The following is a 55,671-nucleotide window of genomic DNA, read 5'->3' as shown; positions in this document are numbered from 1 at the left end:
GCACGGCGCCGGCCGAGAGGAACATCGCGCCGGCGACCAGGAAGATCGTGACCTCGTCCTGCCACTCGACGCCACGACCATAGAGATGGCCGGCGATGACGCCGAAGGTCAGAACCAGCGCAGCTGCGAGCAGCGCAATGGCCGAGAGCTTGAACAGCATCTCGTTGACCGCGCCGATGACGGCGGCGATGCCGCCTGTCACCGGTGTCGAGGTCCTGATATCGCTGGCGAGGATGGCGTCGTGCTGCAGGCCGCCCGCCATTTCAGGAAACCGCGCGAGCGAGCTTCAGGAGTTCGGCGGCTTCGGTCGATTTTGCCGCATAGTCCTTCCAGGCGCTCTCCTCGGAGATCTTGCGCCAGGCCGCGAGGTTGGCGTCGGTCTGGTCGACGACCTGCACGCCCTTGGCGGCATAGACCTTCGCGACCTCCTCATCGTCCTTCTTGGCCTCGGCCGTACCCCAGGTCTCCATCTCGGCGCCGACATCGAGCAGCGCCTTCTGCTGCTCGGGCTTCAGGCTGTCGAAGATCGCCTTGGACATCAGCACCGGTTCGAGCATGAACCAGAACGAGCCCCTGCGGGCCGCCGTCAGCGATTTCGACAGTTCTTCCAGGCGGAACGAGATCAGGCTGGTCGAGGAGGTCACGGCGGCGTCGAGCGCGCCGGTCTGCATGCCGATATAGACCTCGTTCGACGGCATCGTCGACACCTGGGCGCCTGCGGCGGTGAACATCAGATCCATCTCGCGGCTGCCGCCGCGGATCTTGATGCCCTTGACGTCGTCGGGGCCGCCGATCGCGCCCTTGCGCGAGGCGACGCCGCCGGCCTGCCAGATCCAGGAGATGATCTTGATGCCCTTGTCCTCGACGATCTTGGTCAGCGCCTTGCCGACCTCCGAGGTCTTCCATTTCGCGCCCTGCTCATAGCTCGTGACCAGGCAGGGCATCAGCCCGAGATTGCAGGCATGCAGCTCGCCGCCGGCATAGGCGATCGGGTAAAGCGACATGTCCAGCGCGCCCTTGCGCATCGCCGAAAACTGCGCATTCGTCTTCATCAGGGACGAGTTGGCGTAGACCTCGAATTTGAGCGAGCCTGCCGTACGCTTCTCGACCTCGCGCGCCATGATCCGGCACAGCCGATCGCGGAAATCGCCCTGGTCGATGCTGCCGCCGGGAAACTGATGCGAGATCTTCAGCGTCGTCGCGCTTTGGGCGGAGCCCGGCCGACTGAAGGTCAGGACGGCGGGAGCCGCGATCAGGCCGGACAGGACGTGGCGTCGGTCGAATTGCATGTCTTCCTCCCATGGAAGAGCCAAGGCGGTGAATCCCGCCTGCTGTTTTCGCTCGTTTTATACGGGCGCGCGTTCCCACACATAGAGCATGCTTCAGAGACCGATGCCAACATGGGCAGCTGAGGGCTTGTCTGTTTCCAGACCCGTGACTGCGATCGCCGCACTGGCCTGCTCCCACTGCATAACGCGGAGATTGCGCCGGCCACCGAACTTCCCCGACACTCACCGCCAGCAATCGCTCGGCGGATGAGGAGAGGCCGGAATGCCGGATTGGACGCGCGCCAGGGCCGAGGCTGCAAGCATCACGGAGAGCTGGCGACAGGAAGGCGGCCCCGGCGGGGCGGTCGTGATCTTCGACAGCAACGGCGTCCGCGAAGCGCTGAGCGGCGGCTTCGCGGTGATCGAGCACGGGCTCGCCTTCACCCCGGATACGACGAACCGCTTCGCCTCGATCAGCAAGCATATGCTGGCGACCCTTCTGTTGCAGGCGGATGTGCCTTTCGACGCCCCGCTCGGGACATGGCTTGCGGATCTGCCCGAGGCCTTCGCCCGCCTGCCGCTCGGCCGCGCACTCGACATGACCGGCACCCTGCCGGACATGATGGAAGTGTTCTGGCAGCGCGGCGTGCCCTACACCGCCAGCCTGAGCGCCAGCGAAATCCTCGCCGTCGCGCAACGCCTGCCGTCCCTGAATGGCGAGCCCGGGCTGGAGATGGCCTATTCCAACACCGGCTGGCGCCTCGGCCAGCTCGTGCTGCAGAAGCGGCTCGGGATCGATTATGCCGAGGCCGTGGACCGGCTGATGGCGGAGTTCGACCTGCCGATCCGCTTTCCGCAGGATGAGACCGAGATCGTGCCCGGCCTCGCGACGGGGTACTGGCGTGACGGCGAGAGCTGGCGACGCGGCCGCTACGGCTTTCATTTCTCCGCCTCGGGCGGGATCACCGGCAGCGCGACGGGGCTGGCGCGCTGGGCCTCGGCCCTGCTCGCCGGGCGCGGCTCGCTGGCCGGCATGCTGGAGCGCCTGACCGCGCCGCGCGCCTTCATCGATGGCAGCAGCAGCGTCTACCGGCTCGGGCTGGTCTGCAGCGCATTGGAGGATGTCGCGCTTGTCGGCCATGGCGGCTCGCTGCCCGGCTACCGCAACCACTTCCTGATGGCGCCCTCCCAAGGCGTCGGCGTGGTCGTGCTGACCAATCGCGAGGAGGACGCGCTCTGGCCGAGCCTGCGCGTGCTTGCCGCGCTGCTGGGCCGGGACTTGCCCAGCCCAGCAAGTGATGCGCCCACAGGCCTGTTCGCCGCCGAGAGCGGCCCGTTCTGGGCGGAGCTATCGCCGGATTCGATCAGCTTCATGGGCGGCTATGAGCGCCTCGTCAGCGATGGCGACAACGGCCTGCGCAGCCTGCCCGCCTATCTCGATATCAGGCTTGGGCAAACCGGCACTGACACGCTCGAAGGCAAGATCGGCGGCGTCCGGCGCCGCCTCGTGCGCGTTCCTGCGGGGACGGCTCTCGACCAGCGGCTGACCGGACGCTGGCGCGAGCGCATCTTCGGCGCCGAGATCCTGATCCGCCCGGACGGCACCGCCGTGATGCCCTGGGCGGGGGACGCCGGAACCGAAACCGTGCTCACCGCCCTGCCGGGCGGCCGGGCGCTCGCCGATCTGAGTCATGGCCCATGGCGGCATCGGCCTTGTCTTTGCTTGCAGCCGGACGGGTCGCTTCGTCTCGCCAGCCACCGCGCCCGCGTCCTGCAGTTCGACCGCATCGCCGAACAAGGAGCCAGATGATGATCCTCTCGCGTCTTGCCGCCCTTTCCTTCGTCGCTGCGCTTGCGCTGCCGATCCCGGCGCAGGCCCAGCCGGTGCCTGCCCGGACCTTGCGCGTCGCGCCGCATGCCGATCTCAAGACGCTCGACCCGGTCGCGGCCTCGATCGTCATCACCCGCATGCACGGTCTGATGATCTACGAGACGCTGTTCGCCTGGGACGCCAAGCTCAATCCGAAACCGCAGATGGTCGAAAGCTTCTCGACCTCGGCGGACGGCCTCGCCTGGACCTTCACATTACGGCCCGGCCTGAAATTCCATGATGGGCAACCTGTCACCACGCGCGACGTCATCGCCTCGCTGAAGCGCTGGATGGTCCGCGATACGATCGGCGGCAAGCTCGGCGAATACACCGATGCGACGGAGGTCGTCGACGACAAGACCTTCACATTGAAACTGAAGCGGCCGATGGCACTGGTGCCCTTCGCGCTGGGCTCGGCCGTTGGCCAGATCCCGGTGATCATGCGTGAGAGCGACGCCGTCACCGACCCGATGAAGCCGGTGACCGAGGCGATCGGCAGCGGGCCTTTCCGGTTCAACCGTGCCGAATGGCGCAGCGGCGCCAAGGTCGTCTACGACCGCAACCCCGATTATGTGCCGCGCGCCGAACCAGCTGACGGGCTGGCGGGCGGGCGCGTCGTCAAGCTCGACAGGGTCGAGTGGCTGATCATGCCCGATCCCGCGACGGCCGCCGCCGCCTTGCAGACCGGCGAGATCGATATCTGGGAGCAGCCGAGCCAGGACCTGATCCCGGTGATCGCCAGAAGCGGCGACATCAAGGTCGATCGCTATTCGAGCCTGGCCAACCAGGTGATGCTGCGGCCGAACCATCTGTATCCGCCCTTCAATAATCCCAAGGCCCGCCTGGCACTGGCCTATGCCACCGACCAGGCAGACTTCCTCGCTGGCGGTTTCGGGGACGAGCAGTGGTGGCGGCGCTGCAATTCCTATTTCATCTGCGGCAGCCCCAACGGCACGGAAGCCGGCGCGGAAGCCTTCAGCAAGCCGGATCTCGAGACGGCGCGCCGCCTGTTGGCCGAGAGCGGCTACAAGGGCGAGAAGCTGGTGCTGAGCTCGAGCTACGACATCGCCCCGATCGGTCGGATGGCCGAGGTCGCAGCCGATTCGCTGAAGAAGGTAGGCTTCAATGTCGATGTGCAGTTCTCCGACTGGGGCACCGTGACGACGCGACAGCAGAACCGCGGCGCGCCCGAGCAAGGCGGCTGGAACCTGTTCGTGACCTATGCCTCGGGAGCCACCATGCAGTCGCCGATGACTAATATCGGCACCAACATGGCCTGCGAGAAGGCCTGGGCGGGCTGGCCTTGCGATGCGGAAGCCGAGCGCTTGCGCGGCGCAGTCGTCGATGCACCCGACGACGCCAGCCGCAAGCTCGCGATCGAAATCCTGCATCGCCGGCTGGCCGAGGTGCAGCCCTATCGGGTGCTCGGCCAATTCGACCAGCCCTATGCCCGGCGCAGCAATGTCACGGGCGTGCTGAACGCACCCGTGATGCTGTTCTGGAACATCGAGAAGAACTGAACCGGCTGCCGGGTCCCGCCCCGCAAGATGCCGACGCGCTTTCCGGCTTTTGCAGGGTGCGCCTCATAGTTTCATATGCATGCGGGTAGTTGGCATACCATGTAATTTTCATGGCAACGACCCGCCCGCCTCCGAACTCACCCTCTAAGCTGGGCCAGCCTGTCAGCTTCACCGTCGATGCCCTGCGCCACCAGGCGCCGACGGGGCACATCCAGGATTTCTCACCTGCGACCGGCTCCGAGTTCCGCGTACTGAAGGCCGACAACGCGACCGGCAACTTCACCAAGATCGTCCTGCGGTTGGAGGCCTTTTTGCCGTGCTCGCGACCGGCCCGGCATAATTGCGATTATCGTTAACGGGTTTTTTGACGTTCCCAGACGATTCTGATGGCCCGATTCGCTCAAGCCGTCAGTTGCTCATGGGTCAAGTCCTGCAGTTCCGCCTCCCGCTTGCCGATGCCAGCGAGGCCCTTCCCGACATCGACTTGATCACGGCGGTCGATGTCGCCTTGCGCGACCTCGCCGATATCGCGCCCCATGTCGCGCTCGCTTCGGCGCGCGCCCAACTCGCGGCCTGCCGCGAGATGCTCCAGGCCTGCTTCGACGCCGCCGTCGAGCCCCACTGAGAATACCGAGGCCCGACCTCACGGGGAACCGCACTGCCCGCCTGACGTTTCCGCGCTAGGCGAAGAGCGAGGTGGGCATGCCATGCCACGCGGCGACAAATCCGCCTATACCGACAGGCAGAAGCGCAAAGCCGAGCATATCGCGGAGAGTTACGAGGAGCGCGGCGTCCCGCATGACGAGGCCCAGGCGCGCGCCTGGGCGACCGTCAACACGGAGAGCGGCGGCGGCAACAAGTCCGGCTCAGGTCGGGGCGTGCCCGACACCAAGGTCTCGGCCAAAAGAGGCGGGACGATCGGCAGACAAGCTTCCGCCTCACGGCCTGCAGCGGAACGCTCCGCTGCCGCGAAGAAGGCCGCCGAGACGCGCAGGAAGAACGCATCCTGAGACTTAAAGGCTGTCATTGCGAGAAGCGCTAGCGACGAAGCAATCCAGGGGCCGTAGCGCGCTACGACACTGGATTGCTTTGCTCCGCTCGCAATGACGTCGCGGTACCGGCTCAGCCGCCGATATTGAAGGCGGCGAGCGCCGCCATGTTGACGATGTCGCTGTCCTTGGCGCCCAGCGGCACGATCTGCACCGGCTTGTCGAGGCCGACGATCAGCGGGCCGATCACGGTCGAACCGCCGAGTTCCTGCAGCATCTTGGTCGAGATCGAGGCCGAGTGGAACGCCGGCATGATCAGCACATTGGCCGGACCGCTCAAGCGGCAGAACGGATACTGGCTCATCAGCTCGCGATTCAGCGCGACATCGGCGGCCATCTCGCCGTCATACTCGAAATCGACGCGCTGACCGTCGAGCAGCTTCACCGCTTCGCGCACCTTCTCCGAGCGCTCGCCGGCCGGATGGCCGAAGGTTGAGAAGGCGAGCATGGCGACCTTGGGCTCGTAGCCAAGGCGACGGGCGACGCCGGCGGCCTCGATGGCGATCTCGGCAAGCTCCTGCGCCGTCGGCATCTCGGTGATCGCGGTGTCGGCGACGAGCACGGTGCGCTCGCGCGAGAGCACGATCGAGACGCCGATCAGCCTGTGGCCGGGCCGGTCGTCGATGACGCGGCGAACCTCCTCGAGCGCGATCGAGTAGTTGCGGGTCACGCCCGTGACCAGCGCATCGGCATCCCCAAGCGCCACCATCGCGGCGGCGAAGTGGTTGCGGTCCTGATTGATCAGGCGCTGGCAGTCGCGGAAGAGATAGCCCTGCCGCTGCAGCCGCTCGTAGAGATATTGCGCATAGGCGCTGTTGCGGCGCGAGAGGCGGGCGTTCTGGACCGAGATGCCCTTGGCCTCGAGGTCGACGCCGAGGAAGGTCGCGGTCTCGTAGACGCGCTCCTCGCGCCCGACCAGGATGGCGTGGCCGAGCCCCTGGTTGACGAAGGACACCGCCGCGCGGATGACCTGCTCCTCCTCGCCCTCGGCGAAGACGACGCGCTTGGGATAACGCCGGACGCGCTCGAAAATGCGGTTCAGCGTGCCGGCGACGGGATCGCGCCGCGCCGAGAGCTGGGCCTTATAGGCGGGAATATCGACGATCGGCTTGCCGGCGACGCCGGTCTCCATCGCAGCCTTGGCGACGGCGACGGGCACGACATGGATCAAGCGCGGGTCGAACGGCACCGGAATGATGTATTCCTTGCCGTAGCGTGGCCGCGAACCCTGATAGGCGGCAGCGACCTCGTCGGGCACATCCTCGCGGGCGAGCGAGGCCAGCGCCTCGGCCGCAGCGATCTTCATCTCCATGTTGATCGTGGTGGCGCGGACATCGAGCGCCCCGCGGAAGATGAAGGGGAAGCCGAGGACGTTGTTGACCTGGTTGGGATAGTCCGAGCGGCCCGTCGCCATGATCGCGTCGTCGCGGACGGCGTGGACCTCCTCGGGCGTGATCTCCGGATCAGGATTTGCCATGGCGAAGATGATCGGATTGGGCGCCATCGAGGCCACCATCTCCGGCGTCACGGCGCCCTTCTGGCTGAGGCCGAAGAAGGCATCGGCGCCCTCCATCGCCTGGGCCAGGGTGCGCCGGTCGGTAATCGCCGCATGGGCCGATTTCCACTGGTTCATGCCCTCGGTGCGGCCCTGGTAGATCACGCCCTTGGTGTCGCAGAGGATGACGTTGTCGGGCTTGAAGCCCATCGCCTTGAGCAGTTCCGTGCAGGCGATCGAGGCGGCGCCTGCGCCGTTGATGACGAGGCGGGTCGATTTGACGTCGCGGCCCGTCAGGTCGAGGGCATTGATGAGGCCTGCGGCAGCGATGATCGCGGTGCCGTGCTGGTCGTCATGGAAGACCGGGATGTCCATCAATTCGCGCAGGCGCTGCTCGATGATGAAGCATTCCGGAGCCTTGATATCCTCCAGATTGATGCCGCCGAAGGACGGGCCGAGATAGCGCACCGCGTTGATGAAGGTGTCGGCGTCCTCGGTGTCGACCTCCAGATCGATCGAATCGACATCGGCGAAGCGCTTGAACAGGACCGCCTTGCCTTCCATCACCGGCTTCGAGGCGAGCGCGCCGAGATTGCCGAGGCCGAGGATCGCGGTGCCGTTGGAGATCACGGCGACCAGATTGGCTCGCGCGGTGTAGTCATAGGCCTTGGAGGGATCTTCCGCGATCGCCAGCACCGGCACGGCGACGCCGGGCGAATAGGCCAGCGAAAGATCGCGCTGCGTCGCCATCGGCACGGTCGGGACGATCTCGAGCTTGCCCGGCCGCCCTTCCGAATGGAACAGCAGCGCCTCCTGATCGGTGAAGGTCGGGCGGGCGCGTTTGATCGGCGGCTGGTCGTTCATGAACGTGTTCTTTTTTGTGAGCGTTTCCTGAAGGAGGCGGACCATAGGCAAGCCCCCGCCTGGCCACAAGATACGCGCAACGATCAACGCTCATGCCGGCAAGGCGAAAATCGCGCGGCGAGGCGTGCGGCGCCGTCAGAGCCTGCCGCGGAGGCTCTTGACGAAGTCCCCGACATAATGATCGAGCGCGACGGTCTGTTCATCGACCTTGCGGGCTGCGTCAACGACGCGCACGGCAGCGTCCCCGGTCACCCGCGCCTCATCGCCAACCGTGCCGACGCTGGCGGTGACGACGCTGGTGCTGCCGGCGACGGCCTGCGCGTCGGCGGCGATGTTCGAGGCTATGTCGGCCTGACGGCTGACGACCTCGGCCAGGATACCGGAGGTCTGCTCGATCGAGGTCATTGTGCCCTCGATATGCGCGACGGCATCCGACGCCGTGGCGGCCGCGCCGCGAATCTCCTGCAGCGTCTCGGCGATGTCGCGTGTCGCCTTCTGGGTCTGCTCGGCCAGGTTCTTGACCTCGGCGGCAACGACCGCAAAGCCGCGCCCGGCCGCGCCTGCGCGTGCCGCCTCGATGGTCGCGTTCAGAGCGAGCAGATTGGTGCGGGAGGCGATGTCCTCGATGAAATCGAGCACCGCGCTGACCTTGTCGGCCGCCTCGGCGAGGCCGGCGACGTCGCGGCGCGTCGAGCGCACATAGCTCGCCGCATCACGCGCGGTCTGGTCTGCATGGGCGGTCTGGCGCGTCAGCTCGCGGATCGAGGCCTCGATCTCCTCGGCAGCGACGGCAACGCTGCCGACGCGCTGCGAGGCGCCCTCGGCCTGCTGCGTGACGTCGGCCGCGCGCTGCGCCGTCTTGTTGGCGCTGCTCGCCATTTCGCTGGCGGCCTCATGCATGCTGCGCACCGACGACGCAACCTCGCGGAGCGCCTGTCCAACCGTCACCTCAAGCTGCGCCGCAAGCTGGTCAACAGCAGCCTTGCGCTGGTCCTCAAGCTCGCGCTGGCGCTGCTCCAGCGTGCGCTCGGCGGTGACGTCCGTCATGATGCCGTCCCAGCAGATCGAGCCATCCGACAGGCGGCGGCAGGCCGCGTCGGTCCGCAGCCAGATCGTCGAACCGTCATCCCGGATGTGGCGCGCCTCGAAGCGCCAGGGCTTGAGCGTTCGCTCGGCGGCGGCCTGCGCATTGGCCTTTTGCAGAAACGCGCGATCCTCGGGCGCCATCCAGCGCAGCCAGCTATCGGGATCGCGCTCGACCTCTTCGCGCGTGACCGCGAGTAGCTTTTCGATGTTCGCATTGGCCAGCTTGTGATGGATCGAGCCGTCCGGCCGCATGATCTTCTGGTAGAGGACGCCGGGCATGTTGGCGGTGCAGGCCTCGAGCAGGCGAAGAGCTTCGACGCGCTGCCTGTCGCTGTTGATGATGTAGCCGACGAGCCCTGCGGCCAACACGTTGACGACAGTCGGGGCCGGGCCTGAAATCGTCTCCATCAAGAACCAGGCGCGCGGGAACGTCACCGATCCGACGATGATCAGGAGCGGCATCCAGGCCGCCACGAGGCCAAGCCCGACCAGGCCGGGAACCCTGACGGCGCGATCGACCTTGCGCAGCCGAAAGCCGTAGAAGACACCGATCGCCGCGCAGAGCAGGATGCCGACGCAGCCCGGCACGGCACCCTCTCCCCCCAAATAGAGCCGCACGATGATGAGGATCGTCGTCGTGACGGCCGAGGCGATCGGGCCGCCTAGCACTCCCGACAGGACCGCGACCAGGTTGCGGAAATCGAGCAGAATCCCCGGCTGGACGACGATGGGATCCAGCATGCTGGCGCAGCCGCCAGCCGCCAGAATCGCACCGATGACGACCTGCCGGAGCCTGTGCGATTCGCCCAGTCGCTGCGTCGCCAAAGGCACCAGCACCGCCGCGATGAGAAGATAGGCCAGTCCTCTGAGCAGTTCGAACAGCATGTCGGCGCGGACAACCTAGAGAGGCGGGAGGAAGCTACGTTCCCGCAACCTACGCGGCCTGCGGCTAACGAATCATAAACCCTACGACGCTCAGGGCCGGATTCCGCAGGGGTCCACATCAAAATCCTCCCGAATGACGCCCAGATCGGCGCAGCGGTTCCCAAGCCTGGGTCAAATCGTTAGCGTTCGCCACGCCATGCAAGACGTTCTTCCTCCACCTTCCGGTCAGAATCCTCCCAGCGCCGTCGCACCGAGGGACGATGCCGCGCGCGTCACGCCGATGATGGCGCAATATGTCGAGATCAAAGCGGCCAATCCCGACTGCCTGCTGTTCTACCGGATGGGCGATTTTTACGAATTGTTCTTCAGCGACGCCGAGATCGCCTCGCGCACGCTCGGCATCGTGCTGACCAAGCGCGGCAAGCATCAAGGCCACGACATCGCGATGTGCGGCGTCCCGGTCGAGCGCGCCGACGACTACCTGCAGAGGCTGATCGCGGCCGGCCATCGCGTCGCCGTCTGCGAGCAGGTCGAGGATCCCGCCGAGGCCAAGAAACGCGGTCCCAAATCGGTGGTACGGCGCGACGTGGTGCGGCTCGTCACCCCCGGCACCATCACCGAGGAGCGCCTGCTCGAACCCGGCCGCGCGAGTCTGCTGGTCGCGGTCGCACGCCGCAAGCTCAGCGACGACGGCGCGCTCTATGGGCTGGCGGCGATCGATATCTCGACCGGGCGCTTCAGCGTGATGGAGACGCCGCAGGAGCGGCTCGCAATCGAATTCGCGCGCCTCGAGCCGCGCGAGATCGTCTGCCCCGACGCGATCTATGACGACCCCGCGATGAAGGCGTTCTGGCACGAAGTCAATGTGCCGGTGACGCCGCTGGCGCGCGAAGGGCTGGACGCAGCCTCGGCCGAGCGCAGGCTCAAGGAGTTCTTCGGCGTCGCCACGCTGGACGCCTTCGGCGCCTTCACACGCGCCGAGATCGCGGCGGCGGGCGCCGCACTCGCCTATGTCGAGCGCACGCAGTTCGGCGCACGACCGCCCTTGTCACCGCCGGTGCGCGATGCCGGCGCCGGCACCATGCTGATCGACGCCGCGACGCGGACCAATCTCGAATTAACGCGGACCCTGTCGGGCGAGCGGACGGGAAGCTTGCTCGCCACCATCGACCGGACGGCGACACCGGGCGGCGCACGCCTGCTCGCCGAACGACTAGCCGGGCCGCTGACCGATACGGCCGCCATCGCCAATCGGCACGACGCCATCGCAGCACTCGTCGCCGACAGCGCCCTGCGCGAGGATCTTCAGCGCGCCCTCGCCCGCGTTCCCGACGTGGCGCGCGCGCTCGCCCGCCTCTCGCTCGACCGCGGCGGCCCGCGCGACCTCGCTGCACTCGGGGCAGGGCTCACCGCCGCGCGCGAGATCGCAGCCTTGCTCGCCCGCCAGGGGACGCTGCCGCAGGATCTCGCCAGCGCCGCCAGCGCGCTTGGCGCGACCGATCCCGCCCTCCCGACCCGGCTGACCGACACGCTGGCCGAGGATCTGCCGCTCAACCGCCGCGACGGCCGCTTCGTCCGCGAGGGTTTCGACGCCGCCCTCGACGAATTGCGGCTGTTGCAGGTCGATTCCCGCAAGGTCATCGCGCAACTGCAAGCCCGCTACAGCGCCGAGACTGGCTGCCGGACGTTGCGGATCAAGCATAACTCCATGCTCGGCTACTTCGTCGAGGTCCCCCAGGCCGTCGGCGAGGATTTCCTGAAGGAGCCCTGGCGGGCAACCTTCGTGCACCGGCAGACAATGTCGGATGCGATGCGCTTCTCCTCGATCGAGCTTGGCGAGCTCGAGGCCAAGATCGCCTCCGCCGCCGATCGCGCCTTGAAGCTCGAACTCGGCGTCTTCGCGGCCTTGTGCGAGGCAGTGCTGGCTCAGGCCGAGCCGATCAAGGCTGCAGCCGCCGCGCTCGCCGAAATCGACGTCTTCGCCGGGCTCGCGGAACTCGCCAGCCGCGAAGGCTGGAGCCGTCCGGTTATCGACGACAGCGCCGCCTTCATCATCACAGGCGGACGCCACCCGGTCGTGGAAGCCGCGCTCAAGCGCGACGGCAAGCCCTTCGTCGCCAATGACAGCGAACTCTCGCCGCCGGGCGAGAGCAGCAATGGTGGCCGCATCTGCCTGATCACCGGCCCGAACATGGCGGGTAAGTCGACCTTCCTGCGCCAGAATGCGTTGATCGCGGTGCTGGCGCAGATGGGCTCCTTCGTACCCGCAGCCAGCGCCCATCTCGGCATCGTCGACCGGCTGTTCTCACGCGTGGGTGCGGCCGACGACCTGGCGCGCGGACGCTCGACCTTCATGGTCGAGATGGTCGAAACCGCCGCGATCCTGAACCAGGCCGGACCGCGTGCGCTCGTCATCCTCGATGAGATCGGGCGCGGCACCGCGACCTTCGACGGGCTCTCGATCGCCTGGGCGGCGATCGAGCATCTGCACGAGGTCAATCGCTGCCGCTCGCTGTTCGCGACGCATTATCACGAGCTGACCGCGCTCGGAGACCGGCTGGAACGCGTCTCCAATGCGACGGTTCGCGTCACCGAATGGAACGGAGAGGTGATCTTCCTGCACGAGGTGGTGGCAGGCGCGGCCGACCGCTCCTACGGCATCCAGGTCGCCAAGCTCGCAGGCCTGCCGCTCGCCGTGGTCGAACGGGCCCGCGCTATCCTCAGTGAACTGGAGAAGACCGAGCGCGAGAAGCCGGTCGCCTCGCTGGTCGACGACCTGCCCCTCTTCGCCGCGCCGGTCAGGCGGGCTGCGCCTGTCGCAGCCATTGCTGCGGTCGATGCGTTGCGCGAGGCGCTGAACGAGCTCGACCTCGACGAAATGACGCCACGCGCGGCTCTGGAGGCATTGTATCGGCTGAAGGGGCTGGGGTGAGCCTCAGCCCATTCGCCTGATGCTCGTGATCGCGCCGAAGCTCTTGGCCTCGATACGGTCGCGGGCGGTGCGCAGCGGTTCGCGCATCACCGTCATCGTATAGGCGGTGGCGTGCAGCAGCGTCTCCGGGTCGGTCAGGATGCCGACATGACCCTTCCAGAAGACGAGATCGCCGCGTTGCAGGCCCTGAAGGCTGTCGTCGAAGGCGACGGGTTGGCCGAGCGAGGCCTCCAGCATGTCGGAGTCGCGCGGCGAAGCGACGCCCGCCGCCGCCAGCGAGAGCTGCGTCAGCCCTGAGCAATCGAGCCCGAGGCTGGTCTTGCCGCCCCAGAGATAGGGCACATGCAGGAAGCGCTCGGCGACGGCGACAAAATCGGCTTCATAGGCGTCGGTGGCGGAGAGATGGGCGGCGAAGACATGCCCGCCATCGGCAAGTACGAGGAAATCGCCGGCCTCTCCCGTGACCGTGACGCCTGCGCCGAGCGACAAGGTCTCCAGCGGCGGCAATTTCATCGATGCGCCGGGATAGACGAAGGTCCGAAGCGCTTGGACGCGGTGCGTCGGCAGGGGGGCATCCAATCGCAACGCATCGTCGGGCACGTAGCCGACATAGCCGTCAGAGGCGAGCTGGACCCAGGCCCAGCCTTCATGGCTCTCATAGACGTCGACCAACTCACCCGACAACGCCTGCGTATCGAGGGGCGCATCAGGGCGCGGCTCGCGGCGCACAGGCGCAGAGGCGGCGACGACGCGCATCGGCTCAGGATCGACGAAAGCGCGCGCCTCGACCTGGCCCCGCAAGCGGCTGGCGGCGAGATCGGGGCGGGCAGGGGTGAGGCGACGGTCGAGAATCAGGCTCATGGCTGCAATCTAGTCGCGACCGGTTAACACGCGAAGACTGCCGGTTTCAGCCACCGCCAAGTTCCCTTGCGCGCTCCGTCACCAGATCAGCCAATTTCTCGACTGCGAGCGCGCCCGCCACGGTGCGCTGGATGATGACATTGCGGCGGTCGAATTCGTCCCGTCGCCGGCTGACGAGGCCGAGCTTGCCCATCGTGTCGAGCGCGCGCGTGATCACCGGCTTGGTGACGCCGAGCTGCGCGGCGAGCCCGCGCACGGTATGGGGCGGCAATTCGAGATAGATCGTCAGTAGGATCGCGGTCTGGCGGGCCGAAAGATCGGCCTGCCCGTCGCGCACCAGATCGAGATGCACCTGCCGCCACAGTCTGAGCGCCTGCGAGGGCCTGATCTCCAAGGGCATGAATGCGCGGATCCCGATCGTTACGGACCCGTATCATTATGCGCCTTCGGCCCGGGCGCAATCGCTGTCGCGCAAGAGGCTTAACCGATGGGGTGAAGCTGCTTCAGCAGCGCATAGGTCAGGCGGGCGGCCTGGCACTCGCCCCCCTCCGGCCGGCCGGGCCTGGCCGAGGGCGTCCAGCCATAGATATCGAAATGAGCGTAGGACGCAGTCTTCTCGACGAAGCGGTTCAGGAACAGGGCCGCCGTGACCGAGCCGGCGAAGCTGCCGCCCGAGACATGATTGACGTCGGCGATCTTGGAATCGAGCAACCCGTCATAGGGCGGCCAGAGCGGCAGCCGCCAAACCGGGTCGTTCACCGCATTGCCGAGGCGGGCGATCTCGGCGGCTAACCCCTCGTCATGCGTATAGAAGGGCGGCAATTCCGGCCCAAGCGCGACGCGGGCCGCACCCGTCAGCGTGGCGTAGTCGATCAGCAGCTCCGGCGCTTCCTCGTCGGCGAGCGCCAGCGCATCGGCGAGGATGAGCCGACCTTCCGCATCGGTATTGCCGATCTCGACCGTGATGCCCTTGCGGCTTTGCAGCACGTCGCCCGGCCGGAAGGCTGAGCCTGACACCGCATTCTCCACCGCCGGCACCAGCAGGCGCAGGCGGACCGGAAGCTTCGCCAGCATGATCATGCGCGCAGCGGCGATCGCCGCGGCAGCCCCGCCCATATCCTTCTTCATCAGCAGCATGCCCGCCGACGGCTTGAGATCGAGGCCGCCAGTGTCGAAGGCGACCCCCTTGCCCACAAGCGTGACCTTGGGCCGACTCGGATCGCCCCAGACCAGATCAATCAGACGCGGCGCGCGCACCGATGCGCGGCCGACCGCATGGATCATCGGGAAATTCCTGGCCAGCAGATCGTCGCCGACGATGCTGGTGACGGTGGCGCCGCATTCCTCGCCGAGCGCGCGAATCGCCGCCTCGATCTCGGCCGGGCCCATGTCATTGGCCGGCGTATTGACGAGATCACGCGCGAGCATGGCTGACGTCGCCACCGCGCTCAGCTCCTCGCCATCGACGCCGTCGGGCAGCACGAGGCGGGCCGTGGGGGAAGCGGGATTGCGGTAGCGGTCGAAGCGGTAACCCTGCAGCAGCCAAGCCAACGCAGCCAGGCCGGCATCGCCGATCTCGCCCGACAGCACATAGTCGCCAGTTGGCAAGATCGCCGCGAGCCGGCCGGGCGCGAAAGGATCGCGGCGACGCGCTTCGGGCGGCTCGACGCCGAGCAGGACGGCCGCAACCGCGCCTGAAGCATCCGGCAAGGCAAGATGCTGGCCCGGCCGGGCGGCGAAGCCTTGAGCCTGCGCAAAGCGCCGGCCTTCCGGCGCCAAGGCTTCGAGCAGCCTGGGTAACCCGGCTTTCGAGACGACATGAACCGGAATGGCCGAAGGCGAGGCGGAAACGAGAAGGCTGTGCACGGAGATCGACACCTGATCGGAAACGGGGTTGGGAACCGGCCGCGAGGCCATGGTTAAGAATGCATTAGGGTTAACGCTTTATCACCGGCGGGACCAGATTTTCCATCGTTGCGAGGCGATCCCGCCATGTCCGCCAGCCTTCCTGCGCCCCTGATGGCCTCTCGCAAGCTTGTCCGCGCCGGCCTTCTGGCTGCCGTCTGCCTCGCTGCATTTGCCATTGCCGGCTGCCAGAGCCGCGGTGGCCTGGGCGATATCACGGGCTCGATCGGCCGCAGCGACGCCCAGCCGCGCAGCCCGGCCGATTGGCAGGCGGAGAGCCAGCGTTGGGGCAAGCGCTACGACGCCAACCCCAAGGAGCGCGACGCCGCCTTCTACTATGCCCGCGCCTTGCGCGCGCTCGACCAGAACGCCCAGGCGCTGGCGGTGCTGCAGAGCGCTGTCCTGGCTCATACCAACGATCTCGAAATGCTGGGGGCCTATGGCCGTTCCCTCGCCGATAATGGCCGGCTGAAAGAAGCGGACGAAGTGCTTTCCCGCGCCCATTCGCCGGAACGGCCGGATTGGCGCATCCTCTCGGCGCAGGGCACTGTGGCTGATCAGCTCGGCGAGCCCGAACGCGCGCAGCAGCTCTACCAGGCGGCGCTCAAGCTCGCGCCGGGCGAGCCGACCGTGATGTCCAATCTCGGCCTCTCCTTGGCGCTCTCGAAACATTTGCCCGAGGCCGAACGGGTCCTGCGCGAGGCAGCCGCCTCCAACCGCAGCGATGCGCGCGTGCGGCAAAACCTCGTCCTCGTGCTCGGCCTGCAGGGCCGCTTCGGCGAAGCCGAGACGCTGGCCCGGCAGGACCAGAGCCCCACGGAAGCCGCGGCCACGATCGCCTATCTCAAGCGCAGCGTCAGTCAGACGAATAGCTGGGACGTCCTGCGGGCCGGCAGCAGCAAGGGCAAGACAAGCGCCCGCAAGCCGGAAACGCCAGCGGGCGAAACACCCAAGGTCTGACGCCGAGCTGCGGGAAAGACGACCCAGGTGGCCACGTCGAATAATTGACTGCGGCTGCCGTCAATGCGCCTGGCGGGCACCTACGGATGGTGTGACAATGGCCTTGATCGGCAAATGATCGGACGCAATGCGAGCAAGGGGCGTGTCATGAAGCTCGACCCGTGCAATTGTTTCGGCAGGATAGCCAACGATCCTATCGAGCGCCCAGAGCGGAAACCGGGCGGGAAAACTCGGTATTGCAGCATGGAGCGGGCCAAATTTCGGCGCGAGTCCATGCAGTGTCGATTTTTTGCCCAGGCGCCATTCATTCAGGTCGCCCATTAGAAAAACCGGCCTGCCGTCGGTTGGCTTTGAAGCATTCACGAGCGCTTCGACCTGTTTCGAGCGCGAGCGTCGAAGGAGGCCAAGATGGGCCGCGACAATGCGAACGTCAGCGCCCCTCATCGACAGGTCTATGATCAGAGCGCCACGCGGTTCTACGCCGGGCAATACGATTTGTCGGGTAGCCGTGACGTGTCCGTCGCGAAACAGCACGACATTCCCGTGCCATCCATGACCTTGCCAGCGCGTTTCGATCACAACCGGTCGTAATCCCGTCTTGCGGTGCAGAAGTCCCAGATCAAGCAACCCCGCCCGTGCACCAAAGCGCTGATCGGCCTCCTGCAGCGCGACAATATCGGCGTCGATCTGTTTGAGAACCTCCACGATGCGGTCGGGAGCAAAACGGTGATCCCGCCCGACAGCCTTATGAATGTTGTACGAGGCTATCGTCAGCTCGCCAGTGGAATGGTGTGATTCTGACCGGGAACCTGCCCCCGCCCGGTCCCGGCTCCAGCTCGAGATGCGCAGCGCCGGCAAGCGCCTGGTCCGACGGGGTTCGTGAAGATCGGTTTCGTGCATCAAGGTTGTCCCCGAAGGCGGTCTGCAACTGATCAATGCCGAAGCGAGGCGAGAGTTCAGCGACGAGCGAACGAATGTGATCGAGCCGGGTTATCTTCACGACAAGTTTCAACGGTCGCACACATGCCACTTTTCGAAATCCTGGCCAGTTGCTTAGTGATCATCGCGCTCGCGACGACGGCGGCGTTCTATTCGTACGGGCGTTTTGCCAGGCGGGCAAAGGGCGAGCCCTCTTCGGCTCTCCCTGTTCGTGACGATGCGACACCGTTGGATCGTGAGCTCGCCCCGCTCCTCCGAAATCACGACGGCGCAACGGGCTTGGTGCTTCTGTCAGACAATCTCCATGCTTTTGAGATGCGTGTCCTCGCTGCGCGCAACGCCGGGCGTAGTCTTGACCTGCAATATTACTACTGGTGCGAGGATCTGACCGGAAACCTGCTCGCGAGGGAGGTTCTCGCAGCAGCCGACCGAGGCGTGCGCGTCCGCATGCTGATCGACGACATCAATACCCGCGGAAACGATTCGAGCTACCTCGCCCTCGACAGCCACCCCCACATCGAGGTTCGGTTATTCAACCCCAGCCGGAATCGCTCGAACGGGTTGCGGCGTGGCCTGGAACTGGCCCTGCGCGTCTTTAGGACGACCCGGCGTATGCACAACAAGTCGTGGATCGCTGATGGGCGTTTGGCCATCGTCGGCGGCAGGAATATCGGCGATGCGTATTTCGGCGCGGCGAAGACAACGAATTTTCACGATATGGATTTGCTGTTTGTCGGCAAAAGCCTGCGCAGCGTTCAGGACATTTTTGACGATTTCTGGAACAGTGCAGTCGCTGTTCCGATCGGCGCGCTGAGCCGCCCCATATCGCGCAGGCTTCATACGTCGAATCGTCCGAAGAACCGCACGAGCGCGATGGACGCCGAACCTTATCTCCAACACTTGGCCAAGCTCGATGGTTGCGACGGCGTCCTCTGCGCAGCCGGCCAATTATGCTGGACGACTGAAGTCGAGATCATATCCGACCCAGCCGAAAAGGCATGGGCAGTCGGCCAGAAGGGCTGGCTCGCCGATCGGATCTATAAAGCCATCGCGGCGGCGCGCGACGAGCTGAGGATCGTGTCCCCGTATTTCATTCCAGGGAACAGGGGCGTGGCCGCGCTGCGGCAGCTGTCGAAAGGTGGCGTGGCCGTGTCGGTGCTGACGAATTCGCTTGCTGCAACGGATGTGGTGGCCGCGCATGGAGCCTATGCGTCCTATCGGAAACCGTTGCTGCGGAGCGGTGTGGAGCTCTTCGAGCTGCGGCCGGACATGCCCGCGCAGAGAGCCTCTCTCTTCGGATCGAAGGGGGCGAGCCTCCACACCAAGGCATTTACCGTAGACAGGCGCTCAGGCTTTATCGGATCCTTCAACTTCGACCCACGGTCGGCCTCGCTGAACACCGAAATGGGTGTCTTGTTTTCGGATCGGACGCTGGTTGAGCAGGTAAATTCCGTTGTTCGCCAACAAACGACATCCGCATCCGCCTTCCGCGTCAGCCTTATCGACGATCGGGTTACCTGGAGCGACCATGCTAAAATCGGAGGTGGCCCCGGGGTTCGCGAGCCCTCTGCCAGCCTGTGGCGTCGGTTTGCTGCGAGCGTCATTCGAATTTTGCCCCTCGAATCCCAGCTTTGAGCGGTCCTCGCGCCTTCAATTCCAGAGCATTTTCGAGCGAAGTGGGCACCGGTTCGCGTGAAGAAAATGCGATAAAATAAGGAGTTAGAGCATTTCCGCGATTCGGAGAAACGCGGAGATGCTCTTGGTACGCTTGTTGCTGATCCAGTGTTCCAGAATGCCTCCGCGGCTACCAATTCCGTCTCATAAACGCTGTGGGCGGTCGAAAAGGCGCGTGCCGAACATGCTTCGCCCGCAAAGAAGAAGCGGTCGTCGCGTTGGGACCGGTTCAGCCGAACTCACAATGAGACTGCATCAGCTGTCTATTTTGAGAGAGAATAAGCCAATTCGAACGCGTATTCCGTTCCTCAGAACGCGAGAATTACGGTTACACACAAGCAAGAAACTGTAATCTTTCGCCATATGCGCAGAATATATCTCAAATCTCATCCATGTGAGACTGCGGCCCCTATAGTCTCATAGTGAGTGAGACAGTCTCGCCTTAAGTCAGATCGGCCCCAAAAGCCTTCTCATTGCCATTTGAAGACCTGGATCATCGCCGGCGTCAGGATGACGACGAACAGCACCGGCAGGAAGAACAGGATCATCGGCACGGTCAGCATGGGCGGCAGCGAAGCCGCCTTCTTCTCCGCCATCATCATGCGCTGGTCACGGCTCTCTTGAGCCAGGGTGCGCAGAGCGGTACCCAGCGGCGTGCCGTAGCGCTCGGCCTGGATCAGAGCGGTCGAGACCGATTTGACGCTTTCAAGCCCCGTCCGTTGGGCCAGATTCTCATAGGCCTGCCGCCGCTCCGCCAGATAGGCGAGCTCGGCCGTGCATAGCGCAAACTCTTCAGCGAGCGGTACGGACTGCGTGCCGATCTCGCCGGCGACCTTGCGACAGGCGTGCTCCATCGACATACCGGACTCGACGCAGATCAACAGCAGATCGAGAGCGTCGGGAAAGGCCAGCCTCATCGAAGCCTGGCGCTTGCCGATCTGGTTGGACAGAAAGACTTCCGGCGCCTTGATGCCGAGATAGGCAGCGGCAATCGCAATCCCGACCTTGACCATGAAAGGTTGGCCGAAATCGTTCAGGGCGAAAACGTAGAACAGCGTGAACAGGAAGAGCCCGATCGGCGCCACCAGGCGGAAGAACAGGAAGCCGACTTCAGCCTGGGGGCCGCGATAGCCGGCCATCAAGAGCCGCTGCTTCGCCGTCTCTGTGCCAAGCCAGTCGCCAAGCTTAAATTGGTCGACGATCCGGCGCATATACTGTTTCGGCTCCTGGCGAAGCGTGACCTTGTCCTTCTGCCGGTTGAGCCTGTCGCGCTCGCGGGCGCGGATCTTCTCGCGTTCGCTGGCAACGCCCTTCATGCGCTTTTGCAGGCTGTTGCCTTCCGTCAGCGGGATCGCCAGCGTCAACACGGTTGCGGCGGCGGCGACCGCGACGATGATCGACAACAGAAATTGTCCGTCGGCGAGCTTGTCTGCGATGAGAGCAATCATCCGCGCCGCCTCAAATGTTGAAGTTGATCATCTTGCGCATCACGAGGCAGCCGATCAGCATCCAGATGCCGCCGACAACCATTGCGACCTTGCCGGTCTGTGTGAGCCAGAGCAGTTCGATGTAGCGCGGGCTGGTCAGGTAGACCAGGATCGCGACGACAGGCGGCAATGAGCCGATGATGCCGGCAGAAGCCTTGGCCTCCATCGAGACCGCCTGAATCTTGTCGCGCATCTTGCGACGTTCACGGATGACGCGCGAGAGGTTTCCGAGCGTCTCGGCGAGGTTGCCACCGGTCTTCTGTTGAATCGCCAACACAATGCCGAAGAAGTTCGTTTCAGCGCAGGGCATGCGATCATAGAGCTTCGCCGTGGCTTCCGTCAGCGGCAGGCCCAGCGCCTGGCTCTCGATGATCTGCTTGAACTCGCCAGCGACAGGCTCGGCAGCTTCATGCGCGATGATCCGCAGGCAGTCGTTCAGCGGCAAACCCGCCTTGATGCCACGGACGATGACGTCGATCGCATTGGGGAATTCTGTCCCGAATTTCTTCAACCGTTTCGTCTTGCAGCGCTTGATGTACCAGGCGGGCAGGCCGAGCCCGCCGACGAACAGGCCGATGACCGCAAGGAGCGGCTTGTCGCTCGCCAGCAGCAGGGCCAGCGCGGTCACCACGGCCATGACCGCACTGACGATGTAATATTTCTTGCGCGTCCAGTTCAGCCCGCCTTGCTGCAGGCGTGTTTCGAGGGAAAGCTTGTTGCGTGAGCTCTCGCGCTTCTCGATCTCCTTGAGGCTTTGAGCCACCTGACCGCGCTTGGCCCGCATCTGCGTCTCGCGGTCGATGCCGCGCGCTGCGACCGGGCTTGCGAACTCCTTGCGGCGCTTTTCCGCCCGGGCCTGCCCGCTGAGCAGCGGATAGAACAGCGCATAGACGACGCCCCCGGCAGCGAGGGTCGCGAGCACGATGACGGCGATGACGCTCTTGTCCACGGCGTGTTGCTCCGCTCAGATCGCGCTGTCAGGCCGCATCGGCCTCGCCTTGCCTTTCCAGCATGTCGATCGCCGCCGCGAGGCGCTGCTCCTCGCCATAGTATCGCGCCCGCTCCCAGAAGCGCGGCCGGCCGATGCCGGTGGCGCGGTGGCGGCCGGTGAGCCTACCGGCCGCGTCCTCGCCCAGAATCTCATAGGTCATCAGATCCTGGGTGATGATGACCTCGCCTTCCATCCCCATCACCTCGGTGATGTGGGTGATGCGGCGCGAGCCGTCCCGCAGGCGCTGGGCCTGGATGATGACGTCGACCGATGAGCAGATCATCTCGCGCAGCGTCTTCGACGGCAGGCTGAAGCCGCCCATGGTGATCATCGATTCGATACGGCTCAGGCATTCACGCGGCGTGTTGGCGTGCAGCGTTCCCATCGAGCCGTCATGGCCCGTATTCATGGCCTGAAGCAGGTCGAAGGCTTCCGGTCCACGCACCTCGCCGACGATGATCCGCTCGGGCCGCATGCGCAGGCAGTTTTTGACGAGGTCGCGCATGGTGACTGCGCCGGTGCCCTCGATATTAGGCGGGCGCGTTTCGAGGCGCACGACATGGGGCTGCTGCAGTTGCAGTTCGGCAGCGTCCTCGCAGGTGATCACCCGCTCATCGAGATCGATGTAATTGGTCAGGCAGTTGAGTAGCGTCGTCTTGCCCGAACCGGTGCCGCCCGAGATGACGATGTTGCAGCGGACCTTGCCGATGATCTTCAGGATCTCGGCTCCAGGCGGCGAGATCGCGCCGAATCGCACGAGCTGGTCGAGTGTCAGCTTGTCCTTCTTGAACTTGCGGATCGTGAGCGCCGGCCCATCGATCGCCAAAGGTGGCGCGATGACGTTGACGCGCGAGCCGTCTGCCAAGCGCGCGTCGCAGATCGGCGAGGATTCGTCGACGCGCCGGCCGACCTGGCTGACGATGCGCTGGCAGATGTTCATCAGCTGCGCGTTGTCGCGGAAACGGATATTGGTCAGCGTGATCTTGCCGGCAACTTCGATGAAGGTGCGGGTCGCGCCATTGACCATGATGTCGGCGATGTCGTCGCGCGCCAGCAAGGGCTCGAGCGGGCCATAGCCGAGAACGTCGTTGCAGATATCGTCGAGCAATTCCTCCTGCTCGGCGATGGAGAGGACCACGTTCTTCAGCGAGATGATCTCGTTGATGATGTCGCGGATTTCCTCCCGCGCCGATTCACCATCGAGCTTGGCGAGCTGCGAGAGGTCGATCGCTTCGATCAACGCCCCGAAGATCATGCTCTTCATCTGGTAGTATTCGTCGGAGCGTGGCGTCTCGACCGGCACTGGCGGCGGCGGGCTGCGCCGCGGATCACGCCCGCCGGTCTGGTCGAGCGTGTGCGCAAGCCCCGGCGCGGACGCGGCCGCCTTCACGGTCAAGGCCTGGGGCGGATTTGCGCCGGTTGATCGCTTTCCGAACATCTCAACCCTCTTTCGCGGGCAAGGCGAGACATTGCCCGACCGAGCCGCTCATATCGACGCTGATCGCGGCACACATCATCGTCAGGCCTTGCGGCGCTTCAGCCTGGCGACCAGCGGCTCGAACAGGCTGCGCTTGCCGCGCTTGGCCTCGCCGCGCCCGGTCAGCGCGCTGGCTATCTGGACGAAAGCTTCATTGATCTTGCCGTTGGCCTGGACCTCGGCGATCATCTGGCCATTATTGGCGGCGGTGCCAAAGAGCTGCGCGTCGAAGGGAATCGAACTCAGCACCTCGACATTGAGCGCCTTGGCGAATTCGGACGCATCGATCTCGGGCCGCTTGGGCAGGCCGACCTGGTTCAGCACCAGCCTCGCGCTGGAATCATTGGCGCGGCCGGCGCGCATCAAATCGATCAGGTTCTTGGCATTGCGCAGCGAGGCGAGCTCGGGCGCAGCCACGATAACGATCTCGTCTGCACCGATCAGGGCGCGCTTAACCCAGGCGCTCCAGATATGGGGAACGTCGAGAACGACGCAAGGCACGCTGGCGCGCAGCAGATCGAAGAGCTGATCGAACGCATCCTCGGAGAGATCGCAGGTGCGATCCAGCATGGCCGGCGCCGCGAGCAAGGCCAGGTTCTCGCTACAACGCGACAGCAGACGGTCAAGGAAATTGGCGTCGAGACGTTCCGGCGCGAAGACGGCCTCCGCCACGCCCTGTGGCGGATCCTGGTTGAAATCCAGGCCCGCCGTGCCGAAGGCGATGTCGAGATCGACGATGACGGTCGAGGCGTCGAGGTTGCGGGCGATCGCCCAGGCGACGTTATGCGACACCGTCGAGGCGCCGACACCGCCTTTGGCACCCATCACTGCAATGATGCGGCCAAGATTGCGAGCGCCGGGCGCGACATAGAGCTCCGACAGCGTGCGCAGGATATCGAGCGTGCCGAGCGGCGCGATCAGATACTCGCTGACGCCGCGGCGAATGAGGTCGCGATAGAGCTGGACATCGTTGACATGCCCAACGACCACGACCTTGGTGCCGGCGTCGCAGGCTTCCGACAATGTCTCGAGATGGCGGACGAGCGTCGCGGGATCTGACACCGTCTCGACCACGATGACATTGGGTGTCGGGGCCGCGCGGAAAGCCTCGACTGCGGCCGCGGGACCGCCCATCTGGATGCGCGCATGCGCCTTGTCCATACGCCGGTCGGCGATGACGGCCTGCATCGTCGCAGCCACACCCGGCGTCTCGCAGAAGGCCTGCAAGGTGATGCGCGGAAGCGGAGCGATGATGATTTCGTTGCTTGGGGCTTCGACCTGCGTCTCGAAGGCCTGATCCTTGTCCATCAGGTCCCTCCGCCGACAGTGGAATTGATCTGCGGCGTCTGCTGCCGGTACTCGGTCGAGGGATCCTTGCCTTCGCGCAGCTTGGTGATGGCGCCCATGCGCTTGGCGATGTCGGGGCGGCCCTCGCTGCGGGCGCGGACGAGATCGATGGGATCGGCGACTTGAGCGGCAAAGGTCGCCTGGGTGGCGCAGCCCAAATTCCAGTAAGGCGCGTTCGATGCGCTCGTCTTGTAGCTGGAAGCGCCCGTATCCTCCGGCCATTGCCCGCAGGAATGTGGCAAGCCAGCCTGGAGAGAGGCGAAGGTGAGGCGGATCGGCGAAGCCAGACCGGGATCGTTGACCGAATAGGTCCGGACCGAGAGTGCGGCCGCCGATACGCCGCTGCGAGCCAGGGTCGAGCGGATGGCGTTGAGCGTGTCATGCGCCGCCATCTCGCGACGCATGCCGGTGGGAACCTCGGCAACGAGCCCGCCGCGCCCGGTGCGGCGATACTCCCGAGCGAAGTCGGCGACATCCTCCGCCTGCCTGGCATCGAGCCCACCACCGGCCCGGCCCACGAAGACGTCGAGCGAGCGCGGTGCGTCGCGCAGCACGATCGGGTGGCGCTCGCGCGTGTCGATCGGCGCAAGCGAGCCCGTGACATCGGCGTTCTTCGCACAGGCGCCAAGCGCGAGACCCGCCGCCAGGACGGCAGCGAGTCCACGCAGCTGGCGAAGCCCGATATGCTGTGATCGAACCATCATGGTCCCGTCATTCCTCTCACGCGATCAACGCCGTCAGTCGGCGATGAAGCCGACGCGGCCCTTATAGGCTTGCGGCAATGGCCCGCTATTGGTGCCGTAGATCTTGTTCAGGCGGCCGAGCAGAATTGCTTGCGCGTCATGGGCCTCGACGAAGCCGTCATCGGGGCGCTGAACCTGATTGGGCTCCATCGGCTTGGCGATATAGGGCGTCGCCGTGATCATCAGCTCGGTCTCCTCGCGCTGGTAGTCACGCGAGCGGAACATGGCGCCGATGACCGGAATGTTCATCAGCCCGGGAAAGCCGTTGATCGACTGCTTCGTGACCCGCTGGATCAGGCCCGCCGTCGCCAAGGTGCCGCCGGAGGGCAGCTCGACCGTGGTGTCCGATTTGCGGACCCGGAAGGCAGGGGCGTTGACGGATTCCGAATTGGGGCCGTTGAAGCGGAGCTGGTTCTCGAAGTCGAGCTCGGTGACTTCGGTTGCGATGCGCATGCTGATCTTGTTGTCGGACAACACGATCGGCGTGAAGTTGAGCGCGACACCGATCGGCTTGTAGGTGATGCCGAGCGTGCATTTGCCGTTGTCGCAGGTGTAACCGCTCGGGATCGGCACCTCGCCGCCAGCCGTAAACTTGGCGCTTTCGCCGGAGATCGCGGTCACCGTGGGTTCCGCCAGAACCCGCGAGAGGCCTGCGCGCTCCAATGCGCGCAAGGTAAAGTTGGTCGAATTGCCGATGCCGGCCGTCACAGCCGTCGCGGACAGCGACTGCGGCGACAGCGGCAGCGGATTGTCGAGGCTCGGCGAGATCGAAAAATTGCCGAGTTTCCACTCGCCGGACGAGTTGATACCGAGCTGCTTGATCGCCTTGCGCGAGACTTCCGAGACCACGACCTTGACCATGACCTGATCGCGCCCGCGGATCGTCAACGAGTTGATGACGGCGCCCTTGGACGAGGAGAAGAAGCCACCCGACGTGCCGACGAAGGCCGTGGCGATATCGACGGCTTGTGTCGCCTCCGAGGCATTGGCGACATTGCCGACCAGCAGGATCGAGTTGCCGGCGGGCTTGATATCGATCTGCGCCTTGGGAAGGGCGCTGCGTAGGGTCTGACGGAGCACGTTGAGGTCGCGCCCGACCTCGATCTCGAGGGCGGAAATCTGCCTGCCCTCGGCATCGATGACGAACATCGAAGTCGAGCCGTCGGCGATGCCGATGATGAAGAGCTTGCGCGCCGAGCGCACGACGGCGTTGGCGACCTTCGGATTTGCGACGAAGACCTCCTTGGCGTCGCGGGGCAGCTCGACGACCAAGGAGCGCCCGATCGACAAATCGAGCTTGCGTGCGATCGCATGGTCGCTCGAGCCGACATTCAAAACCGGCGCAGGGCCGGTTGATTGGGCGCCTGCCGGCCCAGCCAGGAGGAGGGCGAGCGCCGCCGAGATGACAATGCGTTCGACGGTCATGGTTTCACGCCTCTAGAGGTGACGCCGTAGCGCACAAGGGTCATGGCGCCATCCTCGGAGGGCCGCGCGACCTCGCCGACGTCCTTCAAGCTGCGGAGTGCGAGCGAAAGCGAGCCGGTCTTCTGGGCCTGTGCGACGGTCTCAACCTGGCCTGGATCGACTTCCAGCGTCGCCGTTTCGCCGATGACGACCTTCTCGCCATTGCGCTCCTGGACATTCTGGCCGATGGCCAGGACGCGGACATTGCGCAGGATCGTCTCGCTGGAATAGCTCTCGCTGCGACTGCCCGTGCCCTCTTCCCGATAGGTGCGGATGACGTCGACATGGTCATTGGGCAGGATGAAGCCGCCTGCCGTGTTGGCGCCGCGGCTGTCCGTGCTGATCGCGATGGCGCGCTTGCCGGCCGGGAGCACCGCCGAGAGGAAGCCGGTGCCGTCGGTCTTGATCAGCTTCTCGCGCCGGATCGGCTCCGCGCCGAGCATCGCATAGCGAGCGACCTGACCGATCAGCTCCTTCTCGGCCTCCGGCGCCTCGTCCTGACGCACCACGCCAGCCGGCACGCTCGCCAGCGGCCAGTCGATCCAGCGCATGTCATTGGCGGATACCGTATTGCCGATCGGGATATCAGCGGCTGCCACGAGCACTGGCACAGTCGGCGCAGCCTGGATCTGAGCCACCGGCGCAGGAGCATCCGGGCGCTGCATGAGCAGGGCCGCGCCGAGGCCGGCGACCAGCGCCACGACGAGAATAATGATGCGGGCGGGACTCATTGCGACTGACCCTCAGCCAAACCGAGATGGCTTTCGGCAGGGATCGTGCGATGGGAATCGTCAACTTATGGTTAATCGTGTGTGTATTTTTTTCCGAACACGGCATCTGAACAACGGTACGAACGCCGCTCAAACACCGATGGCAGCACGCCAGAGATCGGTCTCGGGGAGGACGAAGAGCGCCGAGAAAGCAAGCGCGATACCATAAGGCACGCCTTCATTGGCGGCATGGAGCCGGCGCATCCACGGCCAACCAGCCGCAATGGCCGGCAGCGGCCCGGAGCGGAGGCTGAGGATGGCGAGCGTCAGGACACCGCCTGCGAAGCCCGCGAGCATCAAATAGGGCATCAACTGATCGAAGCCGAACCAGAGCGCGACCGCTGCCGCAAATTTGGCATCCCCGCCACCGATCCAGCCGGCTGCGAACATACCGAAACAGACGACGAGAACGAGACCGCCCGCAGCAAGATGCCAACCGATAAGGCTCCAACTCAATCCCAAGAGCGTAGCGCAAAGACCGAAAGTGACCAGTAGAAGGAGGCAAAGCCGATTTGAGATCGTCATTGTAATGAGATCGCTCGCGGCCGCATAAGCCATAGCAGCTGGAAACACGACGAGAAGTGCGATAAACGAAAGCGACATCAAAAAGTTTCCCGGAAATTTCTATTGACCAGATATACTCCAGAAATTTCACCAAAACCTTGCGTTAACGGCACGTTTCTGATCAGAAGCAAGAACGCCTCGGCAAAGCCGAGGCGCTCCGCTTTGCGCGAAGACTAGACCGCGCCCGAAATAGCTAAATCAGCCGGCAAGACGAGCGGCAATGTTCGTGAACTGGGTCTTCAGACCCGTGCCGAGCGCGGTCATACCAGCGATGGCAGCGACAGCGACGAGGGCTGCGATCAGGCCGTACTCGATGGCGGTCGCGCCGGACTCGTTCTTGATGAAGCGAGCGAAGAGATTGGTCATGTTGGAATTCCTTTTGCACCACGGTTTGACTGCTGCCGTTGCTCTGAGCGGCTTCGGTCAGCGACAGATGGACACTACCCCGTCCCCCTTGCTGATCGGTTAAGCCGATAGAAGAATTCGCTTGTTTTCGGAAACATCGTGTCGATGGTTAACGCTGAATTTATAAGAACACACAGCGCTTATTTACGAATGAAATTAGTATTCGGTTTTATTTTCTCTCTCTCACGCTCGCGAAATAGCCCCCTTTCTCCCATGTCGCATCGCCTCTTGCCAAATCGATCGAATTCCCATGAGGAAAACCCTCCATCGCAGCGGATGCGAGTAAACATCTAAGCCTTCGGCGAGGGCTCATTAGGGATTGATTCATCAATTTGCGCTTTGCTCCCGACGTTGGAATCCTTGAGGCGTCAGCCATGTCCACTCTCGAACCGTCAGCGCCGCGTCGCCGGGCACGCTTGTCGTGGACTCTGGCCGCGCTCATCGCGTTCGCCACACAGGCCGGAGTGGTAGACGCTGCGCCGCAGGCCACCGCGCCAGAAACCGTGAACATCCTGGTCGATCACGCGAAGGTGGTCCGGCTGCCGGAGAGGGCCCAGACCGTGATCGTCGGCAATCCCGGCATCGCCGATGTCTCGGTGCAGAAGAACGGCGTGATGGTCGTCACCGGCAAGAGCTTCGGCGTCACCAACCTGATCGCCCTCGACGCCGGCGGCGCGCTGCTGGCGGAATCGCTCGTGCGCGTGAGCGCGGCTTCCGACTCCATCCTGACCGTGCAGCGCGGCCTGGAACGCGAATCCTATTCCTGCACGCCAATTTGCCAGCCCTCCGTTCAGCTCGGTGACGCTCAGAAGTATTTCGGCGAGGTCGGCGGCCAGACCACCGCGCGCAACAGCCTGGCGGTCGGCACGAACCGCTAGACATAACGCGGCGGATCGATCCGCTCCGGCGACATGGTGCGTGGCCATCAAGGTGAACGGTAGGCTAACGCCGCCGGCAAGGGCCTGCACCTGGCCATAACGGATCCGAAATTCTTTTCACCTAAGACTGCGCTCGCCGAGATCGACGGGCTTGTCTCGACGGCTGCCGGCACGACAAGTCGAGAATGTGCCTCGGTTTCATCTGCACTGCAGTTTCCCGTGACACGCCAGCTGGACACATGACGCTATGACGGGTCATCCGATCGACACACCGGTGGAAATTACGCGCCAGCCGCGTGGAATTCATTGCCTCCTGCGACGCTTCAAGCGCTCGCAGGATGGCGCCACCATCGTCGAATTCGCCATGGTCGCGACGCCCTTTCTCATGCTGCTGGCGGCGATCCTCGAGACCGCGCTGATGTTCTGGACCAGCCAGGCGCTTGAGGAGGGTGTTGGCCAAGCCTCTCGCGCGCTGCTCACCGGCCAGTCCCAGACGCTCTACAAGGGTACTGCCAGCGACAATGCGACCGCTTTCAAGAACGCGATCTGCGCCAATGCGCCAGGCCTGATCGATTGCACCAAGGTGACCATCGACGTCCGCAGCTACGCCTCCTTCGCCGCCGCGAGCACAGGTACGACCGCCAGCAGCCCCGTGAGCGGCGGCGCCTTGAACACGACCGGCTACGGTTACACGCAGCCGCTGCCTGGGCAGATCGTCGTCGTGCGGGCGGTGCTCGAATACAAGCTGATCTTCACGCAATGGAGTTCGGCGCTCGCCAATATCGGTGCGGGCAAGCGGGGGATCGTGGCTTCCGCCACCTTCCGTGCCGAACCCTTCGCCGTTCCTGCGAGCTGAGGCCGGATCATGTGGCGTGCCTTATCTTTTCGCCGCAACCGCGCCGCCTTGCGCGGCCTGGCGCGGCGCTTCGCCCGCAGCCGCCGCGGCGTCGCCGCGGTCGAGTTCGCCTTCGTTCTCCCGGTCATGCTGACGGTTTATTACGGCATCGTCGAGGTCGCGCAGGGCGTGATGATCGACCGCAAAATCACGGATTTGAACCGCGCGCTGGCCGACCTGACCGCCCAGGGCACGTCGATCTCGGACGCCGAGATGAGCAATATCTTCGATGCCGCGCAGACGATCATGGCGCCGTTCACGAGCGTGGCGCCGAAAATGGCGATCGTCAGCGTCGTCATCGACAGCAGCGGCGTCGCCAAGGTCTGCTGGAGCGCACAGCGCAATTCGACCGTGCCGAAGCGCGGGGACACGGTCACCCTGCCGGACAATCTCAAGATCGCCAGCACCTCGCTGATCATGGCAACGTCGAGCTATGACTTTACGCCGCTGGTCGGCTATCTCGTGACCGGACCGATCACGATCGGCAACACCCCGATCTATATGCGCCCGCGCGTCGGCAAGACCGGCGGCACCGGCAACATAGAGCAGGTCGAGCGGGCCAGCGTCGCCATGTGCCCGCTCTACAACTGACGGCGCCCGCCACGCCGCGGTCTGGTGCCTCAGATGCTCTGGTTGTAGGCGCCGACCTCGGGGTTCTCGCGTAGCAGGGCATCGATCGCCGCGAACATCTCGCGCATGCGTGCCTCGGAGACCGGACTCTCGCAGACGACGACGAGCTCGGGCTTGTTCGACGAGGCCCGAACCAACCCCCAGGTGCCATCCGCATTGACGACGCGGACGCCGTTCACGGTGATGACGTCGCGGATCGCCTGGCCGGCGATGGTCGCGCCATGCGCCTGCAGGGCCTCGATGCGCTTCACGACGCGCTCGCCGACCTGATACTTGATCTCGTCGGCGCATTTGGCCGCCATGGTCGGCGTGCCCCAGGTTTTGGGCACGGCGGCATAGAGCTGCGACATCGACTTGCCCGGATTGCGGTCGAGCATATCGATGACGGCGATGGCGGTGACGACGCCGTCGTCATAGCCGCGCCCGACAGGCGCGTTGAAGAAGAAATGGCCCGATTTCTCGAAGCCGGCCAACGCGTTCAGATCGCGCACGCGCCGTTTGATGTAGGAGTGGCCGGTCTTCCAGTAATCGGTCTTGACGCCGAGCCGCTGCAATTCGGGATCCGTGCTGAACAGGCCTGTCGACTTCACATCGACGACGAACTGCGCACCGGGATGGAGCGCGCCGAGATCGCGGGCCAGCATGACGCCGATCTTGTCGGCAAAGATCTCCTCGCCATGATCGTCCACGACACCGCAACGGTCGCCATCGCCGTCGAAGCCGAGCGCAACATCGGCGCCATGCTGCTTCACGGCGTCGGCCATGGCATGCAGCATCTTCATGTCTTCAGGGTTGGGATTGTAGCGCGGGAAGGAATGGTCGGGCTCGACATCCATCGGCACGACCTCGCAGCCGAGCGCTTCCAGGATCTGCGGGGCGAAGGCGCCGGCCGTGCCGTTGCCGCAAGCGGCGATGACCTTGAGCTTGCGCGTGATCTTCGGGCGGCTGGTCAGGTCCTTGATGTAGAGCGCCGGGAAATCCGGCACGAACTGATAGGAACCACCGCCCGACAGGTCGAAATCAGCGGCGAGCACGATCTCCTTGAGCCTGCCCATCTCCTCGGGACCGAAGGTGACGGGGCGGTCGCAGCCCATCTTCACCCCGGTCCAGCCATTGTCGTTATGCGAGGCGGTGACCATGGCGACGCAAGGCACATCGAGCGCGAATTGGGCGAAATAGGCCATCGGCGACATGGCGAGCCCGATATCGTGGACCTTGCAGCCGGCCGCCATCAGGCCGGTGACGAGTGCCATCTTGATCGATGAGGAGTAGCTGCGGAAATCATGGCCGGTGACGATCTCCGGCTTCACGCCCAGGCGCTTGATCAGCGTGCCCAGCCCCATGCCGACGGCCTGGACGCCCATCAGATTGAGCTCCGGCCCGAAGAACCAGCGCGCATCGTATTCGCGGAAGCCGGTCGGCTTCACCAGCGGCAGGGCTTCATATTCGAAGGTGTTCGGGAAGAGCTCGGGCAGCGGCTTGGGGAACATCGGGGCATCCGGAATGGAGAAGCGGGCCAGAGGCGCCACACATAGCCGATGACGCTTGCGATGGGAAACGCTTCAGCCTGACCCAGCTGGCGGTTCAGCCGCGCAGGACCATCCGGCCGGTCTGGACCTCATATCCCTGCAGCTTGCCGAGAAAGGAAGTACCGAGCAGGCTCATCGAGAGCGCGCCGTCCGGCAGCACGACGGCCTCGACGTTACGCACCAGGATATCGCCGAGCCGCACCTCGCGCAGATTGACGCGCGCACCCTTGACCACGCCATTGGCGGTGCTGAGGATCATCTTGTAGTCGCTGGACCCGAGCTGGATGCCGAGCGCCCGGGCATCGCTCGCCGTCAGCGCGACCATGCTGGCGCCGGTATCGACCATCATCTTGACGCGGTAATTGTCGATCGTCGGATGAACGACATAATGGCCGCGATAATCTGCGGCGACGGTCAGGGTCGGACGTTGTGGTGCAGCCCTCGGTGCGGCCGTCGACCGGTTCCCGGCAGTGGCGACCGCAGCGACGGGCGGCTCGGCACCGCCGGTGATGTCCGCAAGCCGGCCACTATAGGAAAGCGCGCTGTAGATCACGGCCCCGGCAACGCCGAGAGCCCATATGACCGGCCTTTGCGCCATCGATGTCTGACCCCGCCCCCAATCTGCGTAGGGAGAATGTGGCGCAGTCCCTGCGGAAAGATGAAAAGCGCAGCTCGTATTGTGCGCGTTGCGGGGCCGATCCCGGCTTTTGCAAGGAACAGACTTAACGCAGGGTTCCCGTCCGCTTTCATCAAGACTCGACAGAGGACCCTGCGGGACTCAAAGAAAAGCCTGGCCGACCAGAGCCTCGATCGCCTCCCGGCGAGGCACGCTCGGCTGCGCGCCGGCCACCGTGCAGGCAAGCGAGCCGGCGGCCAGTCCGCGCTGAAGCGCGCCCGAAAAGCCGCAGCCTGCGGCCAGCGCCGCAGCAAAGGCTCCTGTGAAGCTGTCGCCGGCAGCAACTGTATCGACGACGTCGACTCGCGGTGCCGCGAGCCTGCGCCGGACGCCGCCCTGCCAGCCGACCACGCCGGCGGCGCCGAGCGTCACGACGCAGGCCAGCCCGCGCTCGGCGTCGATGCGCCGGGCAACCTCCTCGGGCTCCCCATCGGGCCAGCCCAGGGACTGCGCCAGAACCAGCGCCTCGTGCTCGTTGACGATCAGGACGTCGAGACAGTCGAGCAGCGCCGCAGCGGGCGCACCAGCCGGGGCGAGGTTCAGGATGACACGCCCGCCGGCCCGCTTCATCGATCGCGCGGCGGCGATGCACTCCGACTCGGGCACCTCGCGCTGGAGCAGCAGCACGTCGCGCTCGCCCAGCGGCATGCTGTCCAGCACGGCGCTGCGCGCGAACGCATTCGCGCCGGCTGCGACGACGATCTGGTTGGAGCCGGCCGCATCGACCGCGATGAAGGCCGCCCCCGTGGGTGCATCGACATGCGCGACACAGGCGAGATCGACCCCGTCCGCCGCGAGCAGCGACAAGGCGATCTCGGCGAAGCCATCGCGCCCGACCGCGCCCACAAGCGCGACCTCTGCCCCGGCGCGGCACGCGGCCAGCGCCTGATTGGCGCCCTTGCCGCCGGGATGGAGCGCATAGCCCGGGCCGATCACGGTTTCGCCGGCACCGGGCAGGCGCTCGACCGGCGTGACGAGGTCGACATTCAAGGAACCAAAAACGACGATCATGACATGTCCCGGGGCCGCCTACGCGCGGAAGGCCTCAAGCCTCGAAGAACACCGTCTCACCCTCGCCTTGCAAGCGGATATCGAAGCGGAAAACACCATCCGCGCCGCGCTGGGCGATCAGCGTGTCGCGCCGCCCGGCCGGTACCAGGGCCAGGATCGGATCGGAGGCGTTGCCCGGCTCGTCGGAGAAGTAGATCCGGGTCGCGAGCCTGACCAGCACGCCGCGCGCGAAGACCGAGACGCTGAGATGGGGCGCCTGCTGCGTGCCATCCGCTCCCTGCAGCGCGCCGGGTTTGACGGTCTCGAAGAAGAAACCGCCTTCCGTATTCGTCTCGGCGCGGCCGAAGCCGGTAAAGCCGGCATTGCCGGCGGCATGGAAGCGCCCCTGCGGATCGGCCTGCCAGGTCTCGATCATGGCATCGCCCACGGGCACGCCATCGCCGTCGAAGACCGTGCCTTCGATGCGGATACGCTCGCCGGCGACGCCCTCGGCCGCGACCTGTTCGGTGGCGAGCTCCGACCCGCCATAGGCGCGCGGCGTCAAGGCGTAGGCGAAGAAGGGGCCGATCGTCTGCGACGGGGTCAAACCGGGTTTGGTCTCAGTGGTCAGCTTGGTCTCAGTGGTCATGGGGCTCTTCCAGCGGCGTCGCATTGCGGCCGCGCAGGACGATGTCGAACTGGTAGGCAAGCGCCCATTCCGGTTCGGTGGTCTCGATGTCGAAGCGTGAGACCAGCCGGTTGCGCGCATTCTCGTCGGTGATCGACTGGAAAATCGGATCGTATCTGAACAGCGGATCGCCCGGAAAATACATCTGCGTGATCACGCGCGAGAGGAAGCTCGGCCCGAATAGCGAGAAATGGATATGGGCCGGCCGCCAGGCATTGTGGTGGTTGCGCCAGGGATAGGCGCCGGGCTTGACCGTGACGAAGCGATAGCGCCCCTGCGCATCGGTCAGGGCCCGGCCCGCGCCGGTGAAATTCGGATCGAGCGGGGCCGGATGCTGGTCGCGGACATGGACATAGCGCCCGGCGGCATTGGCTTGCCAGATCTCGACCAGCGTATGCGGCACCGGCCGCCCGTCCTCGTCGAGCACGCGGCCGGTCACGATGATGCGCTCGCCCAGCGGCTCGCCCGCATGCTGGCGCGTGAGGTCAGTGTCGGTCTCGTTGACCGCGACATGACCGAAGACCGGCCCGGTCGTTTCCGACAGCGTGTGCGGCAGCAGGATCAGGGGCTGCGCAGGGGCGCGCTTCAAGGTGGATTTGTACTCGGGCGAGGCGTTGAGGGGATGCGCCTTCAGACTCTCGCGCGGATAGATCAGGCTCATGCCGCCACTCCGTGAGCTTGCTTGGTGCGGATGTGCAGATCGCGCAGCACCGCCAGTTCCTGCGCCGATGCTGCGGGAGTCTCCGCCAACTCGGCTGCGAAGCGCAAGGGCCAGCCGCAGCCGGCCTGAACCTGCTCGCGCGTGACGCCCGGATGCAGCGAGACCACGGTCAGCTCCGAGGTCTCGGGATCCGGCTCCATCACGCAGAGATCGGTGATGATCTTGGTCGGCCCCCTCGTCTTCAGGCCGAGCTTGGCGCGGTCACCCTTGCCCGTGCCGTGGCCGAAGGAGGTGATGAAGGGCAGCGTCTCGACGAAAGCGCGCGAGCCCATCGCCATGGTGATGAAGATCTGACCGCAATGGATCGCGATCTCAGGTGCGCCACCGCCGCCGGGCAGACGCACTTTCGGCGCGTCATAGGGACCGACGACCGTGGTGTTGAGATTGGCGAAACGGTCGATCTGCGCGCCGCCAAGGAAACCGATGGTGATGCGCCCGCCCTGCAGCCAGTAGCGGAACATCTCCGGCACCGAGACGGTGGTCAAGGCGGTATCACAGAGCTCGCCGTCGCCGATCGAGAGCGGCAGCACGGTCGGCCGCGTCGAGAGCGTGCCGGATTCGTAGATCAGCGTGATCTTCGGCGCATGGGTCAAACGCGCGAGGTTGCAGGCGGCCGAGGGCGCGCCGATGCCGACGAAGCAGACATCCTCATTCGTCAGCAGCCGGGCGGCGGCGATCGTCATCATCTCGGTGGGGGTCGCGGTCATCATGATCCCTCACGCGGCCTGCCGGGACGGGCGGGCATGCTGTGCGAAGGCATCAGGCCCCTTTTCCAGCACATTCGCCTTGATCCAGGCCAAAAACGTCTCGCGCTCACGGGCGATCTTGTCCCAGGCGATGTAGAAATCATTGGCACGCTTGTAGTAGCCCTGCGCGTAGGAGGGGTAGGCGCCGCCCGGGACATGGGCGATCGCGGTCACCGTCCAGGCCGGCAGGATCACGGCATTGGCGTTGCGCGGTCCGAAATCCTCGACGATCTCCTCGACCGTGACGAGCGAGCGCTTGGCTGCCAGCACCGCCTCCTTCTGCACGCCGACGATACCCTCCAGCAGGACATTGCCCTCGCGATCGGCCTTGAGCGCATGGATGATCGCGGCATCGGGGCGGATCGCCGGCACCGTCGCCAGCACCTCCCCGGTATAGGGGCAGGTCACGGATTTGATCTTCGGATTGACCTTGGGCAGGTCGACGCCCTTGTAGCCGCGGAAGACCGCGAAGGGCAGGTTCGCCGCGCCCGCCTCATAGGCGTTGGCCATGGCCGCGTGGCTGTGCTCCTCGATCTCGAGCTTGTGCGGCCAGCCATTCTCGACCGCGTCGCGGAAGCGGTGCAGCGAGCCGACGCCGGGATTGCCGCCCCAGGAGAAGACGAGCCTCTCGGCGCAGCCCATCCCGATCATCTGATCATAAACCAGGTCCGGCGTCATGCGGATCAGGGTCAGGCGCTTGCGGGCCTGGCGGATCGCCTCATGGCCCGCCGCATGCGGGATCAGATGGGTGAAACCCTCCATCGCGACGGAACAGCCATCGCTCAGGACCGCCTCGATCCCTTGGGCAAGGGAGACGAATTCAGCCACCTTGACATCTCCTCAATATGTGCGTTAATCGCACATTGTTCTGATAATCGCACTTTAGGACGCACAGCAAAGACGGTCAAGCATGGCGAGCACAGCACCGGACCGCGACCATATGGCGGCCCTGGAAAAGGGGCTGGCGGTGATCGAATGCTTCGACGCGATCCACGACAAGCTCACCATCGCCGATGTCGCCCGAGCGACCGACCTGTCCCGCGCCGCCGCGCGGCGCTGCCTGCTGACCCTGGCGAAGATCGGCTACGCGGAGTTCGACGGCAAGTTCTTCCGCCTGACGCCGCGCGTGCTGCGTCTCGGCTATGCCTGGCTCGCCTCGACGGCGCTGCCGCAGCTGGTTCAACCGTTCCTGGAGCGGCTCTCCGAAGAGACCCACGAATCCTCATCCGCTTCGCTGCTCGACGGGCATGAGATCGTCTACATCGCCCGCTCCGCACAAAGGCGGATCATGTCGGTGGGCCTCTCCGTCGGCAGCCGGCTGCCGGCCTTCTGCTCCTCGATGGGCCGCGTGCTGCTGGCGGCCCTACCGCCAGAGGAGGCGCAGGCGCGCATTCTCGCGGGCAAGTCGCGCGCGCTGACGCCACGCACGATTACCGAGATTTCGCAACTGATGCTGATCCTGGCGCGGGTGCGGGCGCAGGGCTATTGCCTCGTCGACCAGGAACTCGAACTGGGCCTGGTCTCGCTGGCGATGCCGCTCGTCAACGCGCGCGGCGAGGTCGTCGCGGCCTTCAACCTGTCGGGCCAGGCGCAGCGCAATTCCGCCGAGGCGATGGCCGAGGCCTTTCTGCCGAGAATGCGCGCGATGCAGGCGATACTGCAGCCGTTGATCAAATGAACCCAAGTGATCAAACGAACCCAGGCGAGATCGCAATGCTGGAACTGTCGACGGGCCCCTTCACCGCCCGTATCACCCCCGAGATCGGTGGGATCGTCACGGCGCTCGAGTGGCGCGCTCCGGACGGAAGGCGGCACAAGCTGCTGCATGCGCCCGACGGGGCTGTGCCCACGACCGCACATTCCAACATGTTCGGCACATGGGCGATGGTGCCTTTCGCCAACCGTGCCTTCGATTGCCTGGTCGATGATGGCGAGCGCGCCTTCTCCGTCCCGGCCAATGACCGCAGCGGCAACATCCACGGTTTCGGCCGGCAATCGGCCTGGAATGTCCTGGGGAAGACCCAAGGCCATACCGTGCTGGAACACCGCCGGACGGAAGGCCCGGATCCCTATCGCTACCGCGCGACGCAAGCCGTCGCGCTCGACGACGCCGGTATGACCATCACGATGGCCGTCACCAACGAGGCCGATACGGCACTACCTTACGGAATCGGCCATCATCCTTGGTTTCCCTGCGCGCCCGACACACGGCTGGGTATGACCGCAGCGGGCGCGCTCGTCTTCGGCGAGGCTTTTCGCGCAACGGGCTCGGCGCTGTTCAGCGATGGCGGCCCCTATGCGGAGAAGCCGGTTTTCGCGCGGGATCACGAGACCGCCTGGAGCCTGCTCGGCTGGAATGGCGTGGCGCGCATCGAGACGCCCTCGACGGGCCTCGCGATCACGCTCACCGCCAGCGAGAATTTCAGCTTCCCGGTGGTCTGGGCCCCGCTCGGTGCGGATTTCCTCTGCGTCGAGCCGCAAAGCCACGCGATCGGCTCACCCAGCGAAGCGGCGGCGCGAGCCGTCTCGCCGCTGACGCGGCTGCAGCCGGGCGAGACCCTGGAAGGCTGGCTGCGGATCGTGCCGGAGACGCTTTGAGCCGGCAGCCGGGCGCAAGATCACGATTCTCATTGCGAAAAACCGGTACCCACTTTTCCGCGCAACGCTCTAGCCGCTCAGCGCCAGCGCTGGTTGGGATAGTAGGGCTGATAGCCAAAAGCATCCACCGGTAGCGCCGGGCGCAGGAAGATCTGCTCGCGAGCGGCGTTCCAGCTCGGGGCCTTGCGGCTCTGCGCGACGGCGGCACGTTCCCTGGCCTTCGCCTTGGCGAGCTTGGACTTGGCGCCGCCCGACGCCTTGGCGAATTGCGAGAGCCCGTCATCGGCCGTGCCGTTCAGCGCGATACGCGTCTGGCCGGCGCCATGCTTCTTCACCAGCGCGAAGAACTTCGCGGCATTGGCGGTGTGCAGGCGGATGCAGCCATGCGAGGCCGGGCGACCGAGCGCCCCGACGGCATTGGTGCCATGAATGGCATAGCCGCCGCGGAAGAAGACCGCATAGGGCATGGCCCCGCCATATTTCCGCGAATACCAGCTCTTCTCCAGCCGGGTCGGCCGGTAGACGCCGTTGGGCGAGCGGAAACCCTTGCGGCCCGAGGAGATCGCCCAGTTGTAAACTTCGCCATCGGTCGTCGTGACCTGCATGCGCTGGGCAGCGATATCGACCTTCACCGAGACTCCGGCTCGAGCCGTGGCGATACCGGCAAACGATAGGAACAAGACGGCCAGGATGCCGAGAACGCGACGCATCACACCACTCCGAAAAACGCGACTGTTGGATCTTTCGGCATTGTCGGGCGCAAGGCTCCGCCGCCATTGCCTGCAGGAAACGCCGCAGCTGGCCCAGCTGTAAAGCGCAAAGACGAATTGTGGTTTCCACGATCCCGAGATGGCCCCTCCAGACCCGATGAGCCGCCTTGGCACAAGGCGAGCTTTTGACGGCGACGCCGGGAGCCGACAGCATGGGGGCTTCTCCGACCGTCCGGACCTTGCCATGCCGTCACGCTCGCCTTGCCGCCTTGCTCGCCATCTCCTTGTCCTCGGCTTGCTCCTGCTCCCCTTCGCGGCGCAGGAGGTCCGCGCCGTCGAGACCTTGAGGACCTCGGTCGGCGGAAGCGAGATCGCCGTCCATCTCTATGTCCCGGACGGGCAGGGCCCGTTTCCGGTGCTGATCCTGTCGCATGGCAGCCCGCGCAAGCCCTCGGCACGCGCCAAATTCGGCGAGGCGACGCTGGCCGCCATCGCCAAGACCTTCATGGCGCGCGGCGTGCTCGTCGCCGTGCCGATCCGGCGCGGCTATGGCGGCGAGGGAAGCGGTTGGGCCGAGGGTTATGGCCGCTGCGAGAGCGCGGACTATTATGGCGGCGGCCTGGCGACCGCCCAGGATATCCGCGCCGCCGCCAGCGCCGTGAGGGACCGGCCCGACGCAGACCCGCGCCGGTTGGTCTATATGGGCGTCTCGGCCGGCGGCTGGGGCTCGATCGCCGCCGCAACTTACCGCGATTCCGGCCTGCTCGGCGTGGTCAATTTCGCCGGCGGACGCGGCTCGCGCGGCCCCAACGATGTCTGCTCGGAAGAGGCGCTGATCTCCGCCGCCGGGCGCTATGGCGGTCATGCCCGCACGCCGGAGCTCTGGCTCTACAGCAGCAACGATCTCTTCTTCGGCCCCGATCTGGCCAAGCGCCTGCACTCCGCCTTCACCGCTGCTGGCGGCAAGGCGCGCTTCGTGTCCGCTCCGGCCTATGGCCAAGACGGCCATGGCTACATCAATGCCGTCGGCTCCTGGCGCGGCGAGGTCGAGGGATTTTTGCGCGGCATCGGGTTCATGCGCTGAGGTCTGTGCCTCGGCGCCGACAGCTACAACATCGGCAGCGTGCGCGGCTTTGGCCCGCGCGGCAGGGCGGCATCGATGCGGGCGATCTCGGCCTCGCTCAGGCGCAGGGGCAGCGCGCCCGCATTATCCTCGACATGATTGACCCTGGCCGCTTTCGGGATGGCGAAGACCGAGGGCTGCCGCGTCAGGAATGCCAGCGCGACCTGCCGGGCGCTCGCCCCATGCGCCGCCGCGACCTCCGCCAGGACCTTGCCCCCGACGCTGGTGGATGGCGGGAAGTCATCCTGCCCGAACGGGCTATAGGCCGTAACCGCGACACCGTTGCGCTCGCACCACGGGATCACCGCATGCTCGATCGCCCGTTCGCGCAGATGGTACAGGACCTGATTGCAGGCGATGCGGCCCGGCCCTGCCACTTCGAGCGCCTCGTCGAGGTCGTCGACATCGAAATTGCTGACGCCCCAGGACAGGATCTTGCCCTCCTCACACAGCGCCTCGAACGCCGCGAAGGTCTCCTCCAGCAGGTAAGAGCCGCGCCAATGCAGCAGGTAGCAGTCGAGCCGGTCGGTCTTGAGGCGCCTGAGCGAGCGCTCGCAGGCGCTGCGCGTCCCGGCTTTCGAAGCGTTGTGCGGCAGCACCTTAGAGACGAGGAAGACCTCGTTGCGCCGGCCCGCGAGCGCCTCCGCGATGATCTCCTCGGAGCGACCCGAGCCGTACATCTCGGCGGTGTCGACATGGCTCAGGCCGAGATCGAGCCCGCGCCGCAGAGCCGAGATCGCTCCCGCCTTGTCCGCGAGCTCGATGTTCCAGGTGCCCTGGCCGATGATCGGAATCGCACGGCTGCCGGCTCCAAATGGCTGCTGGGTCATGGCTCGCTCCGTCTTGTTCCGGCGATGATTGGGCAGAATTGAAGCGGGTACGCCTTCACACCGGCGGCGTGCCATTGGCCGAGAGCACCTCGCCCGCCAGATAGAGCGAGCCGCAGATCAGAATGCGTGGCGGGGCCGACCAGCTCCGATTGCCGATTTCGTGCAAGGCCTGCTCGACGGAGCCCGCGACCTCGGCCTTGAGCCCAGCCTCGCGCGCCAGGCTCGCCACCTCCTCGGCCGGGCGCGCGGCAAGCGTATTCTGAATCGGTACGGCGAAAAGCGTCTGCGCCAAGCCCTTGAAATGACTGAGCGTCGCCTTGGCGTCCTTGGTCGAGAGCAGGCCCGTGATCATGACCAGCGGGGCGGGATTGCGATCGGCGAGATCGGCCATCGCCTGGGCCAGAACACGCCCACCATCGGGATTGTGGCCGCCATCGAGCCAGAGTTCGGCGCGGGCGGGGATGAGCTCGGCGAGCTTGCCGCGCGCCAGCCGCTGCAGCCGCGCCGGCCAGTCAGCCTCCAGCATGCCCTGCTCGAAGGCCCGCGCCGGAAGGCCACCATAGCCGGCGGCGCGCAGGGCGGCGATCGCCGTGCCGGCGTTTACATGCTGGTGCCGCCCCGCGAGGCGCGGCAAGGGCAGATCGAGCAGGCCGTCGCCGTCCTCATAGACAAGGCGCCCACCATCCTCATGGACGTTGAAATCCTGAGCGCCGATCAGGATGCGCGAGGCGCCGACGCGCTCGGCCGTGGCCTCCAGCACCGCCGTCGGCTCAGGCTCCTGCGGCGCGATCACCGCCGGCGCGCCGCGCTTGAAGATGCCGGCCTTCTCGGCGGCGATCTTGGTCACGGTGTCGCCGAGATATTCGGCATGGTCGAGCGAGACCGGCGTCACCACCGTGCAGGCGGGGTGGGCGATGACATTGGTCGCATCGAAGCGGCCGCCCAGCCCGACTTCGAGCAGCACGACATCCGCCTTGTGCTCGGAAAACAGCAGCAAGGCCGCAGCGGCGGTGATCTCGAAGAAGGTGATGGCATCACCGGCGTTGATGCGCTCGCAGCGCTCCAGCGCCTCGACCAGCACGGCCTCGTCGACGAAACGCCCGCCGCCGGGCGCGCCGATGCGGATGCGCTCGTGGAAACGCACCAGATGCGGCGAGGTGTAGACATGGACGCTGAGGCCCGCAGCCTCCAGGATCGCCCGCATGAAGGCGATGGTAGAGCCCTTGCCATTGGTCCCGGCGACATGGATCACCGGCGGCAGGCGCTTCTGCGGATCGCCGAGGCGCTCCAGCAAGGTCAGGATACGCCCGAGCGAGAGATCGATCAGCTTGGGATGCAGCGCGAGGAAGCGCGCCAGCAGCGTGTCGGACGACCCCATCTCGGTTCAGGGCCTCCCGCCCATGCGCGTCTTCAGACGGCCTCGGCGACCGGCAGCGGCGGCTTCACGGCGCCATCCGGCGCGGGCTGCTTCGTCAGCAGCCGCCCAAGCCGGGCCAGCGTCGCCGGAATCTCATGGCGGTGCACCACCATATCGACCATGCCATGGTCCTTGAGGTATTCGGCGCGCTGAAAGCCGTCGGGCAGTTTCTCGCGAATGGTCTGCTCGATCACGCGCGGACCGGCAAAGCCGATCAGCGCGCCGGGCTCGGCGATATGGATGTCGCCCAGCATCGCGTAGGAGGCCGTCACACCGCCTGTGGTCGGGTTGGTCAGTACCACGAAATAGGGCAGGCCGGCATTGCGCAGCATGCGCACCGCCACGGTGGTGCGGGGCAATTGCATCAGCGAGAGGATGCCCTCCTGCATACGGGCGCCGCCCGAGGCGGCGAAGACGACATAAGGCGTCTTCTTCTCGAGCGCGGTCTCGGCGCCCCTGATGAAGGCCTCTCCCGCCGCCATGCCGAGCGAGCCGCCCATGAAGTGGAAATCCTGCACGGCGAGCGTCATCGCCAGGCCCTGGACGCGGCCGTAACCGACCTTGAAGGCGTCGATCGCGCCGGTCTTGGCGCGGGCGTCCTTGAGCCGGTCGATATAGCGCTTCTCGTCGCGGAACTTCAGCGGGTCGATCGCGACATCGGGCAGGGCGACGTCGAGCCATTTGCCCTCGTCGAAGGTCAGGCGCAGCCGATCGGTCGCGGTGACCCGCATATGATGGTCGGAGCCGGGGATGACGAAGCCATTGGCCTCGACATCCTTGTGGAAGACCATCTGTCCGGAATCCGGGCATTTGATCCAGAGATTCTCCGGGCTCTCGCGCTTGAACAGCGTCTTGATCCGCGGCCGAACGACTTCGGAAATCCAGTTCATGGATTCGTCCTCAACAGTACTGGCAGGGTCAGGCGGCGGCCCCGGCGGCCGAGCGGACGCCGGCTGCGAGCTCGGAGACGAGCGAGGTGACAGCTGAAACCGTCTTTTCCGTGGCCTTGCCCTGAGCATCCAATGAAAGCCTGATGCGCTCGACCAGCGACGAGCCGACGACGACGCCATCCGCGCCCTTGGCGATCGCCGCCGCATCAGCCGCCGTCTTGACGCCGAAACCGACGGCCACCGGCAGGTCGGTATGGCGCTTGATCCGCGCGACGGCTTCTCCGACCGCGTCGTAATTGGCGATCGTGCCGCCGGTGACGCCCGTCATCGAGACATAATAGACGAAGCCGGAGGTATTCTGCAGCACTTTCGGCAGGCGCTTGTCGTCCGTCGTCGGGGTGGCGAGGCGGATGAAGTTGACCCCCGCCGCCAACGCCGGCAGGCAGAGCTCGGCATCTTCCTCGGGCGGCAGATCGACCACGATCAGGCCATCGACGCCGGCCGCCTTCGCATCGCTCAGGAAGCGCTCGACGCCATAGACATAGATCGGGTTGTAGTAGCCCATCAGCACGATCGGCGTGTCATGTCCGGTCGCACGGAACGCCTCGACCATGGCGAGCGTCTTCTTCAAGGTCTGGCCGGCCTTGAGCGCGCGCTGCCCCGCAAGCTGGACCGGGATGCCGTCGGCCATCGGATCGGTGAAGGGCACGCCGAGCTCGATGATGTCGGCGCCTGCCGCGGGCAGCGCATGGAGGATCGCGCTCGCTGTGTCGAAATCCGGGTCGCCGGCGGTGACGAATGTCACCAACGCGGCGCGCCCTTCGGCGGCGCAAGTGGCGAAACGGGTCTGGATGCGGGTCTGGCCGGTCATTGTCATGGGCCTGCGGTTAGCATGACGGGCGCGGGCTGGCGAGAGGGGATGCGCTGGCCGGGCCCGAGGACCTCAAGCGATCGAAGCGCCACGATCGGCGAGGAGTTGGCGCAGGACCGAGCGATGGCACCGCGCTTCCTGCTCGCAATAGCAGCCGATCGAGAAGCGCCCGCTATGGGAGAGCGCGGCGAGCAGATCGAGTGTGCGGCGTGGCGCCGGCTCGTCCATTTCGGCGCGGAAGGCGCGGACGAAGCCATGCCATTCCACCTCGCTCTCTGCGTTCAGTGCCGATTTCACCAGTTCGGGACTGGGCGAAAGCTCCGGAAACCAGACGTCGAACCAGTCATCGGCCGCATAACGCTCCTTGCGGACGCCGCGCGGCGGCCGGCGCACGGTGCCGATCCGTGTGCCCTCATCGGGAAGACGGGGTGTGCCGAGACGGACGATACGGATGCTCATGCGGCCTGAAATAGCATGCGTTTCCCGGGCCGGAAAAGCGGCTTCAGCTTGCGAACGATCGGGAGCGGGTATAAAGTAGTAATATCACTACTTTTGGAGGCGGCCATGGTGAAATCGGTCTCGGCCGCGCAGGCCAATCGCGAATTCTCGAAGCTGATGAAGCTCGCCGAGAGTGGCGAGGATGTCATCGTGACCTCGCATGGGAAACCGAAGGTCAGGATCGTGCGCGTGGAGGACGGCGAGGACGAGGCTCATCGGCGCCAACGGGCGTTTGACGCGCTGACGGAACTGCTGAGGAGCAGACCCATCCTCAATCTGCCCAGAGCAACACGAGACGATATGTACGAATGACCGCGCTGGTCGCTCTCGATACCAATATCCTCGTCTATGCGGCCGGCCTCAATGATGGTCTGCGCTTCAAGGCAGCCGATGCAATCCGCATTGCTCTCGGTCCCGATCGAACACTGATCGCAACCCAGGTCCTAGGCGAATTTTTCAACGTCCTGGTCGGCAAATTTCGCCAGGAACGGTCATTTGCGCGCCGCGCTTGCGAATTATGGATGCAGAGCGCGACCATAAGGGCTCCAGAAGCGAACTCGTTCGCGCGCGCCTTTGAACTTGCGACAGAGCAGCACTTCCAGATTTGGGACGCGCTCATTCTCGTCACCGCAGCCGAGGCCGGCTGCAGGATCCTTGTCTCCGAGGACATGCAGCACGGCTTCGTTCATCGCGGCGTGACCGTGGTGAATCCGTTCGCCGAACCGCCGCACCCGCTATTGGCGGATGCCCTGCGTCACGCGGGTTGATCGTCGGCTACTTCTCGATGCGCCAGACGGTGCGCAATGCGGCACTGACCGTGACCTCACCCGGCTCGACCTGGATCGGCGCGGCGCCCGCCGCCATGCGATAGGCCCGCACATCGCCCATCGGCCTGGAGGGAGGCTCGGCCTCGGCCTCGACGATCGAGACGAGCTCGCCGAGCTTCACGCCGAGCTTACCGGCATAGAGCTCCGCACGGGCCCGCGCGCTCTCGGCCGCCTTGACGCGCGCCGCATCCTTGGCCTTGCCCTCATCGGCGAGGCCGAAGCTGATGCCGGACATGTCGTTGGCGCCGGCAGCGACCAGCGCATCGATCAAGGGCCCGGCCTTGACGATGTCGCGCAGGATCACAGTGATGCCGGTGCGCGCCTCATAGCCGTCGATCCTGGGCGCCCGCGGCTGCGGCGAGGAGGACGCCGAGGGTTGGGTCAGACGCGGCGTCAGCGCGACCTGCGAGGTCGAGAGATCGGCAGGCGCGACGCCCGCCGCCTTGACCGCCTCGACCAGCCTGGCCAGCGCCGGCGTGTTCTTGGCCAGGGCCTCCGCCGCGGTCTTGCCTTCGCTGACCACGCCGGCCTGGATCGTCGCGAGATCCGGCTTCACCCGGACTTCGCCTTCGGTGCGGATGACGACGCCTTCGGCGGCGGCCGCATCGCGGTTCTGAGCCTGCGCCTGGCCCGAAAGGGCCAGCATAGCCGCGAACAGGATCGCCTTCTTCATCATCTGTTCCTTCCCAGCAGTCCGGTGCAGCTCAGCGCGCCGCCAGAATCTCCGCCACTTGCGGGATATCCTTGTCGCCGCGCCCGGAGAGGTTGACCACCATCAGATGGTCCTGCGGCTTCTTCGGGGCGAGATCGGCGACGCGCGCGAGCGCATGGGCCGTCTCCAATGCGGGAATGATGCCCTCCAGCTTCGAGATCAGCTGGAACGCCTCCAGCGCCTCTTCGTCGGTGGCCGAAAGATAGGTCGCCCGCCCGACATCATGCAGCCAGGAATGCTCGGGGCCGATGCCGGGATAGTCGAGCCCGGCCGAGATCGAATGCGCGTCCTTGATCTGGCCATCCGCATCCATCAGCAGATAGGTGCGGTTGCCATGCAGGACGCCCGGCGCGCCGCCGGTCAAGGAGGCCGCGTGAAGGCCGGTCGGGATGCCGTGGCCGGCCGCCTCGACGCCATAGATCTCGACGCTGGGATCGTCGAGGAAGGGATGGAACAGGCCCATCGCATTCGAGCCGCCGCCAATGCAGGCGATCAACGAATCCGGCAGGCGGCCTTCCAGCTCCTGCATCTGCTCGCGCGTCTCCTTGCCGATGATCGACTGGAAATCGCGCACCATGGCGGGATAGGGATGCGGACCCGCGACAGTGCCGATGCAGTAGAAGGTGTTGGCGACATTGGTGACCCAGTCGCGCAGCGCCTCGTTCATCGCGTCCTTGAGTGTCTTGGTGCCCGACTCGACCGGGACGACGGTCGCGCCCAGCATCTGCATGCGGAAGACGTTGGGCGCCTGGCGTGCGACATCGACCGCGCCCATATAGACGATGCATTCCAGGCCATAGCGGGCGCAAAGCGTGGCAGTCGCGACGCCATGCTGGCCGGCGCCGGTCTCGGCAATGATGCGCTTCTTGCCCATGCGCCGCGCCAGCAGGATCTGGCCGAGCACATTGTTGACCTTGTGGGAACCGGTATGGTTCAGCTCCTCGCGCTTCAGATAGATTTTTGCGCCACCCGAAAGGCCTGAGGCCGCCGCCTTGTCGCGAAAATGCGCGGTCAGGCGCTCGGCGTAGTAGAGTGGTGAGGGCCGGCCGACATAATGCTTCAAGCCATAGGCCGTCTCGGCATGATAGGCGGGGTCGGCCTTGGCGGCCTCATAGGCCTGTTCGAGCTCCAGGATCAGCGGCATCAGCGTCTCGGCGACGAAGCGGCCGCCGAACATCCCGAAGCGGCCGTTCTCGTCCGGGCCGGAGCGGTAGGTGTTCGGGGTATGGGGCGCGTTCATGTCCGGCTTGCCTCTATGGTCTCAAACTCTGCGCACCGGCCCGTGCCGCCGCGATGAAATCCCTGATCCGGCCGGCATCCTTGACGCCCGGCGCGGTTTCGACGCCCGAGGAGACGTCGACCCCGGCGGGTCGCGTGATGCGGATCGCCTCGGCGACATTGGCCGGATCGAGCCCGCCCGATAACATGAAGCGCAAGCCGGGGTCGAGTTCGGCAAGCAGGCTCCAGTCGAAGGGCCGGCCATGGCCGCCGGGATAGGCGGCATCCTTGGGCGGCTTGGCGTCGAGCAGGATGCGGTCGGCGACGCCGCGATGAGCTTCGACCGCTGCAAGATCCTCCCTGCCCGCGATACCCAGCGCCTTCAACACGGGCAGACCGGTCGCGGCCTTGAGGGCGCGCAGCTGCTCCGGCGTCTCCCGGCCATGCAGCTGCAGCCAGTCCGGTTTCACCGCTTCGACCAGGCTCATGGCCTGCGTCTCATCCCAATCGACGATCAGGGCCACGATCGCCGCCCGCCCTCGGGCCATGGCAGCCAGCGCCGTTGCCTGCTCGATTGTGACGAAGCGTGGGCTTTTGGGGTGGAAGTTGAGGCCGATCATGTCGGCGCCGGCGTCGAGCGCGACAGCCAGCGTCTCCGGCGTCGAGAGGCCGCAGATCTTCACGGCAAATCTATCGTTATGGTCGTTCATGGGTTCGCTCTAGCACGATCCCGGGCACCGCCGCACTTGCGACATGATCGCCCGTGAGAGCATCCTGCATGGACGCAACGGAATGGGGCGGATCGATTGAGGATGGGGCGGCGCGGCTTTACGGCTCTGGCGGGGTTACTGGCGGTCTTTGGCGTCACGGCGTCCGTTTTCTACTTCGTCAGCCAGCCCAAGACACTGCGCCTGGCCGTCGGACCGCTGGGCTCGGAGGATGCGCGCATGGCGGCAGGCTTCGTCCAGGGGCTCAACCGCGAGAAATCGTCCCTGCGCATCCGGCTCGTGCTGACCGAAGGCTCGGAGGAAAGCGCCAAGAAGCTCGATGACGGCCTGGCCGACCTTGCGATCGTGCGCCCCGACATCGCGCTACCCGCCCAGGGCGACACGGCCCTGATCACGCGCCGCTCCTTCCCCTTCATCATCACCACCAAGGCAAGCGGGATCGGGCGCATCGCCGATCTGCGCGGCCGCAGGATCGGCGTCGCGCGCAATCCGGCCGGGAATATCGTGCTGCTCCAGCGCGTCCTGGCGCAATACGAAGTCAGACCCAGCGAGGTCGAGATCGTCGGGCTGACGCCGGACGAGATCGTGCCCTTCGTCAGGGAAGGGCGCATCGACGCCTTCTTCTCGATCAATGCCGTCGGCTCGCTGGCGAATAATGACGGCATCAACCGCCTGCGCTCCGCCTGGGGCGAGGATCCCATGCTGATCCCGATCCGCGAGGCCGAGGCGATCAAGGCGCGCTACCGCTCGATCGAGACCGGTGAGATCGTGCGCGGCGCGCTCGGCGGCGACCCGCCCCGCCCTTCCGAGAACCTGCCGACGATCTCCGTCACCTCGCGCTTGATGGCCTCGCAGAATCTCGACGACAATCTCGTCGGCCAGGTGGTCAAGGAACTGCTGGCGCTGCGATTGACGCTTGCGGCCGAGCTGCCCTCGATCCAGGGGCTGGAAACGCCCTCCACCGACAAGGACGCGCCGCTCTCGGTCCATTCCGGCGCAGCTGCCTTCATCGACGGCGAGCAGGAAACCTTCTTCGAGCGCTATGGCGACTGGTTCTATCTCGGCGTGATGGGTCTCTCCATGCTGGGCACTGGCGGGGCCGCCATTCTGGGCCAGGAAAGCGCGGCGCGCCGCCGCCGGGCCATGTCGGGGCTCGACGAATTGCTGGCGCTGCTGCCGGTGATCCGCACCTGTTCCGACGAGATCGAACTGGCGCGGCTCGACCGCGACGCCGACACGATCCTGACTCGCGTGCTCAGCGATTTCGCCAAGGGCGACCTCGACGGTTCGGGGCTGGCCGCCTATCGGCTGGTGATGGATCAGGTCGGGCGCGCGGTCGCGGAGCGGCGCCTGGCCCTGGTCGACGCATAGCGCGCCGCCCTGCCGTATCAGAGCCGATATCGTCCTTGGCCCGATGCTGGAGGGCTTTGATCTTGCCTCGGCGTGTCCCGGGCAACCGGCTCTCGCTCTTGGGGCCGACGCGCAAAGAGCCGGGCGCGAAAAACCGGCTCCCGCTTTCCTCATCATGCTGTTGCGCGCGAGCAAAGGTTGCCCAAACGGCCTTCAGCGTTTATGTGCAGCGCAGCGAATTCCAGTTTCCTCATGAACGGGCTGCGCCGGCAGGGCTTTGACCTGGCCGGCTTGCGGTCTTGAAACAAGGCCCTTACCCGCATGTCCATGCGCAATATCGCCATTATCGCCCACGTCGACCACGGCAAAACCACGCTCGTCGACAAGTTGCTGCAGCAGTCGGGCACCTACCGCGACAACCAGCGCGTGATCGAGCGCGTGATGGATTCCAACGAGCTCGAGAAGGAGCGCGGCATCACCATCCTGGCCAAGGCGACCTCGGTCGTCTGGAAGGATACGCGCATCAACATCGTCGACACCCCAGGCCACGCCGATTTCGGCGGCGAGGTCGAGCGCATCCTGAACATGGTCGACTCGGCCATCGTGCTGGTCGATGCGGCCGAGGGTCCGATGCCGCAGACCAAGTTCGTGGTCTCCAAGGCATTGAAGCTCGGCCTGCGCCCGATCGTGGCGATCAACAAGGTCGACAAGCCCGACGCCCGCGTCACCGAAGTCATCAACGAGGTCTTCGACCTGTTCGCGGCGCTCGATGCCAGCGACGAGCAGCTCGACTTCCCGATCCTCTACGGCTCGGGCAAGCAGGGCTGGATGGCGCATGATCCCGCCGGCCCGCAGGATCAGGGCCTCGCCCCGATGTACGACCTCATCCTGAGCCATGTGCCGGAGCCGCGCATCGAGGAAGGCCCGTTCCGCATGCTCGGCACACTCCTCGAAGCCAACCCCTATCTCGGCCGCATCATCACCGGCCGCGTCGTCTCGGGCTCGGCCAAGCCGAACCAGATGATCAAGGTGCTGTCGGGCGACGGCTCGCTGGTCGAAACCGGCCGCATCACCAAGATCCTCGCCTTCCGTGGTCTCGAGCGCACGCCGATCGAGGAAGCCATCCCGGGCGATATCGTCTCCATCGCCGGCCTGGTGAAGGGCTCGGTCGCCGACACCTTCTGCGATCCGTCCGTCGAGACCGCGATCAAGGCGCAGCCGATCGACCCGCCGACCGTGTCGATGACCTTCATGGTCAATGATTCCCCCCTCGCCGGCACCGAGGGCGACAAGGTCACCACCCGCGTCATCCGCGACCGGCTGTTCAAGGAGGCCGAGGGCAATGTCGCGCTGAAGATCGAGGAGGCTGCCGACAAGGACAGCTACATCGTCTCCGGCCGCGGCGAATTGCAGCTCGCCATCCTGATCGAGCAGATGCGTCGCGAGGGCTTCGAGCTCGGCGTCTCGCGTCCGCGCGTCGTGCTGAAGCGCGACGAGGCCGGCCAGCTGCTGGAGCCGATCGAGGAGGTCATCATCGACGTCGACGAGGAGCATTCCGGCGTCGTCGTGCAGAAGATGTCGGAGCGCAAGGCCGATATGCTGGAGATGCGTCCCTCGGGCGGCAATCGCCTGCGGCTCGTGTTCCACGCCCCGACGCGCGGCCTGATCGGCTATCAGGGCGAATTGCTGACCGACACGCGCGGCACCGCGATCATGAACCGGCTGTTCCACGACTATCTGCCCTATAAGGGCGAGATCGGCGGGCGCCGCAACGGCGTGTTGATCGCGATGGAGACCGGCGAGGCCGTGGCCTATGCGCTGTGGAACCTCGAGGATCGCGGCCCGATGATGATCGAGCCCGGCTGGAAGGTCTATCAGGGCATGATCGTCGGCGAGCATACCCGCGAGAACGATCTCGAAGTGAACGTGCTCAAGGGCAAGAAGCTCACCAACATCCGCACAACCTCGAAGGACGAGGCGGTGCGCCTGACGCCGCCGATCCGGATGACGCTGGAGCGTTCGCTGGCCTGGATCGACGATGACGAGCTCGTCGAGGTGACGCCGAAGTCGATCCGCCTGCGCAAGGCCGTGCTCGACCCCAACGAGCGCAAGCGCTCGCAGAAGCAGAAGCAGGAAGTGGCCTGAGCGGCCGGCTTCGAGAGACAAAGGGCGAGCCGCCAGGCTCGCCCTTTTTTTGTCGGGGCGGCTCGGCCACCGGCCGGTTAATGACTCATCAGGATCGGCAGCGGGCAGTCCTTCAAGAGGGACTGCGTTACCCCGCCGAGCAGCCATTCGCGCAGTCGCGAATGCTTATAGGCGCCGCAGACGATGAAATCGGCGCCGAATGCAGCTGCTTCCTGCCTGATCGTGCCCGCGACATCCTGCTTCGAGAGCACCACGTTCTTGACTGTGACCGAGGCGCCATGACGGGCCAGGTGCGGCGCGAGGTCCGCGCCCGCAATCAGGCTTGTCAGGTCTTTCTCACCGGTGACCGACAGGATCTCGACCTCCTCCGCCGCAGACAGGAAGGGCATGGCGTCGGCCACGGCCCGAGCGGCGGAAGCCCCGCCGTCCCATGCAATCACGATCCGCTTCGCCGAGAAGTGCTCGCTGGTCTCTGGAACGATCAGCACGGGTCGGCCGCTTTCGAAGAGCGCCGCCTCGATTAATCCGCGATCCCGCTGCACGGCATCCTTCTCCAGATCGAGAATGCTCAGATCGTGGACGCGGGCATAGGCGAGCAGCCTGTCGGTCAGGCTCGAATAGACGAGATGCGGGGTCTCGACCGTGCAAGTGACCCCGGCCAGATCGGCGCTACCCTTGGCATTGTCGGCAAACGCCTCGGCGAGCGCTGCGATCCGGCGATTTTCCGTGCCGATCAGCCTGGCTCCGAACTGGCCAACCAGCGAGGCCGGCACAGCATAGCGCATCGAGGCCACCTGGATGGTCAGGTGCGCCCTCGCCTGTTGCGATAGCGACACGGCGTAGGCCAGCGCCGCGCTGCGCTCGCCCCGGCCCTCTTCGGTGAAAGCGACAAAGACGCTCTTGATCGACTTGAGCATGTCCGGGTCTCCGTCTTCATGTCCTGGGCTCCGAGCTTGCCGCAAATGGCGCCGCCTGATCTTGCGCTGGATCAATCCGGACGCTGCGGATCGGTGGAAGACTGCCATCGCGATACAGGACTGGGATGGGCCTCGCCATGCTTCAACGCATCGAGCTTCACCGCGCGCGGGCGGAGCGTGTTGGGGCATCGACGACGACCACGCCTCGCGCGAGCACGACGAAAGCGGCTTCAGGCTCGAGCGTCGTCACTTTGCCACCGGCGAATACGCTCCAATCCGTGAGCGGGACGGCGAATCCCAGCCCTGGAAGTCCAATGCCGACCATCCGCTCGCAAGATCGTCGCAGCCGCGGCCCCAAACGGGATGATCCCGCCGGGACCCGCGTCGTCACATCCAGGAGATCGCCACATGCCCCAGACGAGCCCAGCCGCCGACGCCCGGCGCTATGCGGGCATCATCGCCCCCGTTCATCTCGGTGCCGGCTCGGAGCGGACGCTCAGGCTGGCGAACTCACTGGCGCAGAAGCTGTCCTGCCGGCTGATCGGTGTCGCTGCCAGGGACATCGAGCTGCCTTACTACGGCGACAGCACGGCCATGGCGAATGCGCTGCTGGCGGAAAACGCCCGCACGGTCGCGACGGAGGATCTGGCCAAGGCCGAGGCCCTGTTCCGGCGCGTCGTCGAGGGCAACGCCGCCGTTGAATGGCGTAGCGCTATCCGGGAACCGCGCGGTTTTGCGCTGACGCAGGCCCGCGCCGCGGATCTCATGGTGCTGGCACGGCAAGGGCCTGCCGATGAGGGCCAGGGCCGGATGGGCATCGAACCCGGTGATATGGTGATGAATCTCGGCCGCCCTGTGCTGGTGGTGCCGCCCGGTCTCTCGACCTTGTCGGCCAAGCGCATCGTCATCGCCTGGAAGGATACGCGCGAGGCGCGTCGCGCACTCTGGGATGCGCTGCCGCTGCTCGGCCGCGCCGACGTCGTCAGATTGCTCGCGGTCGGGGCCGATGCGGCAGAGCAGGGCACTCAGGATGTCTGCGATTACCTTGCACAGCACGGCATTGCCGCGCGCGCCGTATTGCGTCCCGATAGCGTGAAATACATCGTCGATGAGATCATCGAGCTGGCGCAGGACGAGGGAGCCGACCTGATCGTGGCCGGCGCCTATGGTCACAGCCGCGTGCATGAGTGGATTTTCGGCGGCGTGACGCATGATCTGCTCGAGACGACGCCGTTCTGCTGCCTGATGTCCCATTGAGAGGCTGGGCCGCCGGCCCTGCGCTGGGCGCAGCCCGAAAATGACGCGCAGCGCGGTTGTCGTGCCGCGCGGGCTCTGGTCCTGTGTGGCCCTTCCGGAGAAGGACCTTTGCCATGCTCACCCGCAATCTCGGCCGTTCCGGCCTGCGCGTTTCGCTCGTCGGCCTCGGCTGCAACAATTTCGGCGGCCGCATCGATGACGAGGCGGCGCGCAAGGTCGTCGATGCGGCGATCGAGCACGGCATCACCTTGTTCGACACTGCCGATGTCTACGGCGCGCGCGGGGGCTCCGAGACGGTGCTCGGCCAGCTTCTGGGCCCGCGGCGCAAGGACATCGTGCTCGCCAGCAAATTCGGCATGGACATGAACGATGCCGGCACGATGAAGGGCGGCTCGCGGCGCTACATCATGTCGGCGGTCGAGGCCTCGCTGCAGCGCCTCAAGACCGACTGGCTCGACCTCTACCAGTTCCACCGCGCCGACCCGCTGACGCCGATCGACGAAACGCTGCGTGCCCTCGAGGACATGATCCGCCAGGGCAAGGTCCGCTATATCGGCTGCTCCAACATGCCGGCCTGGCAGATGGCCAATGCGGAATGGACGGCGCGCGATCTCGGCATCAACGGATTCGCCTCCTGCCAGGACGAATACAGCCTGCTGGTGCGCGGCGCGGAGAAGGATCTGATTCCCGCCGCCCGCCATTTCGGCATGGGGCTGCTGCCGTATTTCCCGCTCGCGAACGGCTTGCTGACCGGCAAGTACAAGCGCAACGCGCCGATGCCGGAAGGCGCGCGCATGACCAGGGAAGCCCAGCGCGCCAACGAAGTTCTGACCGACGTCAACTGGGAGAGGACCGAGAAGCTCACCGCCTTCTGCGAGGCGCGCGGCAAAACGCTGGTCGAGCTCGCCTTTTCCTGGCTCGCCGCCCAGCCCGTCGTCTCCAGCGTCATCGCGGGCGCGACCAAGCCCGAGCAGATCGCCGCCAACGTCAAGGCGGCCGAATGGGCGCTGACGGCCGAGGAGCTGGCCGAGATCGACGCGATCACGAAGTGAGGTGAGGAAGCGCCCCTCGGGGATGCGGTGCGAGGAGAATGGGCATAGGTTTGGCGGGCGGGGATAAGTGAGGACGTTATCCCCGTCTCCGGAAAGGCGCGACGCCCTCTTCCCTTCTCCTCTGGCGGGAGAAGGTGGCGCGCAGCGCCGGATGAGCGGCTGTGTTGTTGGTCAAGGGTTTTGTGTTCGCCAGGGTGTGTTGTCTCTGACGATTGCGTT

General features: G+C 65.5%; 52 protein-coding genes and 2 pseudogenes (1 of these 54 only partly in view). 20 read left to right on the top strand and 34 right to left on the bottom strand.

Annotated features, from left to right (window positions below):
• Positions 1-160, bottom strand: a pseudogene (locus CYD53_RS30800) (TRAP transporter small permease) (its annotated part extends 251 nt beyond the left edge of the window); the annotation flags it as partial.
• Positions 161-263: 103 nt separating this feature from the next.
• Positions 264-1,289, bottom strand: a complete 1,026-nt coding sequence (gene dctP / locus CYD53_RS27005; RefSeq protein WP_103721184.1) for a TRAP transporter substrate-binding protein DctP — start codon at positions 1,287-1,289, stop codon at positions 264-266.
• 262 nt (positions 1,290-1,551) lie between these two features.
• Here dctP and CYD53_RS27000 point away from each other — a divergent pair, with 262 nt between their 5' ends.
• From CYD53_RS27000 to CYD53_RS26980, 5 genes and pseudogenes are all read left to right on the top strand, one after another.
• Positions 1,552-3,078, top strand: a complete 1,527-nt coding sequence (locus CYD53_RS27000; protein ID WP_103721183.1) for a serine hydrolase domain-containing protein — start codon at positions 1,552-1,554, stop codon at positions 3,076-3,078.
• The gene (locus tag CYD53_RS26995; protein WP_103721198.1) at positions 3,078-4,658 is read left to right on the top strand and encodes an ABC transporter substrate-binding protein; all 1,581 of its coding nucleotides are present in this window, start codon (positions 3,078-3,080) and stop codon (positions 4,656-4,658) included. Before CYD53_RS27000 ends, CYD53_RS26995 begins: the two co-directional genes overlap by 1 nt.
• Before the next feature lie 146 nt (positions 4,659-4,804).
• Positions 4,805-4,960: pseudogene (locus tag CYD53_RS26990) on the top strand (HlyD family secretion protein); the annotation flags it as partial.
• A gap of 116 nt (positions 4,961-5,076) precedes the next feature.
• Positions 5,077-5,283 carry a hypothetical protein gene (locus tag CYD53_RS26985; protein WP_103721182.1) on the top strand — a complete coding sequence of 69 codons (207 nt, stop codon included), beginning with the start codon at positions 5,077-5,079 and terminating at the stop codon, positions 5,281-5,283.
• An 82-nt stretch (positions 5,284-5,365) separates the two neighbouring features.
• The gene (locus CYD53_RS26980) at positions 5,366-5,668 is read left to right on the top strand and encodes a plasmid stabilization protein (protein WP_103721181.1); all 303 of its coding nucleotides are present in this window, start codon (positions 5,366-5,368) and stop codon (positions 5,666-5,668) included.
• A 112-nt stretch (positions 5,669-5,780) separates the two neighbouring features.
• Here CYD53_RS26980 and CYD53_RS26975 read toward each other — a convergent pair whose 3' ends face one another.
• Positions 5,781-8,066, bottom strand: coding sequence for an NADP-dependent malic enzyme (locus CYD53_RS26975; RefSeq protein WP_103721197.1), 2,286 nt, complete (start codon positions 8,064-8,066; stop codon positions 5,781-5,783).
• A 135-nt stretch (positions 8,067-8,201) separates the two neighbouring features.
• Complete coding sequence (locus tag CYD53_RS26970; protein ID WP_103721180.1) at positions 8,202-10,037, bottom strand: methyl-accepting chemotaxis protein; 1,836 nt, start codon at positions 10,035-10,037, stop codon at positions 8,202-8,204.
• A gap of 133 nt (positions 10,038-10,170) precedes the next feature.
• Between CYD53_RS26970 and mutS the strand changes: the two genes are divergently transcribed.
• Positions 10,171-12,969: a DNA mismatch repair protein MutS gene (mutS, locus tag CYD53_RS26965; RefSeq protein WP_425428351.1), complete on the top strand. Its 2,799-nt coding sequence runs from the start codon at positions 10,171-10,173 to the stop codon at positions 12,967-12,969.
• Positions 12,970-12,972: 3 nt separating this feature from the next.
• Here the strand turns inward: mutS and CYD53_RS26960 are convergent, their stop codons facing one another.
• From CYD53_RS26960 to CYD53_RS26950, 3 genes are all read right to left on the bottom strand, one after another.
• Positions 12,973-13,830: a C40 family peptidase gene (locus tag CYD53_RS26960; protein ID WP_181012047.1), complete on the bottom strand. Its 858-nt coding sequence runs from the start codon at positions 13,828-13,830 to the stop codon at positions 12,973-12,975.
• A 46-nt stretch (positions 13,831-13,876) separates the two neighbouring features.
• Complete coding sequence (locus CYD53_RS26955; protein ID WP_092173215.1) at positions 13,877-14,230, bottom strand: MarR family transcriptional regulator; 354 nt, start codon at positions 14,228-14,230, stop codon at positions 13,877-13,879.
• Between the two features lie 80 nt (positions 14,231-14,310).
• Positions 14,311-15,696, bottom strand: coding sequence for a leucyl aminopeptidase family protein (locus CYD53_RS26950; protein ID WP_245928448.1), 1,386 nt, complete (start codon positions 15,694-15,696; stop codon positions 14,311-14,313).
• 126 nt (positions 15,697-15,822) lie between these two features.
• On the opposite strand from CYD53_RS26950, the gene CYD53_RS26945 reads away from it, so the two are divergent.
• Positions 15,823-16,695 carry a tetratricopeptide repeat protein gene (locus CYD53_RS26945; RefSeq protein ID WP_245928447.1) on the top strand — a complete coding sequence of 291 codons (873 nt, stop codon included), beginning with the start codon at positions 15,823-15,825 and terminating at the stop codon, positions 16,693-16,695.
• 60 nt (positions 16,696-16,755) lie between these two features.
• On the opposite strand, the gene CYD53_RS26940 is transcribed toward CYD53_RS26945, so the two are convergent.
• Positions 16,756-17,553, bottom strand: a complete 798-nt coding sequence (locus CYD53_RS26940; RefSeq protein WP_245928446.1) for an endonuclease/exonuclease/phosphatase family protein — start codon at positions 17,551-17,553, stop codon at positions 16,756-16,758.
• A gap of 165 nt (positions 17,554-17,718) precedes the next feature.
• Between CYD53_RS26940 and CYD53_RS26935 the strand changes: the two genes are divergently transcribed.
• The gene (locus CYD53_RS26935; protein ID WP_103721176.1) at positions 17,719-19,269 is read left to right on the top strand and encodes a phospholipase D family protein; all 1,551 of its coding nucleotides are present in this window, start codon (positions 17,719-17,721) and stop codon (positions 19,267-19,269) included.
• A 509-nt stretch (positions 19,270-19,778) separates the two neighbouring features.
• Here the strand turns inward: CYD53_RS26935 and CYD53_RS26930 are convergent.
• From CYD53_RS26930 to CYD53_RS26890, 9 genes are all read right to left on the bottom strand, one after another.
• On the bottom strand, positions 19,779-20,756 hold the full coding sequence (locus CYD53_RS26930) for a type II secretion system F family protein (RefSeq protein ID WP_103721175.1): 978 nt from the start codon (positions 20,754-20,756) through the stop codon (positions 19,779-19,781).
• 10 nt (positions 20,757-20,766) lie between these two features.
• The gene (locus tag CYD53_RS26925) at positions 20,767-21,744 is read right to left on the bottom strand and encodes a type II secretion system F family protein (protein ID WP_103721174.1); all 978 of its coding nucleotides are present in this window, start codon (positions 21,742-21,744) and stop codon (positions 20,767-20,769) included.
• A gap of 28 nt (positions 21,745-21,772) precedes the next feature.
• Positions 21,773-23,224: a CpaF family protein gene (locus tag CYD53_RS26920; protein WP_103721173.1), complete on the bottom strand. Its 1,452-nt coding sequence runs from the start codon at positions 23,222-23,224 to the stop codon at positions 21,773-21,775.
• 81 nt (positions 23,225-23,305) lie between these two features.
• Complete coding sequence (locus CYD53_RS26915) at positions 23,306-24,571, bottom strand: CpaE/TadZ family protein (RefSeq protein WP_103721172.1); 1,266 nt, start codon at positions 24,569-24,571, stop codon at positions 23,306-23,308.
• A complete protein-coding gene (locus CYD53_RS26910; RefSeq protein WP_103721171.1) occupies positions 24,571-25,314 on the bottom strand; it encodes a CpaD family pilus assembly protein in 744 nt (247 codons plus the stop codon). The genes CYD53_RS26915 and CYD53_RS26910 overlap by 1 nt, the downstream gene beginning before the upstream one ends.
• Positions 25,315-25,347: 33 nt before the next feature.
• On the bottom strand, positions 25,348-26,778 hold the full coding sequence (locus CYD53_RS26905) for a type II and III secretion system protein family protein (RefSeq protein ID WP_103721170.1): 1,431 nt from the start codon (positions 26,776-26,778) through the stop codon (positions 25,348-25,350).
• Positions 26,775-27,548 (bottom strand): Flp pilus assembly protein CpaB, encoded by a 774-nt coding sequence (cpaB, locus tag CYD53_RS26900; RefSeq protein WP_103721169.1) that lies wholly within the window; start codon positions 27,546-27,548, stop codon positions 26,775-26,777. Before cpaB ends, CYD53_RS26905 begins: the two co-directional genes overlap by 4 nt.
• 129 nt (positions 27,549-27,677) lie before the next feature.
• Positions 27,678-28,190: an A24 family peptidase gene (locus CYD53_RS26895; protein ID WP_103721168.1), complete on the bottom strand. Its 513-nt coding sequence runs from the start codon at positions 28,188-28,190 to the stop codon at positions 27,678-27,680.
• A gap of 159 nt (positions 28,191-28,349) precedes the next feature.
• Positions 28,350-28,517, bottom strand: a complete 168-nt coding sequence (locus CYD53_RS26890; RefSeq protein WP_103721167.1) for a Flp family type IVb pilin — start codon at positions 28,515-28,517, stop codon at positions 28,350-28,352.
• A gap of 413 nt (positions 28,518-28,930) precedes the next feature.
• On the opposite strand from CYD53_RS26890, the gene CYD53_RS26885 reads away from it, so the two are divergent.
• The 3 genes from CYD53_RS26885 (at position 28,931) to CYD53_RS26875 (ending at position 30,920) form a co-directional block, all read left to right on the top strand.
• Positions 28,931-29,434, top strand: a complete 504-nt coding sequence (locus CYD53_RS26885) for a pilus assembly protein N-terminal domain-containing protein (RefSeq protein WP_103721166.1) — start codon at positions 28,931-28,933, stop codon at positions 29,432-29,434.
• A gap of 247 nt (positions 29,435-29,681) precedes the next feature.
• Positions 29,682-30,290, top strand: coding sequence for a TadE/TadG family type IV pilus assembly protein (locus tag CYD53_RS26880; protein WP_103721165.1), 609 nt, complete (start codon positions 29,682-29,684; stop codon positions 30,288-30,290).
• 9 nt (positions 30,291-30,299) lie between these two features.
• Positions 30,300-30,920: a TadE/TadG family type IV pilus assembly protein gene (locus CYD53_RS26875; protein ID WP_103721164.1), complete on the top strand. Its 621-nt coding sequence runs from the start codon at positions 30,300-30,302 to the stop codon at positions 30,918-30,920.
• A gap of 29 nt (positions 30,921-30,949) precedes the next feature.
• Here the strand turns inward: CYD53_RS26875 and CYD53_RS26870 are convergent, their stop codons facing one another.
• From CYD53_RS26870 to CYD53_RS26840, 7 genes are all read right to left on the bottom strand, one after another.
• Positions 30,950-32,449, bottom strand: a complete 1,500-nt coding sequence (locus tag CYD53_RS26870) for a phosphomannomutase/phosphoglucomutase (RefSeq protein WP_103721163.1) — start codon at positions 32,447-32,449, stop codon at positions 30,950-30,952.
• A gap of 94 nt (positions 32,450-32,543) precedes the next feature.
• Complete coding sequence (locus CYD53_RS26865) at positions 32,544-33,086, bottom strand: retropepsin-like aspartic protease family protein (RefSeq protein ID WP_103721162.1); 543 nt, start codon at positions 33,084-33,086, stop codon at positions 32,544-32,546.
• Positions 33,087-33,266: 180 nt separating this feature from the next.
• Complete coding sequence (locus CYD53_RS26860; protein WP_181012046.1) at positions 33,267-34,175, bottom strand: ribokinase; 909 nt, start codon at positions 34,173-34,175, stop codon at positions 33,267-33,269.
• Positions 34,176-34,209: 34 nt separating this feature from the next.
• Positions 34,210-34,803, bottom strand: a complete 594-nt coding sequence (pcaG, locus tag CYD53_RS26855; RefSeq protein WP_103721161.1) for a protocatechuate 3,4-dioxygenase subunit alpha — start codon at positions 34,801-34,803, stop codon at positions 34,210-34,212.
• Positions 34,793-35,503, bottom strand: a complete 711-nt coding sequence (gene pcaH, locus CYD53_RS26850; RefSeq protein ID WP_103721160.1) for a protocatechuate 3,4-dioxygenase subunit beta — start codon at positions 35,501-35,503, stop codon at positions 34,793-34,795. Before pcaH ends, pcaG begins: the two co-directional genes overlap by 11 nt.
• Positions 35,500-36,273 (bottom strand): CoA-transferase subunit beta, encoded by a 774-nt coding sequence (locus CYD53_RS26845; RefSeq protein WP_103721159.1) that lies wholly within the window; start codon positions 36,271-36,273, stop codon positions 35,500-35,502. Before CYD53_RS26845 ends, pcaH begins: the two co-directional genes overlap by 4 nt.
• Before the next feature lie 6 nt (positions 36,274-36,279).
• Positions 36,280-37,137: a CoA transferase subunit A gene (locus tag CYD53_RS26840; RefSeq protein WP_103721158.1), complete on the bottom strand. Its 858-nt coding sequence runs from the start codon at positions 37,135-37,137 to the stop codon at positions 36,280-36,282.
• A gap of 82 nt (positions 37,138-37,219) precedes the next feature.
• On the opposite strand from CYD53_RS26840, the gene CYD53_RS26835 reads away from it, so the two are divergent.
• Together CYD53_RS26835 and CYD53_RS26830 are read left to right on the top strand one after the other, a co-directional pair.
• Positions 37,220-37,987, top strand: coding sequence for an IclR family transcriptional regulator domain-containing protein (locus CYD53_RS26835; protein WP_103721157.1), 768 nt, complete (start codon positions 37,220-37,222; stop codon positions 37,985-37,987).
• A gap of 35 nt (positions 37,988-38,022) precedes the next feature.
• Positions 38,023-38,907, top strand: a complete 885-nt coding sequence (locus CYD53_RS26830; RefSeq protein WP_181012045.1) for an aldose epimerase family protein — start codon at positions 38,023-38,025, stop codon at positions 38,905-38,907.
• A 77-nt stretch (positions 38,908-38,984) separates the two neighbouring features.
• Here CYD53_RS26830 and CYD53_RS26825 read toward each other — a convergent pair whose 3' ends face one another.
• Positions 38,985-39,617: a L,D-transpeptidase gene (locus CYD53_RS26825; RefSeq protein WP_103721155.1), complete on the bottom strand. Its 633-nt coding sequence runs from the start codon at positions 39,615-39,617 to the stop codon at positions 38,985-38,987.
• 244 nt (positions 39,618-39,861) lie between these two features.
• On the opposite strand from CYD53_RS26825, the gene CYD53_RS26820 reads away from it, so the two are divergent.
• On the top strand, positions 39,862-40,701 hold the full coding sequence (locus CYD53_RS26820; protein ID WP_103721154.1) for an alpha/beta hydrolase family protein: 840 nt from the start codon (positions 39,862-39,864) through the stop codon (positions 40,699-40,701).
• 23 nt (positions 40,702-40,724) lie between these two features.
• On the opposite strand, the gene CYD53_RS26815 is transcribed toward CYD53_RS26820, so the two are convergent.
• The 5 genes from CYD53_RS26815 to CYD53_RS26795 form a co-directional block, all read right to left on the bottom strand.
• Positions 40,725-41,570, bottom strand: coding sequence for an aldo/keto reductase (locus tag CYD53_RS26815; protein WP_103721153.1), 846 nt, complete (start codon positions 41,568-41,570; stop codon positions 40,725-40,727).
• Positions 41,571-41,625: 55 nt separating this feature from the next.
• Positions 41,626-42,948, bottom strand: a complete 1,323-nt coding sequence (locus CYD53_RS26810) for a bifunctional folylpolyglutamate synthase/dihydrofolate synthase (RefSeq protein WP_103721152.1) — start codon at positions 42,946-42,948, stop codon at positions 41,626-41,628.
• Between the two features lie 32 nt (positions 42,949-42,980).
• Complete coding sequence (accD, locus tag CYD53_RS26805; protein WP_103721151.1) at positions 42,981-43,877, bottom strand: acetyl-CoA carboxylase, carboxyltransferase subunit beta; 897 nt, start codon at positions 43,875-43,877, stop codon at positions 42,981-42,983.
• Between the two features lie 28 nt (positions 43,878-43,905).
• Positions 43,906-44,748: a tryptophan synthase subunit alpha gene (gene trpA / locus CYD53_RS26800; RefSeq protein ID WP_103721150.1), complete on the bottom strand. Its 843-nt coding sequence runs from the start codon at positions 44,746-44,748 to the stop codon at positions 43,906-43,908.
• Between the two features lie 72 nt (positions 44,749-44,820).
• Positions 44,821-45,207 carry a DUF488 domain-containing protein gene (locus CYD53_RS26795; protein WP_103721149.1) on the bottom strand — a complete coding sequence of 129 codons (387 nt, stop codon included), beginning with the start codon at positions 45,205-45,207 and terminating at the stop codon, positions 44,821-44,823.
• A gap of 105 nt (positions 45,208-45,312) precedes the next feature.
• Between CYD53_RS26795 and CYD53_RS26790 the strand changes: the two genes are divergently transcribed.
• Both CYD53_RS26790 and CYD53_RS26785 read left to right on the top strand, forming a co-directional pair.
• Positions 45,313-45,558: a type II toxin-antitoxin system Phd/YefM family antitoxin gene (locus CYD53_RS26790; protein WP_103721148.1), complete on the top strand. Its 246-nt coding sequence runs from the start codon at positions 45,313-45,315 to the stop codon at positions 45,556-45,558.
• The gene (locus tag CYD53_RS26785; RefSeq protein WP_103721147.1) at positions 45,555-46,013 is read left to right on the top strand and encodes a PIN domain-containing protein; all 459 of its coding nucleotides are present in this window, start codon (positions 45,555-45,557) and stop codon (positions 46,011-46,013) included. The genes CYD53_RS26790 and CYD53_RS26785 overlap by 4 nt, the downstream gene beginning before the upstream one ends.
• A gap of 7 nt (positions 46,014-46,020) precedes the next feature.
• Here the strand turns inward: CYD53_RS26785 and CYD53_RS26780 are convergent, their stop codons facing one another.
• The 3 genes from CYD53_RS26780 to CYD53_RS26770 are packed head-to-tail and all read right to left on the bottom strand — an operon-like array spanning position 46,021 to position 48,713.
• On the bottom strand, positions 46,021-46,746 hold the full coding sequence (locus tag CYD53_RS26780; RefSeq protein ID WP_181012044.1) for an SIMPL domain-containing protein: 726 nt from the start codon (positions 46,744-46,746) through the stop codon (positions 46,021-46,023).
• Between the two features lie 31 nt (positions 46,747-46,777).
• The gene (trpB, locus tag CYD53_RS26775) at positions 46,778-48,025 is read right to left on the bottom strand and encodes a tryptophan synthase subunit beta (protein WP_103721145.1); all 1,248 of its coding nucleotides are present in this window, start codon (positions 48,023-48,025) and stop codon (positions 46,778-46,780) included.
• A 13-nt stretch (positions 48,026-48,038) separates the two neighbouring features.
• Positions 48,039-48,713 (bottom strand): phosphoribosylanthranilate isomerase, encoded by a 675-nt coding sequence (locus CYD53_RS26770; protein ID WP_103721144.1) that lies wholly within the window; start codon positions 48,711-48,713, stop codon positions 48,039-48,041.
• 102 nt (positions 48,714-48,815) lie between these two features.
• Here CYD53_RS26770 and CYD53_RS26765 point away from each other — a divergent pair, with 102 nt between their 5' ends.
• The gene (locus CYD53_RS26765) at positions 48,816-50,102 is read left to right on the top strand and encodes a TAXI family TRAP transporter solute-binding subunit (protein ID WP_103721143.1); all 1,287 of its coding nucleotides are present in this window, start codon (positions 48,816-48,818) and stop codon (positions 50,100-50,102) included.
• A 300-nt stretch (positions 50,103-50,402) separates the two neighbouring features.
• The gene (gene typA, locus CYD53_RS26760; RefSeq protein WP_103721142.1) at positions 50,403-52,226 is read left to right on the top strand and encodes a translational GTPase TypA; all 1,824 of its coding nucleotides are present in this window, start codon (positions 50,403-50,405) and stop codon (positions 52,224-52,226) included.
• Between the two features lie 77 nt (positions 52,227-52,303).
• Here typA and CYD53_RS26755 read toward each other — a convergent pair whose 3' ends face one another.
• On the bottom strand, positions 52,304-53,143 hold the full coding sequence (locus CYD53_RS26755) for a universal stress protein (protein ID WP_103721141.1): 840 nt from the start codon (positions 53,141-53,143) through the stop codon (positions 52,304-52,306).
• Positions 53,144-53,551: 408 nt separating this feature from the next.
• Here CYD53_RS26755 and CYD53_RS26750 point away from each other — a divergent pair, with 408 nt between their 5' ends.
• A complete protein-coding gene (locus tag CYD53_RS26750) occupies positions 53,552-54,400 on the top strand; it encodes a universal stress protein (RefSeq protein WP_103721140.1) in 849 nt (282 codons plus the stop codon).
• Between the two features lie 113 nt (positions 54,401-54,513).
• Complete coding sequence (locus CYD53_RS26745; RefSeq protein WP_103721139.1) at positions 54,514-55,452, top strand: aldo/keto reductase; 939 nt, start codon at positions 54,514-54,516, stop codon at positions 55,450-55,452.
• Positions 55,453-55,671 lie beyond the last annotated feature (219 nt).

It is taken from the genome of Allobosea psychrotolerans, assembly GCF_002917105.1.
Taxonomy (GTDB): domain Bacteria; phylum Pseudomonadota; class Alphaproteobacteria; order Rhizobiales; family Beijerinckiaceae; genus Allobosea; species Allobosea psychrotolerans.
This window is presented reverse-complemented; position numbering and strand designations above follow the sequence as displayed.

What these genes read in the sequence shown, in the direction of transcription:
- dctP (WP_103721184.1), bottom strand. Translation starts at nt 1,289, where the DNA reads ATGCAATTCGACCGACGCCACGTCCTGTCCGGCCTGATCGCGGCTCCC.
- CYD53_RS27000 (WP_103721183.1), top strand. Translation starts at nt 1,552, where the DNA reads ATGCCGGATTGGACGCGCGCCAGGGCCGAGGCTGCAAGCATCACGGAG.
- CYD53_RS26995 (WP_103721198.1), top strand. Translation starts at nt 3,078, where the DNA reads ATGATCCTCTCGCGTCTTGCCGCCCTTTCCTTCGTCGCTGCGCTTGCG.
- CYD53_RS26985 (WP_103721182.1), top strand. Translation starts at nt 5,077, where the DNA reads ATGGGTCAAGTCCTGCAGTTCCGCCTCCCGCTTGCCGATGCCAGCGAG.
- CYD53_RS26980 (WP_103721181.1), top strand. Translation starts at nt 5,366, where the DNA reads ATGCCACGCGGCGACAAATCCGCCTATACCGACAGGCAGAAGCGCAAA.
- CYD53_RS26975 (WP_103721197.1), bottom strand. Translation starts at nt 8,066, where the DNA reads ATGAACGACCAGCCGCCGATCAAACGCGCCCGCCCGACCTTCACCGAT.
- CYD53_RS26970 (WP_103721180.1), bottom strand. Translation starts at nt 10,037, where the DNA reads ATGCTGTTCGAACTGCTCAGAGGACTGGCCTATCTTCTCATCGCGGCG.
- mutS (WP_425428351.1), top strand. Translation starts at nt 10,171, where the DNA reads ATGACGCCCAGATCGGCGCAGCGGTTCCCAAGCCTGGGTCAAATCGTT.
- CYD53_RS26960 (WP_181012047.1), bottom strand. Translation starts at nt 13,830, where the DNA reads ATGAGCCTGATTCTCGACCGTCGCCTCACCCCTGCCCGCCCCGATCTC.
- CYD53_RS26955 (WP_092173215.1), bottom strand. Translation starts at nt 14,230, where the DNA reads ATGCCCTTGGAGATCAGGCCCTCGCAGGCGCTCAGACTGTGGCGGCAG.
- CYD53_RS26945 (WP_245928447.1), top strand. Translation starts at nt 15,823, where the DNA reads ATGTCCGCCAGCCTTCCTGCGCCCCTGATGGCCTCTCGCAAGCTTGTC.
- CYD53_RS26935 (WP_103721176.1), top strand. Translation starts at nt 17,719, where the DNA reads ATGCCACTTTTCGAAATCCTGGCCAGTTGCTTAGTGATCATCGCGCTC.
- CYD53_RS26930 (WP_103721175.1), bottom strand. Translation starts at nt 20,756, where the DNA reads ATGATTGCTCTCATCGCAGACAAGCTCGCCGACGGACAATTTCTGTTG.
- CYD53_RS26920 (WP_103721173.1), bottom strand. Translation starts at nt 23,224, where the DNA reads ATGTTCGGAAAGCGATCAACCGGCGCAAATCCGCCCCAGGCCTTGACC.
- CYD53_RS26915 (WP_103721172.1), bottom strand. Translation starts at nt 24,571, where the DNA reads ATGGACAAGGATCAGGCCTTCGAGACGCAGGTCGAAGCCCCAAGCAAC.
- CYD53_RS26910 (WP_103721171.1), bottom strand. Translation starts at nt 25,314, where the DNA reads ATGATGGTTCGATCACAGCATATCGGGCTTCGCCAGCTGCGTGGACTC.
- CYD53_RS26905 (WP_103721170.1), bottom strand. Translation starts at nt 26,778, where the DNA reads ATGACCGTCGAACGCATTGTCATCTCGGCGGCGCTCGCCCTCCTCCTG.
- cpaB (WP_103721169.1), bottom strand. Translation starts at nt 27,548, where the DNA reads ATGAGTCCCGCCCGCATCATTATTCTCGTCGTGGCGCTGGTCGCCGGC.
- CYD53_RS26895 (WP_103721168.1), bottom strand. Translation starts at nt 28,190, where the DNA reads ATGTCGCTTTCGTTTATCGCACTTCTCGTCGTGTTTCCAGCTGCTATG.
- CYD53_RS26890 (WP_103721167.1), bottom strand. Translation starts at nt 28,517, where the DNA reads ATGACCAATCTCTTCGCTCGCTTCATCAAGAACGAGTCCGGCGCGACC.
- CYD53_RS26885 (WP_103721166.1), top strand. Translation starts at nt 28,931, where the DNA reads ATGTCCACTCTCGAACCGTCAGCGCCGCGTCGCCGGGCACGCTTGTCG.
- CYD53_RS26880 (WP_103721165.1), top strand. Translation starts at nt 29,682, where the DNA reads ATGACGGGTCATCCGATCGACACACCGGTGGAAATTACGCGCCAGCCG.
- CYD53_RS26875 (WP_103721164.1), top strand. Translation starts at nt 30,300, where the DNA reads ATGTGGCGTGCCTTATCTTTTCGCCGCAACCGCGCCGCCTTGCGCGGC.
- CYD53_RS26870 (WP_103721163.1), bottom strand. Translation starts at nt 32,449, where the DNA reads ATGTTCCCCAAGCCGCTGCCCGAGCTCTTCCCGAACACCTTCGAATAT.
- CYD53_RS26865 (WP_103721162.1), bottom strand. Translation starts at nt 33,086, where the DNA reads ATGGCGCAAAGGCCGGTCATATGGGCTCTCGGCGTTGCCGGGGCCGTG.
- CYD53_RS26860 (WP_181012046.1), bottom strand. Translation starts at nt 34,175, where the DNA reads ATGATCGTCGTTTTTGGTTCCTTGAATGTCGACCTCGTCACGCCGGTC.
- pcaG (WP_103721161.1), bottom strand. Translation starts at nt 34,803, where the DNA reads ATGACCACTGAGACCAAGCTGACCACTGAGACCAAACCCGGTTTGACC.
- pcaH (WP_103721160.1), bottom strand. Translation starts at nt 35,503, where the DNA reads ATGAGCCTGATCTATCCGCGCGAGAGTCTGAAGGCGCATCCCCTCAAC.
- CYD53_RS26845 (WP_103721159.1), bottom strand. Translation starts at nt 36,273, where the DNA reads ATGATGACCGCGACCCCCACCGAGATGATGACGATCGCCGCCGCCCGG.
- CYD53_RS26835 (WP_103721157.1), top strand. Translation starts at nt 37,220, where the DNA reads ATGGCGAGCACAGCACCGGACCGCGACCATATGGCGGCCCTGGAAAAG.
- CYD53_RS26830 (WP_181012045.1), top strand. Translation starts at nt 38,023, where the DNA reads ATGCTGGAACTGTCGACGGGCCCCTTCACCGCCCGTATCACCCCCGAG.
- CYD53_RS26825 (WP_103721155.1), bottom strand. Translation starts at nt 39,617, where the DNA reads ATGCGTCGCGTTCTCGGCATCCTGGCCGTCTTGTTCCTATCGTTTGCC.
- CYD53_RS26820 (WP_103721154.1), top strand. Translation starts at nt 39,862, where the DNA reads ATGCCGTCACGCTCGCCTTGCCGCCTTGCTCGCCATCTCCTTGTCCTC.
- CYD53_RS26815 (WP_103721153.1), bottom strand. Translation starts at nt 41,570, where the DNA reads ATGACCCAGCAGCCATTTGGAGCCGGCAGCCGTGCGATTCCGATCATC.
- CYD53_RS26810 (WP_103721152.1), bottom strand. Translation starts at nt 42,948, where the DNA reads ATGGGGTCGTCCGACACGCTGCTGGCGCGCTTCCTCGCGCTGCATCCC.
- accD (WP_103721151.1), bottom strand. Translation starts at nt 43,877, where the DNA reads ATGAACTGGATTTCCGAAGTCGTTCGGCCGCGGATCAAGACGCTGTTC.
- trpA (WP_103721150.1), bottom strand. Translation starts at nt 44,748, where the DNA reads ATGACCGGCCAGACCCGCATCCAGACCCGTTTCGCCACTTGCGCCGCC.
- CYD53_RS26795 (WP_103721149.1), bottom strand. Translation starts at nt 45,207, where the DNA reads ATGAGCATCCGTATCGTCCGTCTCGGCACACCCCGTCTTCCCGATGAG.
- CYD53_RS26790 (WP_103721148.1), top strand. Translation starts at nt 45,313, where the DNA reads ATGGTGAAATCGGTCTCGGCCGCGCAGGCCAATCGCGAATTCTCGAAG.
- CYD53_RS26785 (WP_103721147.1), top strand. Translation starts at nt 45,555, where the DNA reads ATGACCGCGCTGGTCGCTCTCGATACCAATATCCTCGTCTATGCGGCC.
- CYD53_RS26780 (WP_181012044.1), bottom strand. Translation starts at nt 46,746, where the DNA reads ATGAAGAAGGCGATCCTGTTCGCGGCTATGCTGGCCCTTTCGGGCCAG.
- trpB (WP_103721145.1), bottom strand. Translation starts at nt 48,025, where the DNA reads ATGAACGCGCCCCATACCCCGAACACCTACCGCTCCGGCCCGGACGAG.
- CYD53_RS26770 (WP_103721144.1), bottom strand. Translation starts at nt 48,713, where the DNA reads ATGAACGACCATAACGATAGATTTGCCGTGAAGATCTGCGGCCTCTCG.
- CYD53_RS26765 (WP_103721143.1), top strand. Translation starts at nt 48,816, where the DNA reads ATGGGGCGGCGCGGCTTTACGGCTCTGGCGGGGTTACTGGCGGTCTTT.
- typA (WP_103721142.1), top strand. Translation starts at nt 50,403, where the DNA reads ATGTCCATGCGCAATATCGCCATTATCGCCCACGTCGACCACGGCAAA.
- CYD53_RS26755 (WP_103721141.1), bottom strand. Translation starts at nt 53,143, where the DNA reads ATGCTCAAGTCGATCAAGAGCGTCTTTGTCGCTTTCACCGAAGAGGGC.
- CYD53_RS26750 (WP_103721140.1), top strand. Translation starts at nt 53,552, where the DNA reads ATGCCCCAGACGAGCCCAGCCGCCGACGCCCGGCGCTATGCGGGCATC.
- CYD53_RS26745 (WP_103721139.1), top strand. Translation starts at nt 54,514, where the DNA reads ATGCTCACCCGCAATCTCGGCCGTTCCGGCCTGCGCGTTTCGCTCGTC.